The 55,059-nt window shown below is 70.6% G+C and carries 65 protein-coding genes (2 of these 65 running past the window's edge); 51 read left to right on the top strand and 14 right to left on the bottom strand.

Features of this window, described 5'->3' with window-relative positions:
* Window positions 1-545, top strand: the 3' portion of a protein-coding gene (locus MB828_RS09020; protein WP_301647718.1) for a hypothetical protein. The gene continues 40 nt to the left of window position 1, outside the view; 545 of the gene's 585 nt are visible here — the last part of the coding sequence; its start codon lies off the left edge, out of view; it ends in the stop codon at window positions 543-545.
* A 58-nt stretch (window positions 546-603) separates the two neighbouring features.
* On the opposite strand, the gene MB828_RS09015 is transcribed toward MB828_RS09020, so the two are convergent.
* Window positions 604-1,026 carry a DUF6233 domain-containing protein gene (locus MB828_RS09015; RefSeq protein WP_301647717.1) on the bottom strand — a complete coding sequence of 141 codons (423 nt, stop codon included), beginning with the start codon at window positions 1,024-1,026 and terminating at the stop codon, window positions 604-606.
* A 107-nt stretch (window positions 1,027-1,133) separates the two neighbouring features.
* Here MB828_RS09015 and MB828_RS09010 point away from each other — a divergent pair, with 107 nt between their 5' ends.
* Window positions 1,134-1,292: a hypothetical protein gene (locus tag MB828_RS09010; protein ID WP_301647716.1), complete on the top strand. Its 159-nt coding sequence runs from the start codon at window positions 1,134-1,136 to the stop codon at window positions 1,290-1,292.
* An 836-nt stretch (window positions 1,293-2,128) separates the two neighbouring features.
* Here the strand turns inward: MB828_RS09010 and MB828_RS09005 are convergent.
* From MB828_RS09005 to MB828_RS08995, 3 genes are all read right to left on the bottom strand, one after another.
* Complete coding sequence (locus MB828_RS09005) at window positions 2,129-2,560, bottom strand: YrdB family protein (protein WP_301647715.1); 432 nt, start codon at window positions 2,558-2,560, stop codon at window positions 2,129-2,131.
* Window positions 2,561-2,707: 147 nt separating this feature from the next.
* Complete coding sequence (locus tag MB828_RS09000) at window positions 2,708-2,953, bottom strand: hypothetical protein (RefSeq protein ID WP_301647714.1); 246 nt, start codon at window positions 2,951-2,953, stop codon at window positions 2,708-2,710.
* 151 nt (window positions 2,954-3,104) lie between these two features.
* Window positions 3,105-3,374 carry a sigma factor-like helix-turn-helix DNA-binding protein gene (locus MB828_RS08995; RefSeq protein ID WP_301647713.1) on the bottom strand — a complete coding sequence of 90 codons (270 nt, stop codon included), beginning with the start codon at window positions 3,372-3,374 and terminating at the stop codon, window positions 3,105-3,107.
* A gap of 194 nt (window positions 3,375-3,568) precedes the next feature.
* Between MB828_RS08995 and MB828_RS08990 the strand changes: the two genes are divergently transcribed.
* The 39 genes from MB828_RS08990 to MB828_RS08805 all read left to right on the top strand — a co-directional run bounded on the left by MB828_RS08990 (window position 3,569) and on the right by MB828_RS08805 (window position 34,952).
* On the top strand, window positions 3,569-3,733 hold the full coding sequence (locus tag MB828_RS08990; RefSeq protein ID WP_301647712.1) for a hypothetical protein: 165 nt from the start codon (window positions 3,569-3,571) through the stop codon (window positions 3,731-3,733).
* A gap of 97 nt (window positions 3,734-3,830) precedes the next feature.
* Window positions 3,831-4,016, top strand: coding sequence for a hypothetical protein (locus MB828_RS08985; protein WP_301647711.1), 186 nt, complete (start codon window positions 3,831-3,833; stop codon window positions 4,014-4,016).
* A gap of 62 nt (window positions 4,017-4,078) precedes the next feature.
* The gene (locus MB828_RS08980) at window positions 4,079-5,086 is read left to right on the top strand and encodes a DUF2637 domain-containing protein (RefSeq protein WP_301647710.1); all 1,008 of its coding nucleotides are present in this window, start codon (window positions 4,079-4,081) and stop codon (window positions 5,084-5,086) included.
* A gap of 2 nt (window positions 5,087-5,088) precedes the next feature.
* Entirely contained in the window at window positions 5,089-5,247 is a 159-nt protein-coding gene (locus MB828_RS08975) for a hypothetical protein (RefSeq protein ID WP_301647709.1), read from the top strand.
* A 10-nt stretch (window positions 5,248-5,257) separates the two neighbouring features.
* Window positions 5,258-5,791 carry a hypothetical protein gene (locus MB828_RS08970; protein WP_301647708.1) on the top strand — a complete coding sequence of 178 codons (534 nt, stop codon included), beginning with the start codon at window positions 5,258-5,260 and terminating at the stop codon, window positions 5,789-5,791.
* Entirely contained in the window at window positions 5,788-6,429 is a 642-nt protein-coding gene (locus MB828_RS08965; protein WP_301647707.1) for a hypothetical protein, read from the top strand. Before MB828_RS08970 ends, MB828_RS08965 begins: the two co-directional genes overlap by 4 nt.
* Before the next feature lie 241 nt (window positions 6,430-6,670).
* Window positions 6,671-7,036, top strand: a complete 366-nt coding sequence (locus MB828_RS08960; RefSeq protein WP_301647706.1) for a hypothetical protein — start codon at window positions 6,671-6,673, stop codon at window positions 7,034-7,036.
* Window positions 7,026-8,234: a pentapeptide repeat-containing protein gene (locus tag MB828_RS08955; protein WP_301647705.1), complete on the top strand. Its 1,209-nt coding sequence runs from the start codon at window positions 7,026-7,028 to the stop codon at window positions 8,232-8,234. The genes MB828_RS08960 and MB828_RS08955 overlap by 11 nt, the downstream gene beginning before the upstream one ends.
* A gap of 67 nt (window positions 8,235-8,301) precedes the next feature.
* Entirely contained in the window at window positions 8,302-8,481 is a 180-nt protein-coding gene (locus MB828_RS08950) for a hypothetical protein (protein ID WP_301647704.1), read from the top strand.
* Window positions 8,482-8,500: 19 nt separating this feature from the next.
* On the top strand, window positions 8,501-9,010 hold the full coding sequence (locus MB828_RS08945; RefSeq protein ID WP_301647703.1) for a hypothetical protein: 510 nt from the start codon (window positions 8,501-8,503) through the stop codon (window positions 9,008-9,010).
* 170 nt (window positions 9,011-9,180) lie between these two features.
* A complete protein-coding gene (locus MB828_RS08940) occupies window positions 9,181-9,594 on the top strand; it encodes a hypothetical protein (protein ID WP_301647702.1) in 414 nt (137 codons plus the stop codon).
* Window positions 9,595-9,750: 156 nt separating this feature from the next.
* Complete coding sequence (locus tag MB828_RS08935) at window positions 9,751-10,230, top strand: helix-turn-helix domain-containing protein (RefSeq protein WP_301647701.1); 480 nt, start codon at window positions 9,751-9,753, stop codon at window positions 10,228-10,230.
* Between the two features lie 10 nt (window positions 10,231-10,240).
* Window positions 10,241-11,533, top strand: coding sequence for a PBSX family phage terminase large subunit (locus MB828_RS08930; RefSeq protein WP_301647700.1), 1,293 nt, complete (start codon window positions 10,241-10,243; stop codon window positions 11,531-11,533).
* Entirely contained in the window at window positions 11,530-11,736 is a 207-nt protein-coding gene (locus MB828_RS08925; protein WP_301647699.1) for a hypothetical protein, read from the top strand. Before MB828_RS08930 ends, MB828_RS08925 begins: the two co-directional genes overlap by 4 nt.
* The gene (locus MB828_RS08920; RefSeq protein WP_301647698.1) at window positions 11,720-13,318 is read left to right on the top strand and encodes a capsid protein; all 1,599 of its coding nucleotides are present in this window, start codon (window positions 11,720-11,722) and stop codon (window positions 13,316-13,318) included. Before MB828_RS08925 ends, MB828_RS08920 begins: the two co-directional genes overlap by 17 nt.
* Before the next feature lie 19 nt (window positions 13,319-13,337).
* Window positions 13,338-15,563 carry a phage minor capsid protein gene (locus MB828_RS08915; RefSeq protein ID WP_301647697.1) on the top strand — a complete coding sequence of 742 codons (2,226 nt, stop codon included), beginning with the start codon at window positions 13,338-13,340 and terminating at the stop codon, window positions 15,561-15,563.
* 12 nt (window positions 15,564-15,575) lie between these two features.
* On the top strand, window positions 15,576-15,731 hold the full coding sequence (locus MB828_RS46645; RefSeq protein WP_343236156.1) for an Rmf/CrpP fold protein: 156 nt from the start codon (window positions 15,576-15,578) through the stop codon (window positions 15,729-15,731).
* A gap of 216 nt (window positions 15,732-15,947) precedes the next feature.
* A complete protein-coding gene (locus MB828_RS08910; RefSeq protein ID WP_301647696.1) occupies window positions 15,948-16,763 on the top strand; it encodes a hypothetical protein in 816 nt (271 codons plus the stop codon).
* Window positions 16,764-16,780: 17 nt separating this feature from the next.
* Window positions 16,781-17,845 (top strand): major capsid protein, encoded by a 1,065-nt coding sequence (locus tag MB828_RS08905; RefSeq protein ID WP_301647695.1) that lies wholly within the window; start codon window positions 16,781-16,783, stop codon window positions 17,843-17,845.
* Between the two features lie 2 nt (window positions 17,846-17,847).
* Window positions 17,848-18,264 (top strand): hypothetical protein, encoded by a 417-nt coding sequence (locus MB828_RS08900; RefSeq protein ID WP_301647694.1) that lies wholly within the window; start codon window positions 17,848-17,850, stop codon window positions 18,262-18,264.
* On the top strand, window positions 18,261-18,827 hold the full coding sequence (locus MB828_RS08895; protein WP_301647693.1) for a hypothetical protein: 567 nt from the start codon (window positions 18,261-18,263) through the stop codon (window positions 18,825-18,827). Before MB828_RS08900 ends, MB828_RS08895 begins: the two co-directional genes overlap by 4 nt.
* Before the next feature lie 13 nt (window positions 18,828-18,840).
* The gene (locus MB828_RS08890; RefSeq protein ID WP_301647692.1) at window positions 18,841-19,350 is read left to right on the top strand and encodes a hypothetical protein; all 510 of its coding nucleotides are present in this window, start codon (window positions 18,841-18,843) and stop codon (window positions 19,348-19,350) included.
* Between the two features lie 67 nt (window positions 19,351-19,417).
* Window positions 19,418-20,029 (top strand): phage tail fiber protein, encoded by a 612-nt coding sequence (locus tag MB828_RS08885; protein ID WP_301647691.1) that lies wholly within the window; start codon window positions 19,418-19,420, stop codon window positions 20,027-20,029.
* A 13-nt stretch (window positions 20,030-20,042) separates the two neighbouring features.
* Window positions 20,043-20,909 (top strand): hypothetical protein, encoded by an 867-nt coding sequence (locus tag MB828_RS08880; protein ID WP_301647690.1) that lies wholly within the window; start codon window positions 20,043-20,045, stop codon window positions 20,907-20,909.
* A gap of 1,201 nt (window positions 20,910-22,110) precedes the next feature.
* The gene (locus MB828_RS08875; protein ID WP_301647689.1) at window positions 22,111-22,785 is read left to right on the top strand and encodes a hypothetical protein; all 675 of its coding nucleotides are present in this window, start codon (window positions 22,111-22,113) and stop codon (window positions 22,783-22,785) included.
* Window positions 22,785-23,105 (top strand): hypothetical protein, encoded by a 321-nt coding sequence (locus tag MB828_RS08870; RefSeq protein ID WP_301647688.1) that lies wholly within the window; start codon window positions 22,785-22,787, stop codon window positions 23,103-23,105. The genes MB828_RS08875 and MB828_RS08870 overlap by 1 nt, the downstream gene beginning before the upstream one ends.
* A 9-nt stretch (window positions 23,106-23,114) precedes the next feature.
* Window positions 23,115-23,465: a hypothetical protein gene (locus tag MB828_RS08865; protein ID WP_301647687.1), complete on the top strand. Its 351-nt coding sequence runs from the start codon at window positions 23,115-23,117 to the stop codon at window positions 23,463-23,465.
* Complete coding sequence (locus tag MB828_RS08860) at window positions 23,462-23,896, top strand: minor capsid protein (RefSeq protein WP_301647686.1); 435 nt, start codon at window positions 23,462-23,464, stop codon at window positions 23,894-23,896. The genes MB828_RS08865 and MB828_RS08860 overlap by 4 nt, the downstream gene beginning before the upstream one ends.
* Before the next feature lie 9 nt (window positions 23,897-23,905).
* Entirely contained in the window at window positions 23,906-24,379 is a 474-nt protein-coding gene (locus MB828_RS08855; protein WP_301647685.1) for a phage tail tube protein, read from the top strand.
* The gene (locus MB828_RS08850) at window positions 24,379-24,900 is read left to right on the top strand and encodes a DUF7426 family protein (protein WP_301647684.1); all 522 of its coding nucleotides are present in this window, start codon (window positions 24,379-24,381) and stop codon (window positions 24,898-24,900) included. The genes MB828_RS08855 and MB828_RS08850 overlap by 1 nt, the downstream gene beginning before the upstream one ends.
* Entirely contained in the window at window positions 24,897-25,103 is a 207-nt protein-coding gene (locus MB828_RS08845; protein WP_301647683.1) for a hypothetical protein, read from the top strand. Before MB828_RS08850 ends, MB828_RS08845 begins: the two co-directional genes overlap by 4 nt.
* Window positions 25,104-25,106: 3 nt before the next feature.
* Complete coding sequence (locus tag MB828_RS08840) at window positions 25,107-28,376, top strand: phage tail tape measure protein (protein ID WP_301647682.1); 3,270 nt, start codon at window positions 25,107-25,109, stop codon at window positions 28,374-28,376.
* Window positions 28,376-31,072 carry a hypothetical protein gene (locus tag MB828_RS08835; RefSeq protein WP_301647681.1) on the top strand — a complete coding sequence of 899 codons (2,697 nt, stop codon included), beginning with the start codon at window positions 28,376-28,378 and terminating at the stop codon, window positions 31,070-31,072. The genes MB828_RS08840 and MB828_RS08835 overlap by 1 nt, the downstream gene beginning before the upstream one ends.
* An 8-nt stretch (window positions 31,073-31,080) precedes the next feature.
* Window positions 31,081-31,587 (top strand): hypothetical protein, encoded by a 507-nt coding sequence (locus MB828_RS08830; RefSeq protein WP_301647680.1) that lies wholly within the window; start codon window positions 31,081-31,083, stop codon window positions 31,585-31,587.
* A 63-nt stretch (window positions 31,588-31,650) separates the two neighbouring features.
* On the top strand, window positions 31,651-32,193 hold the full coding sequence (locus MB828_RS08825) for a hypothetical protein (protein WP_301647679.1): 543 nt from the start codon (window positions 31,651-31,653) through the stop codon (window positions 32,191-32,193).
* Window positions 32,193-33,299, top strand: coding sequence for a peptidoglycan-binding protein (locus MB828_RS08820; RefSeq protein WP_301647678.1), 1,107 nt, complete (start codon window positions 32,193-32,195; stop codon window positions 33,297-33,299). The genes MB828_RS08825 and MB828_RS08820 overlap by 1 nt, the downstream gene beginning before the upstream one ends.
* 14 nt (window positions 33,300-33,313) lie before the next feature.
* A complete protein-coding gene (locus MB828_RS08815; RefSeq protein ID WP_301647677.1) occupies window positions 33,314-33,538 on the top strand; it encodes a hypothetical protein in 225 nt (74 codons plus the stop codon).
* Window positions 33,535-33,786 (top strand): hypothetical protein, encoded by a 252-nt coding sequence (locus MB828_RS08810; protein ID WP_301647676.1) that lies wholly within the window; start codon window positions 33,535-33,537, stop codon window positions 33,784-33,786. Before MB828_RS08815 ends, MB828_RS08810 begins: the two co-directional genes overlap by 4 nt.
* Before the next feature lie 413 nt (window positions 33,787-34,199).
* Entirely contained in the window at window positions 34,200-34,952 is a 753-nt protein-coding gene (locus tag MB828_RS08805; protein WP_301647675.1) for a phage antirepressor KilAC domain-containing protein, read from the top strand.
* A 50-nt stretch (window positions 34,953-35,002) separates the two neighbouring features.
* Here the strand turns inward: MB828_RS08805 and MB828_RS08800 are convergent, their stop codons facing one another.
* A complete protein-coding gene (locus tag MB828_RS08800) occupies window positions 35,003-35,671 on the bottom strand; it encodes an HAD family hydrolase (protein WP_301647754.1) in 669 nt (222 codons plus the stop codon).
* Window positions 35,672-35,751: 80 nt separating this feature from the next.
* On the opposite strand from MB828_RS08800, the gene MB828_RS08795 reads away from it, so the two are divergent.
* On the top strand, window positions 35,752-36,954 hold the full coding sequence (locus MB828_RS08795) for a helix-turn-helix domain-containing protein (RefSeq protein WP_301647674.1): 1,203 nt from the start codon (window positions 35,752-35,754) through the stop codon (window positions 36,952-36,954).
* Window positions 36,955-37,057: 103 nt separating this feature from the next.
* The gene (locus MB828_RS08790) at window positions 37,058-37,396 is read left to right on the top strand and encodes a hypothetical protein (protein WP_301647673.1); all 339 of its coding nucleotides are present in this window, start codon (window positions 37,058-37,060) and stop codon (window positions 37,394-37,396) included.
* A gap of 1,376 nt (window positions 37,397-38,772) precedes the next feature.
* Here the strand turns inward: MB828_RS08790 and MB828_RS08785 are convergent.
* Together MB828_RS08785 and MB828_RS08780 are read right to left on the bottom strand one after the other, a co-directional pair.
* A complete protein-coding gene (locus tag MB828_RS08785; protein WP_301647672.1) occupies window positions 38,773-39,102 on the bottom strand; it encodes a hypothetical protein in 330 nt (109 codons plus the stop codon).
* 154 nt (window positions 39,103-39,256) lie between these two features.
* A complete protein-coding gene (locus MB828_RS08780) occupies window positions 39,257-41,278 on the bottom strand; it encodes an SMI1/KNR4 family protein (RefSeq protein ID WP_301647671.1) in 2,022 nt (673 codons plus the stop codon).
* A gap of 119 nt (window positions 41,279-41,397) precedes the next feature.
* Here MB828_RS08780 and MB828_RS08775 point away from each other — a divergent pair, with 119 nt between their 5' ends.
* Complete coding sequence (locus MB828_RS08775; RefSeq protein ID WP_301647670.1) at window positions 41,398-41,994, top strand: phosphoribosylanthranilate isomerase; 597 nt, start codon at window positions 41,398-41,400, stop codon at window positions 41,992-41,994.
* On the opposite strand, the gene MB828_RS08770 is transcribed toward MB828_RS08775, so the two are convergent.
* The gene (locus MB828_RS08770; protein WP_301647669.1) at window positions 41,991-42,977 is read right to left on the bottom strand and encodes a ketopantoate reductase family protein; all 987 of its coding nucleotides are present in this window, start codon (window positions 42,975-42,977) and stop codon (window positions 41,991-41,993) included. The genes MB828_RS08775 and MB828_RS08770 overlap by 4 nt on opposite strands.
* 91 nt (window positions 42,978-43,068) lie before the next feature.
* Between MB828_RS08770 and MB828_RS08765 the strand changes: the two genes are divergently transcribed.
* Complete coding sequence (locus MB828_RS08765) at window positions 43,069-43,293, top strand: DUF2277 domain-containing protein (protein WP_301647668.1); 225 nt, start codon at window positions 43,069-43,071, stop codon at window positions 43,291-43,293.
* 137 nt (window positions 43,294-43,430) lie between these two features.
* Here the strand turns inward: MB828_RS08765 and MB828_RS08760 are convergent, their stop codons facing one another.
* The 3 genes from MB828_RS08760 to MB828_RS08750 all read right to left on the bottom strand — a co-directional run bounded on the left by MB828_RS08760 (window position 43,431) and on the right by MB828_RS08750 (window position 46,718).
* Window positions 43,431-44,042, bottom strand: a complete 612-nt coding sequence (locus tag MB828_RS08760; RefSeq protein ID WP_165941406.1) for a DedA family protein — start codon at window positions 44,040-44,042, stop codon at window positions 43,431-43,433.
* Window positions 44,043-44,378: 336 nt separating this feature from the next.
* The gene (locus MB828_RS08755) at window positions 44,379-46,001 is read right to left on the bottom strand and encodes an alkaline phosphatase D family protein (RefSeq protein WP_301647667.1); all 1,623 of its coding nucleotides are present in this window, start codon (window positions 45,999-46,001) and stop codon (window positions 44,379-44,381) included.
* Window positions 46,002-46,064: 63 nt separating this feature from the next.
* Entirely contained in the window at window positions 46,065-46,718 is a 654-nt protein-coding gene (locus MB828_RS08750; protein ID WP_133022152.1) for an HNH endonuclease family protein, read from the bottom strand.
* 411 nt (window positions 46,719-47,129) lie between these two features.
* On the opposite strand from MB828_RS08750, the gene MB828_RS08745 reads away from it, so the two are divergent.
* Together MB828_RS08745 and MB828_RS08740 are read left to right on the top strand one after the other, a co-directional pair.
* Window positions 47,130-47,711, top strand: a complete 582-nt coding sequence (locus MB828_RS08745) for a TMEM165/GDT1 family protein (RefSeq protein WP_133022153.1) — start codon at window positions 47,130-47,132, stop codon at window positions 47,709-47,711.
* A gap of 204 nt (window positions 47,712-47,915) precedes the next feature.
* Entirely contained in the window at window positions 47,916-48,572 is a 657-nt protein-coding gene (locus tag MB828_RS08740) for an HAD-IA family hydrolase (RefSeq protein WP_301647666.1), read from the top strand.
* A 458-nt stretch (window positions 48,573-49,030) separates the two neighbouring features.
* Here MB828_RS08740 and MB828_RS08735 read toward each other — a convergent pair whose 3' ends face one another.
* Window positions 49,031-50,023, bottom strand: a complete 993-nt coding sequence (locus tag MB828_RS08735) for a peptidoglycan-binding domain-containing protein (RefSeq protein WP_301647665.1) — start codon at window positions 50,021-50,023, stop codon at window positions 49,031-49,033.
* 175 nt (window positions 50,024-50,198) lie between these two features.
* Here MB828_RS08735 and MB828_RS08730 point away from each other — a divergent pair, with 175 nt between their 5' ends.
* Window positions 50,199-52,232 carry an MDR family MFS transporter gene (locus MB828_RS08730; RefSeq protein ID WP_301647664.1) on the top strand — a complete coding sequence of 678 codons (2,034 nt, stop codon included), beginning with the start codon at window positions 50,199-50,201 and terminating at the stop codon, window positions 52,230-52,232.
* On the opposite strand, the gene MB828_RS08725 is transcribed toward MB828_RS08730, so the two are convergent.
* The gene (locus MB828_RS08725; RefSeq protein ID WP_301647663.1) at window positions 52,165-52,722 is read right to left on the bottom strand and encodes a GNAT family N-acetyltransferase; all 558 of its coding nucleotides are present in this window, start codon (window positions 52,720-52,722) and stop codon (window positions 52,165-52,167) included. The genes MB828_RS08730 and MB828_RS08725 overlap by 68 nt on opposite strands.
* Before the next feature lie 162 nt (window positions 52,723-52,884).
* Between MB828_RS08725 and MB828_RS08720 the strand changes: the two genes are divergently transcribed.
* Window positions 52,885-53,532 (top strand): hypothetical protein, encoded by a 648-nt coding sequence (locus MB828_RS08720; RefSeq protein ID WP_301647662.1) that lies wholly within the window; start codon window positions 52,885-52,887, stop codon window positions 53,530-53,532.
* Window positions 53,533-53,537: 5 nt separating this feature from the next.
* Complete coding sequence (locus tag MB828_RS08715; protein ID WP_301647661.1) at window positions 53,538-54,323, top strand: hypothetical protein; 786 nt, start codon at window positions 53,538-53,540, stop codon at window positions 54,321-54,323.
* 12 nt (window positions 54,324-54,335) lie between these two features.
* Here the strand turns inward: MB828_RS08715 and MB828_RS08710 are convergent, their stop codons facing one another.
* A complete protein-coding gene (locus MB828_RS08710; protein WP_301647660.1) occupies window positions 54,336-54,770 on the bottom strand; it encodes a DUF1992 domain-containing protein in 435 nt (144 codons plus the stop codon).
* Between the two features lie 103 nt (window positions 54,771-54,873).
* Between MB828_RS08710 and MB828_RS08705 the strand changes: the two genes are divergently transcribed.
* On the top strand, window positions 54,874-55,059 hold the 5' portion of the coding sequence (locus MB828_RS08705; RefSeq protein WP_046728356.1) for an FHA domain-containing protein. 204 nt of this gene lie beyond the right edge of the window; only the first 186 of its 390 coding nucleotides appear in the window; it begins with the start codon at window positions 54,874-54,876; its stop codon lies off the right edge, out of view.

Raw genomic sequence — 55,059 nt, 5'->3', positions numbered from 1 at the left:
ACGGCATGACCGTGCTCGGTGTAACCCAGCCCGAATGGATCGCCGCGGTCGTTGCGGCGATCGTCGTCCCGCCGCTCCTGGGCTGGATCAGCATGTTCAGGCGCAAGGCGACCCAGCAGCTGCCGTATTTGCTGCTACAGATCGCCAAGCTCCGCATCCCGCGCGAGCAACGGGACTATCTCTTCTCGGAGGTCTGGGTACCCGATCTCCTCGCTCACCTCAACGACACTAAGAAGAGCAAGATCATCCGCTACACCAAGGGGGTTGGGTTCGCCGTGTCGCTCGCGCTCTACGGAGCGCGGGCCACGGCGAATGTCATGAGCCCCCGCCCCTGGAGGTGGAAGCTCCGCCACCAGTTGAGGCTGTACGACTTCGCGCTCGTCGGATGCGTACTCCTTGAAGCGGCCGTGGGCACCGTCGCCCTCTGGCGCGACCTGACCTGGCCGTGGGTGGCATGCCTCTCTGCCGCCCAGATTGTGGGCGTCATCCTCTTCACTCGCTGGCGCAGGAAGGTGGGCCGCGAGCGGTACGGACTCGACGCCTGACCGAATACGCATTTGATGAGCCGCCCGACACTGCGGGCGGCTTCGTCATGCCCAGCGCCTATCCCGCGACGTCGATGCCCAACTCGGTGTCCGGTCGGCAGAAGTCGCAGCCGGTGACGTTCGGATCGGTGAGCGCGGCCCGGGCGTCGTGCGGCGTGATCGGGTGAGGGGCGCCCTCGATCATCGTGCAGTCGTCGACGTGGATGACGGCGGGCTCGGGCCCGCGCGCGGTGCGGCGCTGCTGGACGATGTAGCCGGTCTCGGGCCGCGCCTGGGCGAGGGCGGGGAGGCTGCGGCCGCCCTTTACGGGCCGGGCCGAGCGCCGGCGGGGCGGCGGCTGCTCGGCCTGATCGAGCGCGGCCTGGACGGCAGCGTGCTGGAGTCGCAGGTAGGTGCCGATCGTCTCGTGGTCGGCCAGTTGCTTGTCGAGGTGCGCGAGGATCACGCGCAGGCGCGCGGGGTCCGGCGGTAGCTCGCTCATGCGTTCGATTTTGCCACTCTGAACCGCACCGGTCCACGAACGGCAGCCTCCGCAGGCTTCACCTCCTGCGCACCCGGGGGACACACCTCCGCGAGATACTCATCGGCATGAGTTCCATCAACGGGAGCGGCAAGCAGCCGGCAACGTCGCCTCGGATATCCCAGCGCGAGAAGGACGGCGCCTGGGTGATCGCGGTACACGGCGACTTCGACGCGGGCTCGTCGCCGGCGCTGGCCGAGACGGTGGGCACAGCGGCCCGGACTTAATCGCCCTGTTGGACATCGTCAAAGCTCAACTGCACCCCATCCCATTCGCATTTATGGCAGGAGCACGGTAGCCACGACTGCGGGACTGGCGACCACGCGGTATAGACGCCCCGTCCGCTATATGTGGACATACTGACTCGGTATTCTACGGGCCCAGAGGGTGAATCCCACGCGGCGAGGCAGTCAGGCAGACGGAGCGAAACCAACGCGTCCCGGAAGCCCGTGAGCTGGATCGGAAACTCCGTGATGTCCGGGCTAGCTAGTGGATGATTGTCGCGCTGATCCGGAAAGGACAACGTTTCAACGCCAACGTAGGTGAAGTTGGCCCTGCGGCCCAGGCCTCGACGTTCGGGAACTGTGCGTGCCCATAGCGCCGCGTTCCGAATCCGCACGTCTGTCTCGCCTCGGTTCTCCAGCACGAGGTCGACCCACCGCTGAACACGGGGTGTCCTGCCGTCCGGGGTGTACCTGAGGAACATATTACCGACGTGCGTCACTGAAAGCCGTGGCCGCTTGCGCTTGTAGGTGGCGTACGACACCGCCATGTTCGCGGCGGAGACCACAGCCGCGCTAGCTCCGATGAGACGTGCGATGTTGTCCGGTCCTGACACGATTCCCCCTCTCGCTACCCGCGCCCATGCAGAACGGTCTGTGGGAAGAATCGCCCACGCGCTTGCCGCGCATGCTGGTTCTGAGGAGGTTTTGAGCATCAGGGCACGATCCGGGGCCCGGGGGGAGCTCCTCCTGGGTGGGCTCCGCGAACCAGATGGCGGGCATGGGCGACAGGTCGCGCATGGCTGTCCAGGCGGAGGGCTCTGGCCGCAGTTCCGTGATCCTCAGCTGGAAGCCGTTGAGCCCTCTACGGGCGCCTGCTCTGTGGGCGAGGCGGGCGGCCGGCGGCGAAAGATCTCGGCCACAGCTGTATTCGTGACCACGATGACCGCCATGGCTATGGCGGCAACAGGACGCCCGACGCCGTACAAGGCCGCTGCTCCACCACCCAGCACCGCCGCCTTGACCACGAGCACGAGCGGCAGCCTGGGCCGCAGCCGGGCCCTGGGCGCCGCGAACGAGGACCACAGCACCATGGCCAGCAGGGGCGTTCCCACGCCGAGCAGGATACGGAGGACCTCGTCGTGGCTGACGGCGAATCCCCACCAGCTAAGGCACACCAGAGCGACGAGTTCCACCAGGAACGCGAGGAGTTCGTTCGCGGCGTACCAGTGCCGCTTGTCTATCACGACCGCGACGCCAGGGCCTGCTGACATGGAGTCCTCTCGCCGCACAGGCACCCAGCATGCCAAGGCGGCGCCGCGCGCGGTGTGCTTTCACGGGACTGCGGCCAGAACCAGGCGGAGGCCAACAGCTCGTTCCCCCCCAATTGGTCGCGGACGCGACGGGAATGACCTTCGCGTCTACTCCGCCGGGTCCTCCTCTGCGTGCCGCACCGCCCGCTTCACGGCCTGCTCCAACTCGTACCGCGACATGGACACATCCTCGCGACCGGCGTACTCGGTCAGCGCCGCCTGGGCGACCATCGCGGCCTCGCGCCACTTCAGCCTCTGCGCTTCCCACGCCTCGCCTTGGAGGCCGGCGAGCCGCGCCCGCTCCTGCTCGGCGGAACGTTCCAGCTTGATCAACTCATCGGGGATATCTGCCACGAACGGATCCTAAGCAGCACCCCGTCATGACGCCCGTCGGCACACGTCACGACGCCCCCGACCTCAACTCGAGGCGAGGGCGCAGCGCTGTCTCTCTCGCTTGAGCAGGTACTTCATGGCCGGGCGGCCTGACATACCGCTCGGCCGTTTTTTACTCCTCTGACGGGAGTGCGTCCGGGTCCTCGGTGAGGATCTGCCGGACCCTGCCGAAGCTGATGTCCAGTTCCTTGGCGATCGCGCGGAGCGTCATCCCGTCGTCCTTCATCTCCTGCACGGCCTCCCGCCGGCGCTTTCTCCACTCTTGGCGAGCGGCCTCCATGGCCTTGTCCAGCCGCCGGGCCCGCTCCGCAGGTGCCACGTCTACCGCCACAGCGGCGATGGCTTCGCGCACGCGCCGCACCTCCTCCGGCTGGTCGTCCATATCCGTCCCTCTCCGGGGATGGGGAGGTGGATCTCTCGCGCCGTCTTGTGTAGTTAGACTACACATGTGTAGCTTGACTACACAACGGCACGGAGGCCCCCTCCGGCCTTGATCAACAACAAAGCCCCGGCCCGGAGCGGCAACTCCACATGGGCCGGGGTGCCGAATCCCCTGAGCTACCAGGAGAAACAGCCGTGGAACACGGTACCGACCTGCCCACCTCGCAGCCCAGCCCCCACGACCCGCGCACCTGCAACCTCTGCGCCCTTCTTCGCCACCCGGCCCAGGCGCGCGTCGGCCGCGAGCTCACCCGCCACCTCGCCGCCAACCCCTTCCCGCGACAGGCGGCGAAGGCATGAGCCGCCGCCCGCCCGGCCGCCGTACCGTCCGCGTCCTCGCGCTCCTCGGCCTCGCCATCACCCTCACCGGCCTCGCGATGACCCTCGGAGGCCGCTGATGGGCGCCTTCGACTGGCTCCGGCCCGGCCGCGACCACCAGCTCGCCGACGACATCGCCGCCCGCGGCCGCGTCGCCCGCTCCCGCTCCGCCACCCGCGCCGCCCGCGCCGGCCAGGACTGGGAGGACAAGGACCGCGCCCGCGACCGCCGCGGCGACCGCCTCACCATCTGGTCCCGCAGCTGACTCCCTGAACCGGCCGCCCTGCCACCTCCCCGGCAGGGCGGTCACTCCCGTGAGGAGCACCCTTGAATACCCCACCCGCCCGCACCGGCCGCGGCCTCGGCGGCCCGGTCGCCGTGGCCTGGTTCCTCGTCCTCGTGATGATGCTCGCGGCCGCCGCCTGGTCCATCAGCTCCAAGCTCATGGGCTGGGGCATGGACGAGGAACCGGCCTACGCGCTGTCCCTGATGTTCGACCTCGCCGGCTTGCTCTGCGCGCAGTACGCGAAGAGGGCGATCGAGCGCGGCACGCCCGCCGGCCTTCCGCGCCTCGCCGTCCTGGCCTTCGTTGGTGTCTCCGGCGTCCTCAACTGGAGCCACGGCCGCGAGGTCGGCGGCATCGTCGGCGGCATCGGTCTCGCCTCCATCAGCCTCGCCGTCGAGCTGCTCTTCGAGCTGCACCGCCGCGACGTCCGCGATGAGCAGCGCGCCGCCCGGGGCCTGGTCGCCGAGCGCATGCCCCACATCCCCGTGCTGGCGTGGCTGATGTTCCCCCGCGACGCCTGGGGGACTCTGCGCGGCGCCGTGCGGACGCGCCTCGACACGCTCGACACCGTCGAGGCGCCCGTCATGACGGCCGTGACCAGCGTCGACAGGATCATGGAGCAGCCTGTGACGGCCCCCGTCACCACCCCCGTGACGGCCCCGGCCGCGCCCCCGGCACTGCCCAGCCGGCCGACTCCTCCGCCCCCGCCCGCGCGCAGGCCCGCGCCGCGTCCGCCCGTGGTCCCGGCCGGCGCGCGCCTCCTGCCGGTCATGTGCCGCCAGGCGGTCCCGCCGGCCCCCGCGGTCCCGTCCGCCGAGCCGCACGCGCCGATCCAGTACAGCGACCCCCGGTGCGGCGTCATCCGCGCGCTCTACAACACCCAGCCGCCGACGCGCCCCGGCACCAAGGCCATGCGCACCGCGATCGTCGCCGCAGGCCTCAGCGACGCCTCCGACGGCTTCATCCGCGGCACACTGCGCGCCGAGGTCGAGCGGTACGAACCCCACCTGGAGCACCTGCCCGCCGCCCCGTTCGCGATGGGGGCCTAGCCGTGGCCGTGACCGTCGCCTTCGGCGCGGCCTACGCGGCGAGCGCCATCAGCGCGCTCGCCGCCCTCCGCCATACCGAACCCCGCGCCGTCCTCCCGGTCACGGCCACCGGCGCCCTCATCCTCGCCATCGCCGCGCTCGTCGCGGCCATCCTCCACTGAGGACCTCCGCATGCTCCAGGCCCTGCCACCCCTGAACATCCCCACCTACGGCATCGTCTCCCTCGGCGGAGTCACCGTCGGACTCAGCCTGTTCGCCTGGGACTTCACCCGCTGGTGGACCAGCCACAAAAAGCGCTTCGCCCCCAAGGCACTCGCCGCCCTCGCCCCGCAGATCCTGTGCCTGGCCTACGGCGCGCTGCTTATCCTGTCCGCCGGCGGCATCATCGGAGCCTCGGCCGACTGGTCCCTGTGGGGTACCAACCAAGTCGGGGACGTGGTCCTGATCTACGGCCTGGGGGCGCCCACGCCAGCCGTGACCCGCTCCACCCACCTCGCGCTCACCCCCGGCGGGCACGCGGCCGTCATCATCATCACCGTCGTCATCATCGCGGTCTGCTCGAAGCGCGGGTTCCGCTGGGACTTCGTCCGCCAGATCCTCGCCGGGGTCAGCCTCGGGCTGGCGTCCAGCATCGCGGGCTTCATCGGATTCGCCGTCGCACCGACCGTGTCCTGGGTCGGCGACTACGTGGCAGGCCTGCTGTGACCGCGCCCGAAGAGCAGCCCGCCGAGGCCGAGCAGGAGACGGCGGGGGAGGAGGACGAGTCGACCGGCCGCGGCCCCGCCGTGGCGCTCACGGTGCTCGGAGCGGTCGCCGCCTGGCGCCTCATCGCAACCTTCCCCGAGGTGGCCCTGGCCGCCGCCGGAAGCCTCGGCACCATCGGCGTGCAGCAGGCCCGAGCCCGCTGGGCAACGCGTGGCGCCGGCACCGGCAGCGAGGGCGAGGACGTCGAGCCGCCGGACGTCGGCGAGGCACTCCGCCGCCTCGTCGGCGACGACAAGGGCGTCCTCCTCACCGTCCTCCAGAAGGATCTCGGACTCCCCGACACGAAGGCCGTGAAGGCTCTCCTGGAGGCCGAGGGCATCCCCTGGAAGTCCGGCCGCACGCGAGAAGGGAACGGGCCGTCCGTACGGGCCGAGTCCATCCCGCCCGCGCCCTCCCCCGCCGCCGACTCCCATGGAGACGGTTGTTGTTGCAGGTCAGGCGACAACAACAACGCCAACACCACCGTGCCGTCCTCGGCGGGAGAGCGGTCGCGTGTACGACGCATCCGGTCCGCCCGCGCGCTCTACGACCCCAACGACAACGTGCGCCGCCACACCTCCACCAAGGGGGAGTCGTGATCCAACGCCTCCTCGTTGCCGCTTACGAGTACTGCGCGAAGTGCGGCTGGTGGGTCAAGGACTGCGGTCGCTAACCCTCACAGCACGATCGGGGTCGAAGGAGACGGTGTACGGCTGTCCCCTCTTCCTCACGAACACGTGCGAACAGCTCCCCAGAGCAGGACCGGACTGGGACCATAACCCTCAACAGGAGGCCTGTGGGGGACATATGGAGTGGTGGCTAGCTGGTACCTGGGGCGCAGTGGGCGCACTGCTGGTCGAGATCAGAGACCTCGTCCAGGTTCTCCAGGTGAAGAAGAAGCTGCCTTGGAAGGTCAGGGGCGGGCCGCCGAGGGGTATCTATCTCTTGGCAGCAATTCTCAGGACAGCTCTAGGCATCGGCGTGGCCGTAGTGCTCGGCACATTCGGGCAGATCTCAGGTGGCTTCGGAGCCGTCATCGCTGGCATGGCGGCCCCAAAGATCATCGAAAGTCTACGTACCCAAACAATCGCCTCGGCTCCACAACCCCAGGCACATGAAATGATCAGGAACCAAGCAACGCCAGCGCCGAGTCGGAGGACAGCTTCGGAGATCACCGAAGGAGAGGCGGCCCAAGATGCGACGTGACGGCGCGCTGGCCCAACTCTGGGCAGTCATGAGCCGGGAACATCCGATCTTCGCTGAGCCGAAGCGACCGACCCCGCTCCGCACCGCAAGCACCCTCTGGTCGACAATCAACCGCACAAACAGCGCCTTCCCGAAGTATCAGGTGGTCAGCGAACAGGCAATCGTAGATCTGACTGGCTCTGACCTGAGCGGCGCCTACCTCTTGGACGCCGAGCTGTACGGCGCAAACCTGGTCGACGCCAACCTGATTGGCGCCGACCTCACCCGCGCCAACCTGACCAGCGCTGATCTCACCGGTGCCAACCTCACCGGCGCCCTCCTAGACACGGCTGATCTCAGCGGCGCTGACCTGACCCGCGTCGGTCTGAATAGTGCCGACCTATCCGACGCCGACCTCACCCGCGCCATCCTGACCGGCGCCGACCTCACCCGCGCCAACCTGACCCGTACCAATCTGTTCGGCGCCTACCTGTACAACGCCAATCTGAACAAGGCCTCCTTGATCGACGCCAACCTGGACGACGCCAATCTGGCCCGCGCCAACCTGACCGGTGCCGACCTGACCACTGCCCATCTGAACGATGCCAACCTGACTAACGCCCGTCTGATCAAAGCCCGTCTGATCAGAGCCAATATGGTCAATACCCGTCTAGACGGGGCACGCCTTGAGGATGCCAGCATTCACGATGCCAATCTGTCGAAAGCCAACCTGACTCTCGCCAACTTGACTCAAGCCAACCTCACAAAGGCCAACCTGGCCGACGCCAACCTGACTCGCGCCACCCTGATGCGCGCCACCCTGAGTTACGCCACCCTGATGCGCGCCAACCTGATGCACGCCAACCTGAGGCGCGCCGAACTGAACGATGCCGTCCTGCACGATGCCAACCTGGCCGACGCCGACCTGGCCAAAGCGAACCTGGTCCGCGCAGACCTGACCGACGCCAACCTGACCAATGCCGTTCTGGCCGACACTCTCCTGGTCAGCGCGCGCCTCGTCCGCGCAGATCTGACGGGCGTGATGGGGCTACGTTTGGCTCAGCTACCCAACGTGCTTTGGTCTCGCAGCACCCAGTGGCCTGACGATAACTTCCTTGCAGACGTGGCCGCTCGATCCGAGCCAGCTGGCCCAGGGCTCTATAGGGTCAGGGGGCAGGAGTCCGACGTACCGAACGGCAGTCCACTGGCCTCGGTGTAGATCCGGGCATCACGCGGGACGCCCTGATCCGCCGTCATGACGGCGCCTCGTGCGTCATCCTGTCCCCATGCCGACCGTCATCCGGGCCACCGGGGAATCCAAGGACATGACCTTCGACGAACTCGTCCAGTTCGTCGAGGAGGCGCGCAAGGCCGGCGTCCCCGGCGACCGCCCCGTCCGAGCCGAGCTGTCGTACAGCGGGAAGATCAAGCAGATCGAGATCGCCCTCAGCGATGACGACGACTGATGCCACTACCCTCCGGTTCGTGGACTGGAAGTGGACTGTAACCGCCATACTGCCCGTCGCTTCTCTCGTGCTGGGCGCGTGGCTGAACCAGCTGAGCGAGAGTCGTCGTGAGACTGCTGCGCTGGTACGCGAGGCCAAGGTTCGTGAACTCGATCGAGAGCAGGCTCGTATCGAGCGCCGCGAGTCCTTCGAGCTCACTCATCTCGTCGAGGTCACTAACCTGCTGCTTGAGTTGTACGACGCCTCCTACCGCTGCAATAGCCGGGCCATTGACGGTCATCCTCTCGGTGAGGCTCGTACTGAACTGCAGCGCTGCAACAGGCAAATGACGCGCCTCAAAGGGTTCGTGCTGGATGAAACTGTGCGCGGCCTGGTTGACGCAGCGCACTCCCAAGCCAACAGGCTCAGTGAGGATACGGCCGGTGACTGGCGAGTGCAGGCAGGGATCGTCGACCAGCTGGAGGCTGCACAGGAAGCCTTGGCCCAGCGCATTCGGGCTATCTACAGCACGCAGGCCGACCGTTCGTGAGTAGATGCTGGCCCGCCTGTCTCGGTTGTGACCGAAGTGCTGTGGCACCTGTCATCACAGCTCCTGACGGGCGTCACGGTCGAACGCAACGTCACAGCTACGCGACAACCGCCCGCCGGCTCGACCTCTGCCGCAACGATGCCCCTCGATAACCGACCCACGGGGGAACCATGCACACGCGCCACGCTGTTGCCGCCGTCGCCATCGCGGCCGCCGCGCTCACCGGCTGCACCAGCACCACCGAGCACAGCACAACCAGCTCCAAACCGAAAGCCACGTCGAGCGAGCTCACGCAGGGGCAGAAGGATGACGCCCTCGCAGCCGCTGGCATCCCACCTGAGCCGACCGCAGCCAAGCGGGCCGAGCTGCTCCGCGCCCTCGCCGCGGCCAACCCCGACATCGTCAAGTACGAGGACAAGGCCGTCGATGCCGCCCGCAACCAGTGCAGCGCCATCAACGGCGGCGGCGCCCGGCTCGACTACTTCGCCGCACAGCGTTTCACGTACAAGGACGTGACCACCAGCGAAGCGCAGGGCAAGCAGATCAACGCGGCGCTCAAAGGCATCGGCTTCTGCAAGGTCTGACGTGACCTAGTTGCTTTCCGGATCGGCATGATCCATCCTGGGCGCAAGTCCGGCGTGCCCGGACACACATACTCATAACCAGATTCACCGGCGCCCACGGGCGTATCAGGAGGCCCGCCACCGCGCGGGCCTCCGCCATGTCCAGGGGGTGGACCCATGGGCAGCTCCAACCCCGTCACCGACGCCGAGCGCGAGCGCGTCCGCGAACTGCACGCCGCGGGCAAGGGCCGCAACGAGATCGCCACCGAACTCGGACGCTCCGGCCGGACGATCAGCGAGATTGCCAAGAGCCTCGGCCTCTCCTTCGCACGTGCCGGCGAAGTCCGGCAGGCCACCGAGATCCGCCAGGCCGACCTCGCCGATCGCCGCGCCGCCCTCGCCCAACGCCTCCAAGACATCGCCGAACGCGAGTTGGAGAGGGTCAACCAGCCGCACACCTACTTCGACTGGGGCGGCAAGGACCACGACTTCGACACCTACGACGCCCCGGAGCCCACCCCCGCCGACAAGCGCGCCCTCATGGGCGTGGTCGCCACGGCCATCGACCGCTCGCTGAAGCTGTCCCCGGCCGAGCAGGACACCGAGGGCCTGGCCGCCGTCGACGCCTGGCTGAAGGGGATGATGGGCGGCAGCTGAGGGGGACGTCGTGGTTCAACCCCTCGTCGGCAAGCAGCTGCGCGCCACCACCCTTGCGACCGCCCGCGGCAACCTCTGGGAAGGCGCGGTCCGGTCCTCGAAGACCGTCAGCAGCGTCCTGGTCTGGCTGAAGTACATCCGCACCGGCCCGCCCGGCGCCCTCCTCATGGTCGGGAAGACCGAGCGCACCCTGAAGCGCAACATCATTGACCCGATCATCGAGATGGTCGGCGTGAAGCGCTGCAAGTACAGGGCGGGCGCGGGCGAAGTCGTCATCTTCGGGCGCACCATCTACGTGGCCGGCGCGAACGACGAGCGGGCCGCCGACAAGATCAAGGGCATGACCCTCGCGGGCGCGTACTGCGACGAGGTCACCACCTTCCCCGAGAGCTTCTTCTCGATGCTCGGGACCCGCCTCTCCGTCGAGGGAGCACAGTGGTTCGGGACCACCAACCCCGAGGGCCCGAACCACTGGCTGAAGAAGAAGTTCCTGGACCGCGCGCGTCTGCACCTGCGCCGGGACGGGACGGTCGTCGAGTCCAGCGACCCTGGGGTGCTGGACCTCCACCGGTTCAGCTTCAGCCTGGACGACAACCCGTACCTGCCGCCGGCCTACGTGGCCAACCTGAAGATCGAGTATCAAGGGCTGTTCTACCGGCGGTTCGTCCTCGGCGAGTGGTGCCTGGCCGAAGGCGTCGTCTACGACATGTTCGACGAGGCCCGGCACGTCGTCGACGTGATCCCCGAAGTCCGGCACTGGATGTGCGTCGGCCTGGACTACGGCACGATCAACCCCTTCGCCGCGGTGCTCCTGGGCGTGGGAACGGACGATCGGCTGTACGTCGCCTCCGAGTACCGGCACGACTCCCGAGCCGAGCGACGGCAGCTGACGGACGCCCAGTACAGCCTCGCTGTACGGGAGTGGCTGGGCACCTACCGGCACAGGGGCGGCGAGGGCGTCACCCCTCAGTGGATCTTCGTGGACCCGTCCGCCGCGTCGTTCATGACGCAGCTCTGGTCCGACGGGGTCCAGGGCGTGGCCAAGGCCGACAACGAGGTCAAGGACGGCATCCGCAGCGTCAGCGTGGCGCTCGGCTCCAACCTCCTGCACGTCCACCGCTCCTGCGCCGGCCTCCTCGCCGAGCTGCCCTCGTACGCCTGGGACGAGAAGGCCGCGGCCGCTGGCGACGACAAGCCGTTGAAGGTCGACGACCACTCCGTGGACGCCCTGCGGTACGCCCTCCACTCCTCGGCGCACGAGTGGCGCCACCTGGTCCGCGCCAACCTGGAGGTGGCCGCATGACGCCCGGAGAGATCACGCTGCCCGTGCACGTCCGCGTGGGCGACACCGAAGGCCACTGGGGCACGATCACGTTCCCCGCCGGGGACGGCCCACTCACCGAGGCCACCATCCGCCGCGAGACGGCAGCGTTCTTCCGGGAAGCCGCCGACCGGCTGGAGAACCCGTGCGACTGCGAGGAGGTGCCCGATGCCGCTCCCCACTAAGAGCGTCCGGTGGCCTCCGGTCCACCCCGCCATCCAGGCCGACATGGCCGACTGGTCCGCCTGGTTCTCCGCCAACCCGGACCGGCTCTCCTACCGGTACCGCAACCGGCACCGCGACAACGCCCGCTTTGGGCCCCCGGAAAACCGCCCGAGCCAGTACCGGGGCGGCGTGGTCGGCCGCGTAGCCCGCTGGTTCTGGGGCGAGCCCACCCCGCTCGGCGAGAAGCGCGCCAACCTCCACATGCCGCTGGCCCGGGACATCGCCCGCACCAGCAGCGACCTCCTGTACTCCGAGCCACCCACACTCAAGGCCGAGAACAAGGCCACCCAGGCACGGCTCGAAGACCTCATGGACCTCGGGATGAAGCGCACCCTGATCGCCTCGGGCGAGACCGGGTCCGCGCTCGGAGGCGCGTACCTACGGATCGTCTGGGACGACGCGATCCGACCTGGGCCGTGGATCAGCATGGTCCACGCGGACGGCGCCGCACCGACCTTCGCGCACGGAGACATCCTCAGGTCGGTCACGTTCTGGACCGTCCTCGTCTGCGACGGGCAGCGCGTCGTACGGCACCTGGAGCGCCACGAGCCCGGCCTGATCCTCCACGGGGTCTACGACGGCACCGAGGAGAACCTCGGCAAGCCGCTCCCGCTGGAGGCCTTCGACGAGACGAAGGAACTGCTGCCGGCCCGACAGCTGCCCGCAGGGATGGAGAAGCGGCTCGCTGTGTCGTACATCCCGAACACGATGTTCGCGCCGGACTGGCGAGACATCCCTGGCGCGGCCGGCCTCGGCACCTCGGACTACCAGGGCGCCGAGACGTTCCTGTCGTCGATCGACGAGACGTACACCAGCTGGATGCGGGACATCCGCCTCGCCAAGAGCCGGATCATCGTCCCGTCCGGCTACCTCCTTAACCTCGGCCCCGGGCAAGGCGCGGTGTGGGAGGACCGCGAGGTGTACGCCCCGATGAACGTCCCGCCCACCAGCGACCAACAAATCACCCTCAACCAGTTCATGATCCGGCACGAGGAGCACCGGGCCACGATCGAGGAGCTGGTCAGCAAGGTCATCCGCAACGCCGGATACTCAGGTGGGACCTTCGGCGACGACTCCGCCGGCCAGGCCGTCACCGCGACCGAGATCAAGGCCCGCACCGCCCGGTCCATGACCACCCGGGCCCGGAAGGCAGAGCTGGCCGCGACCGGCATCGCGGACGTCGTCGAGACGTTGCTCATCCTGGAGTCCAGCGGCATGTTCCCAGGCGTAACCAGGGTCGAGGTCGAACGCCCCGACGTCGACTTCCAGGACAGCGTCCAGGACGACATCAAGACCCTCGCCGAGACCGCCTCCCTGCTCCAGCAGGCCGAAGCCGCCTCGACCCAGGCGAAGGTCGCTCTGCTGCACCCCGACTGGACCGAGACGGAACAGCGCGAGGAAGTCGACCGGATCCTGAAGGAGACCGGCCGCCTGGTCGAGGATCCGACCACCATTGGCGCGGACAGACCCCTCGCAGGCGAACAGCCGCCCTCCGATGGGCAGCAGGAGCAGCTAGACGGTGAAGCCCCAGCCGAGCCGTAACCGCCGGGGGTGACCTGCCGTGCCCGTCTCCCCCTGGATGGCCGAGGACCTCTCCGCGGGAGTACGGGACCTCTACTCCGACGCTGAGGAACGCCTGCTGTCGATGGTGGCCCGGTACCTGGCCGACGGCATCGACGCCCCCCGACGGATAGAGGCGAAGCTCGCCGACGTCCAGGCGCTGCGCCGCGGCGCCCAGGCCGTTGTCGACGAGCTGGGCAAGGCGACCACGCTGGAGGTCCACGACGCGGTGGCCGAGGCGTACAACGTCGGCGCCCGCGCAGGCCTCGCCGAACTCGGCGCCCTCGACGACGCCACCGTGGCACGGCTCGCCGAGCAGACCCCGGGGACACGTCGCATCGACCGGCTCGCGATGGAGGCTGTGCAGGTCGTCACCGACTCGCACCGCGGCATCCTCAGGGGCGTTGAGGACACCTATCGGCAAGTCATCGCGCAGGCCGCAGCGACCCCGTTGATCGGCGTGCAGACCCGCCGGCAGGCGACCCAGACGGCCGTTCAGCGGCTCACCGATCGCGGCATCACCAGCTTCGTCGACCGGTCCGGCCGGGCCTGGTCCATGCCCAGCTACGCGGAGATGGCAACCCGGACCGCCGTCGGACGGGCCGCAGTTGAGGCGCACGCCGACCAGCTGACCGCAGCAGACGTTGACCTGGTCATCGTCTCCAACAGCCCCCACGAATGCCCGCTGTGCCGACCCTGGGAGGGGAAGGTTCTGGCACTGTCCGGGCTGGAGGGCAAGCGCACCGTCGAGGTGGAGCACGCCACAGAGGACGACCGGATGGTCCGGGTCGAGGTAGCGGGCACGCTAGACGAGGCCCGGCGCGCAGGACTCCAGCACCCCAACTGCAAGCACACCGTCGGGGCATACCTGCCGGGCCTGACCCGGACCCCGGAGAACGCGTCGAACGACCCGAAAGGGTACGAGGCGACGCAACGGCAGCGTGAGATCGAGCGGCACATCCGCAAGTACAAGCTGCGCGCCGCCGCTGCCGTCGACCCAGCGGCCAAAAGGCAGGCCGAAGCCCGCGTCCGCCAGTGGCAGGGGACCATGCGGGACCACCTGAAGGCACACCCCGAGCTGAAGCGAAAGCCGTACCGGGAGCAGCCCGGTGCGAGCAACCTACCCAAGGGCACCCGGCCGCCGCAGGACGCTGTCGAGGCCGCACGGATCCGCGCCGGCGACGCGCGCACCCCCGCGGAAATGACTGACGAACAGCTCGGCGCGGCAGTGCGGTCCGGAGCGCTGGACGAGCGGGACTTCGCACGCGTCCAGCAGGAAGCGGACCGCCGAGACCAGGCCTCCCTCATGGACCGGATCCGGCCCCTGGGACAGCTCATCGACGACCTCACCGGCTTCTCCGACGCCGAGCTGGGCCGTGCGCTGCGGGACCTGGACCCGGCCCAGGCACTCCGGGTAGCCGCAGAGATGGACCGCCGGGACATGGACGCCGGACTACCCGACATCGACCGGGCTCTCGTGGGCATGTCCGACGAGCAACTCGGCGCGCGGGCGGCACACGTCTCCGGCGAGGACCTGGCCGCAGTCGCAGCCGAGGCAGACCGGCGCCAACTGCTCGCCACCGTGTTCCCCGGCGGCACGCTCGCCTCCGACCTGTCCGCGATTGGTGACGACGTCCTCGGATGGGCGATGCGCTACGCGGACGAGACCAGCGCAGCACGGATCGCGGCCGAGATGGACCGGCGCTATCCGCCTGAGCCACTCCCCGCGGCCGCTGGCGCTCACACGGTCGAGGGGCAACTCGCCGACCGGGCAGCCCTCGATGAGGCGCTCGAACCGCTCGGCCCGATCGACGACTGGTCTCACCTAGTCGATGACCTGCCAGACCCGTACGCCGGCATGACGTCGACGGAGCGGTGGATCGCGCAGCGGGAGGAAGAGCAGCAGGCAGCCCGCGCGGCGTACAGCCGCAAGGAGATCCGGGAGATGTACACCGAGTACATCGTCGCGCAGCTCCTGGCGGCCGAAGAGGCGACGAACGGCTACCTGTTCAACCCCCGGATCAACTCGTCCGGGATCGACCCCCTGGCGTTGTTCACGGGTCCGTCACACGTGGCCTACGCGCGCGCGTCAGAAGAGCTGAAACGGTGGTGGGCGGATCACCCGCGCACTACGCTGGCCGAGTACACGGAGATGGTCACTGGCCAGTCCAGCAGCGCCGCAGCGACAGCGCGGAAGGCCGCCAGCGACCAGCAGAACAAGCTCTGACCGGGGGCAGTCATGGGACGTGAGGCACTGGTGCGGGCGCTCGGCGAGGGCGCCGCGGCTGGCCGCGACCGCGCGCCCGTGAGCACGTGCCCGTACCCCGCTGGCGACCTGCGCCGTACGGCGTGGGTGCGTGGGTACGCGAAGACGCGCACACTCCCCGCCAGCTGACGTCAGCTCCTGTAGGGCCCGCCTCGTGCGGGCCCTTTTTCATGCCCAGATTTCGGCCCGCCAGGTAGCAGGCCGAGCTCCCCGATCCGCCTGGAGCGGGTCACTCATGAACGGCGCGACCAGTGCGGGCCGTCAGCACTCCCTCGAGACCGCCGGGTGCGGCTCGAACCCCCTGAAGCCCGCCAGGCGCGGGCGATCACAGCCCTTGGAGGGCGCATGCAGAGGAAGACCTTGCCCCGACTCGCGGGAGGCGGCTGGGCGCACCCGTACCCGATCGCCCCTTTCTCCCCGTTCCTGTACGCGGACGGCGGGGACGGCGGCGGATCCGGATCCGGCAGCGGCGACGCAGGCGGTGACGGAGGCGACGGCGGCTCTGGCGACGGCGGTACGGGAGACGGCGGCGGATCCGGTGACGGAGGGAACTCCGGCGGCGGCGACGGTGGCTCCGGCGGTGGCCAGGGCGACGGCGGCAAGGGCAAGGACGGCGGCGAGGACGACGCCACCAGGATCAAGCGGCTGGAGCGGGAACTCCACGCCGCACGGTTGGAGGCCGGCAAGTCCCGCAACGACGCGAAGAGGCAGGCCGCCGACGACGCGGTCAGGGCGCTCACGCAGCAGCTCGGCAAGGCGCTCGGCTTCGTCAAGGACGACACCCCGCCGGACCCGAAGGCGCTCGCTGAAGCCATCACCGCGAAGGACACCACCATCGCCGAGCGGGACGCCTCGCTCCGGACGAAGGACGTCGAACTCGCCGTGTGGGCGCGGGCCGACAAGCTGTCGGCTAAGGCCGGCGCGCTCCTCGACTCGCGCAGTTTCCTCCGAGCCATCGGCGACCTCGACCCGGCCGCGAAGGGTTTCACCACCGCCCTGGACGACGCCATCAAAGCGGCGGTCAAGGAAAACCCCAGCTTCGCCGCTGTGGCACCGGCCGGTAAGTCCGGCGGCGACCTGTCCGGCGGGACCGGCGAAGGCGGCGCCAAGAAGCGCACCGGATCGCTCGCGGGGGCGATCTCGGACCACTACCAGACCTGATCACCAGGGAGTTACCCATGCCCGTGACGCTCGCTCAGGCGCAGCTCAACACCCAGGCGGACATCGACTTCGCCGTCATCGACAACCTCCGGCGCAACAGCTGGCTGTTCAACAACTTCGTCTGGGACGACACCGTCACCCCGGGCACGGGCGGCGACAGCCTGACCTACGGCTACACCCGGCTCCTGGCCCCGTCCTCGGCGTCGTTCCGCCGGTTCAACGAGGAGTACGTCCCGAACCAGGCCACCCGTGAGCGGAAGTCGGTCGAACTGCACCCGCTCGGTGGTGCCTTCACCGTCGACCGCAAGCTGGCCCGTCTCGGCCCGGCCGCCTCCAACGAGATCAGCTTCCAGCTCGCGCAGAAGCTCACCTCGATGCGGACCCGGTTCCAGCAGGAACTGATCCTCGGCGACACCGCCGTCGACGACGCTGGCTTCGACGGCCTGGACAAGGCCCTGGTCGGGCAGTCCACGGAGTTCCTGCCGATCAACGAGGGCGTCACCACCGGCTACCTCGACTGGTCCCCGGCCACGGTGAACACCGAGGACCTCGCCATGTCGGCCTTCGACGCCTTCGACGACTTCCTGTCCCGGATCATGGGCTCGCAGACCGGCTCCGGCGACACCGGCGCTGACGGCTCCGTTCCGGCAGGCGTGAAGGGCATCCTGGGGAACACCAAGTCGATCTCCCGGATCAAGGCCCTGGCCCGCCGCGCCTCGCAGTACACCTCCGAGCGCAACAGCCTGGGCGTGCTGATCGAGCGGTACGGCGACTGGGTCCTGGTCGACCTCGGCGACCGCGCCGACGGCGCGTCCCCGATCATCCCGATCCAGACCCGCGACCCCGACGGCGCGGGCGCCGGCGGCAACATCACCGGCCTCACGGACATCTACGCGGTGAGCCTCGGCCTCGACGCCTTCCACGGCGCCAGCATGGCCTCCACCCCGCTCGTCGAGACGTACCTCCCGGACTTCTCGCAGCCGGGCGCGGTTAAGACCGGCGAGGTCGAGATGGGCCCGGTGGCGGCGGTCCTCCGCAACACGAAGTCGTGCGGTGTCCTGCGTAACGTGAAGGTGCGGTGACCATGAACCGGTACAAGATCGAAGCCCCCGTCCGGTCCTTCACCGGCGAGTCCGTCGGTGTCCGGTTCACCAAGGGCACCGGCTACGTCGACGACTCCACCAAGGACGGTCGCGCCGCCCTGGAGTACTTCCGCCGGCACCACTACGGGGTCGCCCTAGCCGACGAGCAGACCGAGGAGGAGCGCGCCCAGGAGCTGGTCACCGGGACGCCCACTCAGCGCGGCCCGGCGGCTACCCCGGCCGACCTCTTCGACCCGTCCAAGCACAGCGTCGACGAGGTCCTCGCGCACCTGGACACCGCCGATCTCGACGAGGCGACCCGCGTCCTGGATGCGGAAGCGGCCGCGACGAAGCCGCGCGTCGGGATCACCAGCAAGCGCGAGGACATCCTCGCCGCGAAGGGAGGTACCGGGCAGTGACACTCCTCGGTGCATACAAGGGGAATCCCCGCAACGACCTGGGCTGGCTCAACTCGGCCGGCCGTCCGGACCCGGAGGCTGTGTTCCACCGGGCCAACCTGCCGCGGGTCGCCCTGGACGACGTCCCGGCCGCGGCGACCGGCGTCATGTGCTCGGTGGCGCTGTATCTCCAGGACGGGGACCTGATCTCCGCCCTGACGTTCATCAGCGCAGGCACCGCGGGCGCCACGCTCACGAACCAGATCGCGGCTCTGTACAACGGCGCTGGCACGCTGCTCGCACAGTCCGCGGACAGGACGTCGGAGGCCTGGGCGGCGGACACCGCGAAGACGTTCGCGCTGGCGACCGCGCAGCGGATCACCAAGTCGGGCATCTACTACGCCGCGCTCGCCATCGCCGCGTCCACCGTGCCGACGCTGGTCGGCACGGTCGGCGCGAAGCCGTTCCTGACGGGCGAGGGCAACCTCTCCCAGACGTCCGGCTCCGGCATCGGCGCGACGGCCCCGGCAACGATCGCCACGCCCGCCTTCAAGCGGCACGTGCCGCTCGTCATCGCGACCTGATCGGAGGCCAGGGATGCCACTCACCAGCAGTCTCGGTATCAGCGTCTCCTCGGAGCTGTCCCAGGCCGTCGGGCTCGGCACGGGCAGCGTGAAGTCGAACCTGACCGGCTCGGTGTCGCTCTCCTCGGGCACCGCGGCGGGCAAGGCCGACAAGGTCTACCAGGGGCGCCGAACGCTCGCCGCCAGCGCGACGGAGGACCTCGACCTTGCGGGAGTCCTGCTGGACGCCTTCGGGGCCGCGATCACCTTCGTTCGCGTGAAGGGCCTGTTCATCAAGGCCGCCGCCGGCAACACGAACAACGTCGTGGTGGGGGCGGCCAGCTCCAACCAGTGGGTGACGCTGCTGAACACCACGGGCACCGTCACGCTGCGCCCGGGCGCGAGCCTGGCGGTGGTGGCCGGCCCTGCGGACGCGACCTGCTACGCGGTCACCGCGTCCACAGGCGACCTGCTGAAGGTCGCGAACAGCGGCGCGGGCACTTCTGTGTCGTACGACATCTGCATCATCGGCGCGTCCGCGTAGCCGATCACGCCGGGACAGGGGAGGCCCGAGCGGCCTCCCCTCACCCGCGACTGGAGAAGGAGGGGACATGCCCCTGACCGACCTCGGCCGCGCGGCGGCCCTGGCTGGCGGTCTCACAAACGCCATCACGCACATCAGCCTGCACACAGCAGCCCCGAACTCGGCCGGCAGCAACGAGCTGACCGGCGGCACATACGCCCGGAAGTCCGTCACCTGGGGGACACCATCCAGCGGCGCCGCAAGCTCCAGCGGGCAGATCACGCACGACGTGCCCGCGAGCTCCACAGTGGCGGCGTACGGCTACTGGTCGGCGAGCACGTCCGGGAACTTCCTCGGGTGGGCGCCGCTGAACGGCACCGCGCACGAGGTGGCCACGGCCGACGTGACCGCGAACACCCTGACCAGCCCCGCACACGGCCTGGCCAACGGCACTCGGGTCCTGGTCTTTCCCCTGATGGCCGAGGCGCTGCCCGGCGGGCTGTCCGCAGGCACGGTCTACTACGTCGTCAGCTCGGCCACCAACACCTTCCAGCTCGCGGCCACCGCAGGCGGCTCCGCGATCGACATCACCTCCGGGACGCACCTGTGGTGGCAGACCGTCATCCCGGAAACCTACGGCTCCGCCGGCCAGCTCATCACGGCCGACGGCGGACTCACGGTCGACCTGACCGCACTCTGATCGGGGGTGAGCCGTGGCCCGGCTGATCTACGGCGGCTCCCCTGCGGACTGGACGATCGGCGCAGCGACCGTGACCGACACCGGGGCCGTCAACCGGTCGGTGGCCACGTTCGTCGCCTCGGTCACCCTGAGCGTGTGGGACGCCGCCTCCGGAGGTTCGGCTGTGACCGACCTCCAGGACCTGAGCGGCGCCTCACTGGCCGCTCTCATCAGCACCAGCGCCGGTCTGATCCCAGCCTTCCAAGGGCCCGACTCGTACACCGGTGACCTCTGGGTCTCCCAGGGAGCCGGGACACGGTTCAGGCTGGCGCCCAGCTCGTCCGGCGTGCTGAGCCTCGCCAACTACGGCAACATCTGGACGCCCAACGACCATGGATTCACGGCGTGGACGTTCGACCCGGGTGTCTCCAGCAGTTCAGGTACCACGCTGTCCGCCGGCTACATCTACATGCTCGGCATCCTGCTCCGGCAGGCCACCACCATCAGCAAGTTGAACATCTACATCGGCACCGCAGGGGCCACCCTCACCTCAGGCCAGTGCCTGGCCGGCCTGTACAACGCCTCCGGCACCAGGGTCGGCATCACCGCCGACATGTCGACCACCTGGAACAGCACCGGCCACAAGGCGATGAACCTCACCTCGTCGTACGCCGCGGCCGCCGGACGCTTCTACGTGGCGTTGCTCTTCAACGGGACCACATCACCGACCGTCGCCTGCGGGTCGACTCAGGGCGCCACGTTCACCCCCGGCAACTCCGGTCTCTCCGCTGGGTCGTATCGGTGGTGCCGCAGCGCGTCAGGCCAGACTGCGCTTCCTTCATCGGTCACGCTCTCCGGCTACACCGCCGACGCCAACAACATCTGGGCCGCCGTCAGCTGAGATCGGGGGTGACAGATGCCCGTCCTCGTCGCCCTGCCGCCGAACGCCACAGGCCGCACCTCGGCCGCCGCGAGCACCGCCGGGACCGGAGCCCCAGCCCGGCCCGGCGCAGCCCCGGGCGCAGGCGGGGGCGCGAGCACCAGCGCGGGCTTCCCAGTCCGGTACGCGACCGGCCACCTCACCGGAGCCGTCCTCGGCGGGGGCACGGGCGCGCAGGCCCACACGGGCGCGGGCCGGATCGCCGCTGCGGCGGGCACCACGGGCGCGGCAGGGCAGACCATCCGGCATGCCGTCGGCCGAGCCGTAGCCTCGGGCCAGACCGCGGCCGGCCCGACGACATCGGTGCGCTCGACCTCGGCCGCGCTTCACCTCGCGACGGCGAGCACCGCCACCTCAGCTACCAGACGGCACGGAGACGGCCAGACTCCGGCAGGCGTGGCCAGCACGGCCTCCGCCGGAGTCTCCAACGCGTTCAGCGGACACGCAGCGGCCGGCGCCGTCCCAGCAGGCACCGGGCAGACCGTACGGATCGGCACCGGGCACATCCCGGCGGGCGGCCGGAGCGCCGGAACCGCAGACACCGCAGGCACCGCCCGAGGCCGGGGCTACGCTGCCGCACTGTCCGCAGGCACCGGGCACCGCGCAGCTGCGGGCACCACCCAGCAGACCAGCGGCCCAACCACAGCAGGCGCCGGAGAGGCAGTCCGGTACGGCGTCGGCCGCACCTACGCGGTGGGCGCCGGGACCGGACGGGGAGCAGCGCCCCGACCCGGTAAGGGCGTTGTCCTCGGCACGGCGGCCGGGACTGCCCAGGGCCGGACCATCCGGCCGGGCATCGGCTCTGCCACAGCCGCAGCACACGTCACACACCAGGGCACAGCAGCCAGGGACGCTCACGGGCCGTTCACCGGCGGCGTGGTCGGGGCGGGCTTCGGCCGACGCACCGGCCCGGGCCGCGGCGACGTGCTGGCAGCTGTGAGCGGACGGGGGACCAGCTCGCGGGCCGCGGCAGGCCATGCCCTGGCCGCGGCGAGAACCACGGCAGCAGGGACGGCAGTGCGGCCCGCTCACGGCGGAGTGACAACGGGTGCCGTCTGCCAGGCATCTGGGGCTCCACCCGGAGGCCGCGGCACGCCGGCCCTCGTGCCATCGACCCGCCCGGCCTCCGATCTGACCACGACGACCACGGGGAGCGTGCTCCATGCAAGCTGGCGCCGGTGACCACGCAACCGCCGTCCTGACAGTCGCACCGCACGACGGGACCACCGCGGCCACGCTCCTCGTGACCGGACCAGACGGGGCCACCAGCACGCCGACCGCAACCAGCACGGACGGAGGCGCCACCTGGACGGCTCCGGTCTACTACGCGGAGGCCGGGCTGTGGCGGCTGTCCTGGACCGTGACCGGCACCGGAGCCTCCGTCGAGCACGAGGTCGTCTCGGTCGCCCCTGCGCCAGCCCTCATGGCGGACGTCCGCTCCTACGCGACGACCACCCAGCTCGCGAACTTCCTGAAGGCGGCGCCGCCACTGGACGCGGTCGACCTGCTGGAGCGAGCGACACGCCTCCTCGACAGCGACTTCCTGCTGTCGGCGGTGTACGACGTCGACTCCAACGGCATGCCGACTGACCCGGTCGTCGCCGCTGCCTTCACCGAAGCGGTGTGCGCCCAGGTGGAGTTCTGGGGCGAGGTCGGCGTCGAGACCGACATCAGCGGCCCGCTCCAGGGCGTGGTCATCGGCTCGGTGCAGCTCCAGTACGGCGCCGGCACGAACCGCAGCGGCCCGTCCTACTACGCGCCGGGTCTCACCCGCGCGCTGACCAACATCCCAGCCGACAAGATCCGCTGGATCGCGGCCTCGGGCGGCGGCTGCTGATGGGCAGACTCCCGCGCCGCTTCCTGATCCACACGATCACCGTCGAGGACTACCTCGGCAAGACCAGCAAGGGAGACCGGTACGCGGCCGCGCGCGAGGTCGCCTGCCTGGTCGACGAGCAGACCCGCCTCGTACGCAGCCCGGACGGCGACCAGGTGACGTCCACCTCGACCGCCTACGCCGGGCCCGAGGAGCAAGCCATCCCGCCGGCGTCCCGCGTGACTCTCCCGTCCGGCCGCGTCACGAAGGTGATCCTCGCGAAACGGCGCGACGGCGGCCGACTCGGCACCCCCAACCACACGGAAATCCAGCTGGAGTAGGAGGCCGTCGTGCCGCAGAACTTCCGTTTCCGATTCGACGCCTCGGCCGTCCAGCGGGAGATGCGGCAGGGCGCCGCCCGCGGCCTCCTCCTCGCAGGCGAGCACGTCCTCCAGCAGTCGCAGCAGGTCGTGCCGCTCGACGAGAGCCCGCTGATGCAGTCAGGCACCGCCAGCGTCGACGAGCCATCGCTGACCGGCATGGTCAGCTACGACACCCCCTACGCCGTCGTCCAGCATGAGCGCCTGGACTACCGGCACGCGCCCGGACGCACCGCGAAGTACCTGGAAGGCCCGCTCAACCAGAGCCGCGACGACATCCTTCGGATCATCGCGGCGCAGGTACGGCGAGCACTGCGGTGAGCGCCTACACCAGCAGCCTCCTGGACGGCATCGCCGCTCTCCTCTCGAACGCAGGCGTTGCCTCCTGGAGGCCCGACGAGGTGATCGGCCCCGGAGAGACAGGCATCTTCCGCGCCGTCATGCCAGACAGCCCCGACCGGGCTCTGTGCCTCACCGCCTACCCGGTGGCAGACGACGACACCACGAACGCCCTCACAGGCGTCCAGGTACGCATTCGCGCGGGCCAGGACGTGGACGAGGTCGACGACCTGGCGGACGCGGTCTTCGACCAGCTGCACAACCGCCAGCACTACGCGCTGAACGGCATCCACGTGGTCCTGTCGTGGCGGCAGTCCCAGGCCTGGATCGGCCAGGACACCAAGGGCCGCATGGAGCTGACCAGCAACTACTACTTCCGGACCGTGCGGTCCGGCACGTACCTGATCGACTAGGAGGACCGCATGACCACACCCACCCCGATCACCGCGCTGGCCCGTCGCTGGAAGCTGGAGCTCGACATGTCCGCCGCGAAGGACGGCAGCGACTGGCAGGCCGTACCGGGCATCACGAGCTTCGAGCCCACGGCCGACCCGAACATCGAGGACAGCTCGGACTACGACAGCGCCGGCTGGGCGGGCAACACCAAGACCGGCCAGGCCTGGGAGCTGGGCGTCACGATCAACCGACGCATCAACGACCAGGTGAAGGTGTACCACCCGACCCACGAAGCGATCCGGGCCGCCGCGTACGGCTTCGGCTCCGCCTCGCAGATCCACCTGCGGTACTACGACCGCGACGGCCTGCCCGAGGCCTACGAGGGCACCGCCGTGGTCGCCTGGAAGCCGTCCGGCGGCGAGTACACCGCGCTGGACCAGGTCGAGCTGACCCTCACCGGCGACGGGCCGCTGCTCCTCATCACGAACCCGGTGAGCTGATGACGAGCACAAACTTCGAGGCGCTCGACAACTTCCTCGAGGACCACCTCGACCTGCCGATGCGCGGCCGGGACGGCGAAACCCGCGTCTACCGGATCGAGGACCCGTCCGCCGAGGACGGCATCAAGATCGAGCGCATCACCTCCCTGGCGGCCCGCCTCGCCGCCGGCGGAAAGGCTCCCGAATCGCCTGTCCTCGACGACGACGAAGAGCTAGACCTGTACCGGATGTGCCTCGGCGCAGCGTACGAGCCGATGAAGCGCGAGCTGGGCTGGGCCCAGTTCAAGCACTGCGCGCTCACCACGATGTTCTGGGTCACCACGGACCGGGATACGGCGCTTCAGTTCTGGCGGACGGGCCAGCAGCCGGGAAAAGCACAGAACAGGGCGGCTCGGAGGCAGGACTCGCGCGGCTCCTCGGAGTCGGCTGCGGCGAACGGGACCCGATCACAGGCCTCTACGAGTGGTACGAGGGCGGGATCCCAGCGCCGAAGGAAGGGCAAGGGCCGACCCCGGACTTGAGCTGGCACAACCTCCTCTCCCTCTGGCCGCTCATCGAGGCCGACCTCCACTCCGAGTACGGCATCGACGTGGACTCCGGCATCCTCCGCCGCCGCTCCTGGCGCTGGCTACAGGCCCGCATCTACGGCCTGCTCTGCGCTGAATCCCGCCTCCAGCGGCACTTCGCCCCACCTCCCGAACAGCCCCAGCAACGCAGGAGGTGAGCCGTGGCCCTGACCGTCGGCGAACTCAACGCGATCATGACTGTCGACGACCGGGCCGTGGACCCTGCTCTGCGCCGTACAGAGCAGGCCATCCGCACCGCCGGCCAGACCATGGGCGACGACGCACAGCGGGCCGGGCAGACCGCCGGGCAGCAGCTCGGTGACGGAGTCGTCCGCGGCTCCGACGGCCGCCTCAGGGACCTCCGAGGCCGTTTCGTCCAGGCCGGGCGGGACGCTGGGCAAGGCCTCGGTGACGGAGTCCGGCAGGGCTCCCGAGACGTGGACGACGCTGCTGGAGACGCGGGCGATGACGCCAGCGACAGCTTCATCCAGCGCATGCGCGGCCGCGCCACCGACGGCATGGGAGAACTCGGCGGCAACCTCCGAGAGATCTTCCTGACCCGCCTCGGTCCTGCTGCGCTGGGAGCGGTGGTCGGCGGCATGCTGATGGCCGGCATCAGCGACGCCATGGACCAGCAGCAGCTCACCGGCCGCCTGGCCGCGCAGCTGGGCAAGACCCCGGCCGAGGCACAGCGGTACGGGAAGATCGCAGGCCAGCTCTACGCGACCGCCGTCACCGAGGACTTCGAGGGCGCGACCGAGGTCATCGGCGCGGTGATGCGTGCGGGCATCATGCCGGAGACCGCGACCAACAAGCAGATCCAGTCCATCTCGGCGAACGTCTCCGACCTGGCCAAGACGTTCGAGCTGGACTTGGGGCAGACGGCGAACGCCGTAGGCCAGATGATCAAGACCGGGCTGGCGAAGGACGGCAAGCAGGCCGTCGACGCGCTCACCCGGGGCCTGCAAAAGATGGGCCCCCGCGCGGACGACATCGCCGACACCTTCAACGAGTACTCGACCATCTTCCGGCAGATGGGCATCGACGCCACCACGGCAACCGGCCTGCTCAGCCAGGGCATGAAGGCCGGAGCCAGGGACACCGACGTCGTCGCGGACTCCCTGAAGGAGTTCGTCCTGATCACACAGGGCGGCGGCAAGCAGGTCGACGCAGCGTTCAAGTCGATCGGCCTCAACGGCAAGGACATGCAGAAGGCCTTCATCGAGGGCGGTCCGAAGGCACGCAAAGCCCTGGACCAGGTCTTCGACGGTCTCCGGAAGATGAAGAACGGGACGGAGCGGAACAACACCGCGCTGACCCTGTTCGGCACCAAGTCGGAGGACACCCAGAAAGCGCTCATGGCGCTCGACCCGTCCTCCGCGACCGACGCCCTGGGCCAAGTCGGCGGCGCTGCCGACAAGATGGGCAACGCCCTCCGTGACAACGCCTCCACCAAGGTCGAGGCGTTCAAGCGTGGCATTCAGCAGGGCGTGGTCGACTTCCTCGGCAACACCGTCGTGCCAGCCCTGACGACCTTCCGGGACAAGGGCCGCTCGCTGATCGGTGGCGTCTGGGACGAGGCGGGGAAGGGCAACGAGCAGGCCGCGGACCGGGTGGTGGCGTTCTTCCCGATCCTGTATCAGCGCCTCGTCGACAAGGGGAAGGAACTGATTCCCCGGCTCGGAGGCATGGTCTCGAACGCCTTCCAGGGCCTGGCCCAGTGGATCATGTCCAACCCCGAGCAGGCGCTCAAGCTGACCATGATCGCGGCTGGGATCATCGCGGGCATCCTCACCCTGCCCGTGCTGGTCGCGGCATCCGTCGTGGCGGCGGCCACCACCATGTCCGTCAGCTTCACGACCGGACTGATCAACTCCTTCAACGAGCAGCTGCCGAAGTGGTGGGAGTACTTCAAGAACTGGCACGTGCAGAAGGCCCAGGAAGCTGCGGGCATCCTCGTTCCGCTCGGCCTGGCCATCGCGAACTGGTTCTCGGGCCTGTGGTCCAAGTACATCGCTGGTCCGGTCAGCCGCGGCTACAACAGCTTCATCGCCTTCCACCGGGCACTCCCCGGCCGCACCGTGGGAGCCCTGGCGGCTCTGGGCGGCGCCATCGCTGGAGTGGCATCGCGGGCCTGGTCGTCCTTCCTGGCGGCCGCCCAGAGGAAGGGCAGCCAGTTCCTCGCCTGGGTGCGCGGCCTCCCAGGCCGCACGGTCGGCGCGGTCGGCGGGATGGGCTCGCTGCTGACGGGCAAGGGCCGCAACGTCGTCGAGGGCCTGTGGGCCGGCATCGCGTCGATGGGCGGCTGGCTCAAGTCCAAGCTGTACAGCTGGGCTCGCTCGTCGATCCCCGGGCCCATTGCGAAGGCCCTCGGAATCAACTCGCCCTCGAAGGTCACGAAGGCGCAGGGTCGGTGGATCGCCCGCGGCCTGGTCGACGGCATGACCGGCTCGACAAAGCAGATCAGGGCTGCGTCGACGAAGCTTGCGGACATCGTCTCCGACTCGCTGCGGAAGGGCTCGAAGAAGTCCCGCGCCCTCAAGCTGATCAGCAGCGACACGAAGAAGCTGACCAAGCTGGCCAACCAGCGGGACCGGATCGGCGCCCGGATCAAGACCGCCCAGAAGAAGCTCGACGGGCTGATCAAGGATCGGGACAAGCTGGCCGCGAGCGTGAAGCAGGGCGTTCTCGACTCGGCGGACATCACGAAGCAGGACACCGGTGGCTGGCCGCAGACCGCAGAGACGATCCTCGCCGGCCTCCAGGCCGACCGTGCGGCAGCCGAACGGTTCGCGAGGAACCTCGCGACGCTGCGGAAGAAGGGCGTGCGCGCGGACCTGATCGCGCAGATCGCCCAGGCCGGGGTCGACCAGGGCTCCTCGGCGGCCGCCGCTCTCGCAGCCGCGACCTCCGGGCAGATCAAGCAGATCAACTCGGAGCAGTCCAAGCTCGTCACGGCTGCTGGCCAGGCGGGGAACTCTGCGGGCGACGCTATGTACGGCGCGGGCATCAACGCGGCGAGGGGCTTGATCAAGGGGCTCCAGTCGCAGCAGAAGGCGATCGACAACCAGATGTTGAAGATCGCGCGATCCATGGCCAAGAGCATCCGTAAGGCGCTCGGGATCAAGAGCCCCAGCCGGGTGATGGCCCTGGTCGGCCAGTACACCGGGCAGGGCCTGATCAAGGGCGTAGAGGGGCAGCGAGCCGCAGTCAACCGGTCCATGGCCAGCCTCGTCGAGACGCCGGCGCCGGGTTCGTGGGATATGGCCTCCGCGCGTGCACGTTCGGCTGCCTCGCAAAAGGTCGTGTTGGAGCTGCGGTCCTCGGGCAGCGGCGAGGACGACTACCTGCTGGGCCGCGTGCGGCGCGGCATCCGGAAGAAGGGCGGCGGAGACGTCGACCTGGTGCTCGCAGGACGGAGGTCGGGCTGATGGCGTTCCCCGAGGATCCGCTCGGCACGAAAGTCGAGTTCCAGATCGGAGGTGTCTGGACCGACGTCACGAAGTACGCGCAGACGGAGGAGATCATCACCCACCGGCGCGGCCGCCAGGCGGAGGGGCAGGCAGTCGACCCGGCCTCCTGCTCCGTCCTCCTCAAGTCGCCCGGTGGGCTCTTCGCCAGCAAGAATCCGAGGAGTCCGTACTTCGGGCTCCTGGGGCGCAACACGCCGATGCGGGTGTCCGTCGCCACAGGACAGCAACGGCTCTACCTGCCCGACGGGACAGGCTCGCGCATCTCCACCCCGAGCGTGAGCGCCCTCAATCTGACCGGCTCCCTCGACGTACGCATCGAAGTCGGACTCACCAACTGGGGGGTGGCGGACTCCGTCGAGCTGTGCGGAAAGTGGATCTCCACCCCACCGCAGCGCAGTTGGGTCCTGTACATCGGTCCCGCCGGTGAACTGGTGCTGCGCATCACGCTCGACGGGACCAACACGCTCACCTGGGCCTCTACCGTGCCGATCCCGGTGCCGTCATCGGGGCGGATCGCCCTGCGCAGCACCTGGGACAACGTGGCGGGCATGTTCACCCACTACACCGCACCGTCCATCGCCGGACCTTGGACCCAGCTCGGCTCGTCGATCTCCGGCTTCCCGGGCACCCTCTTCGCCAACTCGACAGCGCTGCAAGTCGGCGACATCGACCAGACGACCGGCTCCGTGGCCCCTTGGGGAAGCGTCTACGCCTTCGAACTGCGCAACGGCATCGGTGGTCCGATCGTCGCTGGCGGCACCGACTTCACGGCTCTGGCGATCGGCACCACGTCCTTCGTTGACACGGCTGGCCGCACGTGGTCCCTCGTCGGCGACGCTGCGATCACGAACAAGAGGATCCGTTTCTCCGGCGAGTACTCGGACTGGCCGACGGTCAGCAGCCGGGGCGGTCACCTGATCAAGGTGTCCGGTACGGGTGCCGGGGTCCTACGGCGCCTCAACCAGGGCAGGAAGCCTCTCGCAAGCACTCTCCGCCGCCGCATCCCTTCCTACAGCCCCACCGCCTACTGGCCCATGGAGGAGGGCGCGAACGCCACCCAGGCGTTCAGCCCCATCGTGGGAGTACGTCCCCTGACAGCCACCGCGCTGGACTGGGCAGCAGACGACACACTGCCTGGATCGTCGCCCCTGCCCGTTGTCCAGGTCGGCGCGTCCTTCGTAGCGCCGGCACCGCCAGTTACCCCGGGGACCTGGCAGGTCGAGCTGGTCTACAACCTCGACGTCATGCCGGTCGCACTGACGACCCTCTTCGAGGTGAGGACGTCCGGGACCGCGCGGCGCGTCCGCGCGCGAGTGGCGACGAACAACGTGGTCATCGACGGCCTCGACGGCGACGACAACACCCTGTTCACCGGAAGCGTCACGGCGCCGCAGTTCACCGGGGCCTGGAACCGCCTCCAGATCCGGGCAGTCCAGTCCGGCAGCAGCGTGACCTACTCGGTGCGGTGGCTCATCATCGGCGGCACAGGCTTCGCGACCTCGCAGACGATCACCGCGTCACCGGGCTACGTGATCGACGTCCGCTCCAGCTTCGGCACGGGCCTGGACGGCATGAGGTTCGGGCACCTGGCCCTCTTCAACCAGCAGACAGACATTCCGTTCAACGGCGCCGACCAGGGCTTCAACGCCGAGACGGCAGCGGCCCGACTGCTGCGCCTGAGCACTGAAGAAAGCCTCCCCATCTCCGTCGCGGGAATCCAGGCCGATACGGCGCTGATGGGCCCACAGCGGACCAACACCCTGCTGGAACAACTGGAGCAGGCGGAGGGCGCAGACGGCGGCCTGCTGGTCGAAGATCGAGAGCGGCTGGGGCTGCGGTACCGGACCCGGACGTCGATGTACTCGCAGACGCCGGTCCTGACGCTCTCGTACGGGTCTCGGGCCCTCGGCCTGGTGGAACCGGTCGACGACGACATGGACATCCGGAACGACCTCACCGTGGAAAGGATCGGCGGCAGCAGCGGCCGGGCCGAGCTGACCACGGGCGCCCTGTCCACCAACGACCCACCGAACGGGATCGGCCGGTACGACGACTCGATCTCGCTCAACCTCGCCACCGACGCGCAAACGGAGCCGATGGCCTGGTGGCTGGTACGCCTCGGCACATGGGACGAGTCGCGCTACCCCACCGTCACCATCCGCCTGCACCGGGTCCCGTCGCTGATCCCGACCATCCTCGCTCTGACCGAGGGCGACCTGATTCGCATCACCGATCTGCCGACCCACCTCCCGCCCGGGCCGCTCGATCTCATGGTGCAGGGCTACACGGAGCGGCTGGGCGTCCGCACGTGGGAGATCGACCTCATGTGCGTGCCTGCGGGCCCGTACCGCGTGGGCGTGGTGGACGACGCCGTGCTCGGTGTCGTCGACACGGACGGCAGTCAGCTGGCCGTCGCGGCCAGCGCGACCACGACGAGCCTGTCCGTGGCCGTTACCGCCGGCGCGCTCTGGCCCACGTCGGGCGTCTTCCCGTTCGCTGCCCGCTTGGGCGGTGAAGTCGTCACCGTCACCGGGATCAGCGGCGCCTCCAGCCCGCAGACCTGGACTGTGGTCCGGTCCGTAAACGGCGTCGTCAAGGCCCAGACGATCAACACCGCAGTGTCGCTCGATATCCCCGCCTTCGCCGCACTGTAGGAGTCGCCGTGCCAGATATCGTCCCGCCGGGCACCAAGATCACCGGCAATCTGCTGACCTACCGAAGCCCCTACGTCGTGGCCCACGGCGCCCTGACCTCCAACTCAGGGTCCATCAGCAGCACCACCGAAGTGAACATCGTCGCTACGTCCAGCGCTGTCCTCACAGCAGGGCGGGCCTACCGGATCGAGTACCACGGTCTGATCCAACACGGCACAGCGTCCCTTCTGGACCTGTGCTACCTGCGTCTCCGCCGAGGCGCGGGCGGCCTGATCCGCAACTGGCAGTCGGTCCTGGTGGCGAACCGCGGTACCGCCAGCCGGAACATGCCCATCTCCCTGGCGACCATCGTGACGCCCGCATCCACGATCACCGACACGGTGGTGCTGACCGCCTCATGGGACACCGGCAGCTCGGCCACGTTTGTGCTCTCGGCGACGGCCGGCACGCCAGGGCTGCTGACGGTCTACGACGTCGGCCCGGCCAGCGACTTCCCCGGGATCGCGACCTTCTGACCTGTACTTCTCACGCCCCGGTGCCGCTATGGCCCGGGGCTTCGTCATTTCCTGGAGGCACTCATGCCCGACCAGCTCCATCCCGCCGTCGAGCGGATGCTCGGCAACTTCCGTTACGACCACCTCCCGGCCCACCTCGGTGAGGTGAGCAAGCCGTTCCACGACCTGGCGCACCGCCTGGCGGAGACGCTCACCGGCCCGGAGGTGACAAAGGCACTCGACGACGTGTGGTCGGCGAAGAACTGGGCGGTCCTCGCTGCGAGCACGGCGGTCCTCGAGGGAGCAGCGCCAGCCGCGGCCGCGCTGCCGCAGGTTGGCGACATCGTCCTCTACGCGCTCACCGAAGCAGACGCCGAGGCGATCAACCGGCGCAGGAAGGACTTCCACGAGAGCAAGTCCGCCGACAGCCGTACGGGCTTCGTCGGCCACGTCGGTAACTGGGCCCAGGAGCGCTACGTGTTCCCGGCCGTGGTTGTCCAGGTCCACGCAGAGAGCACCGTCACCTGCAACCTCCAGGTCCTGCTCGACGGCGCGGACACGTACTGGGCGACTTCGCGGGCCGAGGGCACCGCGGCTGGTCAGTGGGTCCGGAAGGGAGCTGTGTGATGGAGCTGGTCACGCGCGCGCAGTGGGGCGCGAAGCCGTCACGGTACGACCTGGTGTACATCGCGTCCACGCACGGCGTGAAGATTCACTATGAGGGGTCCTACGTCCCCAAGTCCCTCGCCGATTCGGACGCGCACAGCGCCTGCGCCGGCCACATGCGGGACATCCAGGCCTCCCACCTCGCCAACACCCGCGAGGACTACAGCGACATCGCGTACAACGCCGTCGTCTGCCCCCACGGGTACGTCTTCGAGGGCCGCGGCCTCCACCGAAAGACAGCCGCCAACGGCAACCAGCCCCTGAACATCGAGGACTACGCGGTGTGCGCCATGGTCGGCTCCTCCGGCCTGGTCCAGCCGACCGACGCGCAACTGGACGGCCTGGTCGACGCGGTCGAGTGGCTCCGCAGCGGCGGCGCCGCCGGCAGCGATGTCCTCGGCCACCGCGACGGCTACGCGACCCTGTGCCCGGGCGACCCGCTGTACGCGTGGGTGCAGGCCGGCGCGCACCGGCCGGACGGCACGAGCCCGCAGGGCGGCACCAGCGGCGGTGCCACCGGGAGTACCGGGACCGCCCGGTACCAGGTCGAGATCAACGGCCTGCGGTACGGCTACGGAGCGACCGGCGCCCACGTTACGACCGTCGGCAAGGCGCTGGTCGCGCGCGGCTTCGGGCGGCACTACACCGTGGGCCCGGGCCCGGAATGGACGGACTCGGACACCCGGAACTTCTCCGACTTCCAGGTGTCGCTCGGCTTCAGCGGTACGGCGCCACACGAGGACGCGGACGGCGTCCCCGGCCCGGTCAGCCTCCAGCAGCTGCTCGGCGCGCTCCCCGGGAAGACCGCGACGTCCTCGGCTCCGCCGTTTCCTGGCCGAAGCGCGTTCATCCTCGGCAAGTCCAACCCGTCAGTGACCGTCCTGGACGGCGGCCTGGTCCGGCGCGGCTTCACCCGGCACCACGCGGGCGCGAAGTACGTGCCGGGCCCGCTGTTCAGCGAGAACACCCGGCGCAACGTCGCCGACTTCCAGCGTTCCGTGCCCGCGCTCGCGGGCGATCCGGACGGCTACCCGGGGCCGCTCACCTGGCGACTCCTCCTCTCCTGAATGGAGGTACGACCATGCAGGACACGACCAAGCGCACGGTGCGCACAGTCCTCCAGACCACTGTCGGTGTGGCGGTAGTGCTGCCCGAAATCGTCTCGGCCTCCGGTGTGCCGGAGTCCCTGCCGTGGGTGGTGGGTGCTCTGGCGGTGGCCGGCGGCCTCGCCCGTGTGATGGCGCTGCCCGGCGTCCAGGGCCTGCTTCCGAGCTGGCTCCGTACCGACTCGGGGGCACGCGAGTGACACCACCGGACACCACAGTCGTAGTCGAGCTGGAGCGGCTACGCGGCACCGTCGAGGCAGGGTTCGCCCGAGCCGACGGCCAGCTGGCGCTGCTGGTCCAGCGTGGCGACCAGACGGACAAGACGCTGGACGAACACGAGCGGCGCCTGGACGCGATCGAGCGGAACAGGTGGCCTCTGCCTGCCGTCGGCGCGTTGACGGGCGTTGGAGCCCTCGCGGTGGCCTTGTGGCAGGCGACCGGTAGGTGATCAGGCGGCCTCACTCGAGGAGCGAGGCCGCCGCGCGCGTGCATGATGGGCCAGCCGTTCACTCACACAGGGAGACGTTACTCACAGTGAGATGAAAGGTATACGCGCGAAGACTGGCACTCAGTGACAGCTCGCGACCGTTAACGATCTCTAGCGGCTCTGAATCCAAGGTTCCGCCCACTTCACGGACACCCTGTGCCAATACCACTTCTGATGGGGTGTCGGGGAGGTGTCGTAACCTGATCGATAGCAGAACACCTTCGAATCGAAGGCCAAAACTTTTGTGCCCTCACGCGGGGATAGGGCCCCGCGGAGGGCAAAGACCAGGAGATTGGAGCTCCATGGCACCCTCGCACGCTAACGCAGACCTGCCCGCAGAATCTAGTGGGGGGTCTAGTCCTTTCGATCGAATCATGCTCCTGGACCACAATGGCCAGGAGCGGTGGTCGGCCCGTGACCTCCAGATTCTGATGGGGTACGAGCAGTGGCGTCAGTTCGACGACACGGTGCAGCGGGCACGGCAGGCCATCGACGCGAGTGGTCTGGACTCCCGGGATCACTTTGCGGGTGCCCGCAAAGTGATGTCCGGCGGTCGCTGGGGCAAGCAGGAAGTCGCCGACTACCGCCTCACCCGCTTCGGTGCGTACCACGTAGCTCTCGCGGGAGACAGCCGAAAGCCCGAGGTCGCCGCAGCGAAGACGTACTTCGCCGTGAAGACTCGCGAGGCGGAGCTCGCGGTGAAGCCCGACGTGTCGAGCGCCGAAGGCGTCCTCATCCTCGCCGAGCAGTACCTGGCCGCGGCCAAGGAGCTCGTCGCCACCAAGAAGGAGCTGGAGGTTGCGAAGCCCAAGGCTGGGAAGTGGGACGCCTTTTGCAACGCCGAGGGACTCATCGACATGGGCGCTGCGGCTAAGGCCTTCCACAAGGTCACCGGTGGCCTCGGTCGCACGAAGTTCATGGACCGTCTCCGTGAGGACGACATCCGCTTCCTTCAGATCCAGAACCCGCGCATCCCCTACGAGGTCCACATGAAGGCCGAGCGGGCGGAGGTCAAGTTCGTTCCCGCTGGCTTCAAGATGGTCGAGCAGACGTTCTTCACTCCGAAGGGTATGGACTGGCTCGCCGACAAGCTGGGGGTCGGCGGCGCCGCGCTGCCCGCTGCCTAAGAAACACGCGCTATGGCCCCCTCTCGTCTTCGGACGGAGGGGGCCTTTCGTCATGCTCCGATGGCTGCCAGGACCCGGCCCGTGTCCGCCAGCCCGTCCAGTACGGCGTGAGCGCCAGCGTCTCGCAGTTCGGCCGCCGGGGTCCGGCCGGTGGCCACCCCGACGACGCGGACTCCGGCGGCGAGTCCGCCGGCGATGTCGGCCGGGGTGTCGCCGAGGAACACGGCCGCCGCGGCCGGGACGTCAGCGCGGGCGAGGGCGACACGCAGCAACTCGGGACGTTCATCGCCGTCCTCGCCGTAGGCGCCGTCACCCAGCTCGAGGTAGGAGTCCAAGCCGAACACGGCCAGCTTCACCTCGGCCGCCTGCCGCACGTTGCCGGTGACCACGGACTGCCGGACACCGTGGTCCGCGAGCGCGGCGAGGACGGCAGCTGCTCCGGGTAGGGCGTGGCCACGTTCGCGTAGCTCGGCAGCGCGGCGCACGTGCAGCGTGCCGAGGGCGTCAGCAAACCGGGTGAACAGCTCGTCGCTGTACGGAAGGTCGTGCAGGCGAGCGGTCTCCCGCAGGATCACCCGCTCCGTCGACCCGGTGACGTCAGCCTGCTTCCGCAGGGCCACACCTGTCACCTGCTCGAACGCGGCGGCCCACAGCTGGCCGCCGAGGCCTCGGGTGGCCATCAGCGTATGGTCGATGTCCCACAGCACCAGGTCCGGCACCAGCGCCTCCGCTCTCGACGAATACGGGGTCCCCACGATCCCGGCAGCCTACGCTCAGACCAAGGAGCGAGGAGCGGGCCATGGTTGCAGCAGACCTTCCCATCGGGGACCGGATCAGGCACTACCGCGGCGGCCGCCGCCAGGACACAGTGGCCGGGCTGGTCGGCATCTCACCTGACTACCTGTCCCAGATCGAACGCGGCGTCAGGATGCCGTCCCTCCCGATCCTTTACGCACTCGCCCAGGAACTGGGAGTCCCGGCCGCCGCCCTGCTGACCGAGCAGGCCCCGGCCGAGGACGGCCTGGTGGACACCGCGGAAGCGGCGGTGGGCCGGGCGCTCGTCGGGTACGGGCCTGCGCGCAGCGCCGAGCCGGTGGCTGCGGCCGCGCTGAGGGACCGGGTGGAAGCGGCGTGGCAGAGCTGGCAGACCAGCGGCACGAGGTTCACCGAGGCCGCTGACACGCTGCCGATCCTCGTGGCCGATGTCGAGCATGCGGCCCGGGCCGCGCGAACCAGCACGGACAGCGCCGAGCGCCGGGCCGTCTTGCGCGCCGCGGCTGACCTGTACTGCCTGCTCCGCTCGTACCTCCGGCGCACCGGGCGGGTCGACCTCGCCACCCTCGCCGCCGACCGGGCGATGCGCGCGGCCGAGGACGCCGACGACCCGCTCCGGATCGCCGCCGCACAGTGGAATCTCGGGCACGTCCTCCTGGCCGCCGGCCAGCCCGCCGAAGCTGAGGACCTCGCGCTCCGGGCGGCCGAGCAGGTGGCTGCCGCGCGGATCCCGGAGCTTGAGCGGGCAGCGATGGGCGGTGCACTCCAGCTCGTCGCAGTGGTCGGCGAGGCGCGGCGACGCCGATGGTGGGAGGCGCGGGAACGGCTACGGGAGCACGCGGCGCCGGCCGCCCGGCAGGTCCCGGACGGCACGAACGTAGGCTTCACGGTCTTCGGGCCGACGAACGTCGCCTTACACGCCCTGAGCATCGACATGGAGGCCGGTGAGACCGGCGAGGCCCTGAACACTGCGGACGCCATCGACACCAGCGGGCTCCCCTCCCTCGAGCGCGAGTTCACCTTCGGCCTGGAGGTGGCTGCCTGCCACAGCCAGCGCCGGGACGACGCCGCCGTCCTGCTCGCCCTCCTCGGCCTGGAGACTCTCGCGCCGGAGGACCTCGCGCGGACCCCGCTCGCCCGCCAGCTGGTGCTCACCGTGATCCGCCGGGCCCGGGCCATGCACGCCCGCCAGGCAGAGAAGCTCGCCGAGCGGATCGGGCTGGTCTGAACGAGCGCGTGGCTCACCCGAGCTGTCAGCTCGGCTGAGACTGCTGAGGTCTGCATACGGTCGCTGTGTGAGACGGACCACCGTGACCATGGAGGCGAGATCCATGCCGAGCGAACCTGCGAGCAGCACCGTTGACGCGCTCGCCCTGCTGGAACTCCCCGCCCTCGACGGCCTCACCCAAGGCCAAGTGCGCGGCGCGGACTGCATCTGGTGCGGTGACCAACTCAGCCCGGAAACCGCGGTCGACCTCGGCGAGCGCCGGCACAAGCGTCCCGGGGGCAGGTTCTCCACCTTCCCCCGGGCCTGCCCCGCCTGCGTCCTCGACACGGCCAAGGATGCGTTCTGGACGCACCCGGGCTCCTGCGAGCAGTGCGCGGACGACGCGACCATCTGCGAGACGTCAACTGGGCTACGCCAGCTGATGCGGACGTACCAGCGGTGAACGCGGCACTGACACCGGTCCCCACTCCGGCTCAGGAGGCCCTGTTCGCGCTCGGCGACCACCAGCGGCACTGCACCCAGTGCACGACAACGTGGGACGGCGACAAGGCCGAACACCACGAGTGCCCCGAAGTAGCCCGCCTGTACCGGGTGTGGCGCGAACGGGATCGGGCGCGGAAGCGCACATCATGATCTGCGCACGCTGCGACAAGCCGATCGGCCCTGGTGAACGGGCCGTCGAGGCCGAGAACAACCCGGGGACGGGCGCGAGCCCGTCGGTCGTGGTCCATGCGCGGCTGTGTCGGCGGGCGCAGATACAGACGACGCCGCACAACAAGTGGTGGAGTGCAAACGCTCCGCGCCGGGGGAGTCAGTGAATGCACGGCTCCGGCGCGCGCCGATCGCGCCTGGGCCTGGATGATCCGGCCGCCTCCGCCCCCGTCGGGGACGGCCACAGGTCCGCTGCCGGGCATCCCCTGTACCGGCAGCGGACCGTTTACCGCACGAGGTCGGTAACGGGTACGTCGAGGGCGCGGGCGATGCGGAGCAGGTGGACGTACTTGATGCCGTCGCCGGCTTCCACCCGCTGGATGGTGGACCGTCCCAAGTCAGGTTGGCGTGCTCGCGAGCCTTCCGGACGCGGACGCCCTGCTGCTGGCAGGCGAGGCGGATCCATTCCGGCTGAGCATCGGGCACGCGGCCACGCTGATGCGCGGATGATCATCTGTCAGCATCACTTCTGAGGCATTGTTTGATCTTGATGTCCAGCGCGCATTGCGTGGTAACCGCATTCTGTTTGACCCCATCGGCTGATATCTCCGGCCCTGCGACGCTCTGGCATATGCCGCAGGGCCACAGGTACGGTCGAGAAATCGAAAGTTTGTTCACGCGAATGAGTGACTGACAGTGCATGCCGGTCACTGTTAGGTACGACTACGCCGCGCCTCAGCAGGCGTGCCGGACCGTCAAGATGGGTGCCCCCCTCGCGGTCCGGCACTCGGGGTGGCTCCCGCACTCTGGCCGGCGTGCGGTGCGGGAGCCACCTGCTTCCCCTTTGACCTGCGGAAACAGGATGATCGTTTAGGGGATTTTTGGGGGATGGGGCTCTGCAGTGAGGGTGTAGGCAGAGTGCTCCGGGTGGTAGTCGGAGTGTCCGTTCGAGGCGCGACAAGTGGGTGCTGATGCGGCTTGACCTGGGCTGCGGTCCCGTCCTCGCAGGTCCGGCGATCATGCCCGAAGTGGCGAGGGCCGCTCTTACAAGCAGGATGTCGGCGGTTCGAAACCGTCCGCGCCCACGCGAATGATCAGACAGAGGGCCCCGAACCGATCACGGTTCGGGGCCCTTTGCCGATCGCGCCGGGAGTTGGGGGCCGGCGGTCAGTCCTCCTTGTGTGCGTGCTTGAGGCGGCTTCGGGCGTCCATGCGGTCCGGGGCCGTCACCTCGGCCCAGAAGCGGTGGCCGCTGACGAACACCGCCAGTTCGTGTTCGCGGCGGCGCAGCTTCTCCACCTCGGCCTGCTGGTCCTCGGTCCAGCCCGGGGAGGCGGGGCGCTCCACTTTGCGCCAGCCGCCGTCGTCACTGAATCCGTCCAGCGGCTCGACCGACCAGGGGAGCCGCTTCAGCAGGGCCGACAGCTCGGCCCGGACCTGATGCAGCTCCTCCTGACCGGCGAGGAGGTCACTCGGAAAGTCATAGGTCGCAGCCACACGGCAATGGTACGCCTGTTCGATTTTGCATGGCGAGTTCGTTCGTGGGGTTCATGTGTTCGAGGAGGGGTGGGGCGAGCTGCCGGGCCGCGACGCCTACCGGGCAGGGCCCCGTGCCCGCTCGGCCGGCTGAAGAGGTCCCGGTGGTTCCCGGCTACCTCCCGTCTCCCGGCTGCCCGCGCACGATTCGAACGGTCAGGTACGTCTCGCCGGGCTGCGGGGGCCGGTTCCAGGGGCGGGTGCGGAGGGTGTGCAGGCGGCCGTGGGTGAGGGCGAACCGGGGCAGGTGGACGGGGAGTTCGGCGGAGAGGGCTTCGAGGATGTGGCGTTCGGCCCGGTGGTGCCCGTGGTCGTCGGAGGGGGCGGGCGGTTGAGCGGAAGGAGGGAGCAGGGATTCCGGCACGGGGCCTCGGGTGGTGGTCGTGGTGCCGTCGGTGGTGAGGCCGTAGCGTTCCTCGCCGTCCTGGGCGACGGAGAGGTGGAAGACGGCGGGGCGGAGACCGTCGGGGGGCTGGCTCCAGACCGTCACCGCGCGGGTGCCGGCGGAGGCGGCGAGGGCCGGGGAGGTGAGGCGTTGTTCGTGGAAGCGGCCGCTGGGGCGGGGCTCGAAGGCGAAGCTCCAGCCCGGCCCGGCGCGGCCCACGGCCATGCGCGCCCGGTCCGCCCAGGGCGCGGTGTGGTCCTGGTCGCCGGAGGAGAGGCGGCGTGCCTCCCACGAGGTCGCCGGAGCGTCGAGGGCGGTGGTGTCGTCGGCGCCGATCAGGGCGGGCAGACCGGCCGGTGCCACTCCTTCCACCAGAAGGAAGCGGTACGACCTCCGGGAGCCGCCGGGGTCCGCGTCCGCCAGCCAGGCCAGCCCTGGTGGGTCCAGGTCCGCGGTGGGAGCCGGGATGTCGCCCGCCAGGCCGGTCCGGGGGGTGGCCAGGAGTTCCTGGCCGCGTTCCCGGGTGATCAGGGCGCCGAGGAGGGAGTCGGCGCACAGGCCGATGGGGGCGAGGTGGTCCGGGCTGAGCGGGCGCCACTCGGGCAGGGCCGCGCGCAGGGTGTGCCAGGCCGCGTCGGTCTCGCCCCAGCGGGCCTGTTCGCGTGCCTCCTCGACGGCCCGGCCGAAGGGGCCCTCGGCGGTGTAGCGGTAGGTGCCTTCGCGGAGCTGCCGGAGGATCCCGTCCGCCGTCTCGAGCACCGCCTCGGAGGCGCCGGTCAGGGTGTGCGGCAGGCGGTCGTCGCCCCCGCGCATGCGCACGTGCTCGGCCAGCAGGACCGGCACGACCTCCGGGACGTACATCGGGTCGGCGGTCAGGCCCTGGAAGTAGACCATGTACGTCTCGCCGAGCAGCCGGCGGATCTGGTCGCGCAGGCCTCTCGCCCGCGGTCTGCCGAAGGAGTCCGCCTCCGCCAGGGCAGCCGAGGCCCGCTCGTACCGCCCGCCGAGCGCGTCCAGGCGTGCCCTGTCCACGGCCGCGTCCTGGGCCCGGGTCGTGGCGTTGACGAACGGTGTCCGCGTCCGTTCCGAGCGGCTGACCTCGAGGTGGTGGAACTCCCGGTACATCGCCTCCATGAACGTACCGAACGAGTCGTGGCGCGTCGGTTGGTCGGCGTGCCAGGGCGCCCAGGTGTAGACGGCCCACTCGCCTGCCTCGTCCACGTCACCGGGGTCCAGCAGGACGTAGAGGGCGTCCGACTCCACGTCCAGTTGCAGCGCCCGGCCCCACATCCCGGCGAGGAGCACGTCGTGGGGGGAGGGGTCGTCGTCCAGTTCGCCGGGGAAGTACTCGGACAGGCCTGCCGCGTCCTCGTGCCACCGGACCCCGTCGGTGCCGGCGAGCAGCCAGACGAAGCCGCCCGCGTACCGCCAGCCGTCGCTCACCGCGAGGAACGTCCGGTACGACGGCGGCAGCCGGTGCCCGAGCTTCTCCTCCAGCGCCCGTATCCGTTCCTCCGAAGCGGGCGGGAAACCGAGCCATCGGGTGCGCAGCGGCTCCGCGTCCCGGGCCGGCGGCTCGCCCTCCGGTGCCGGTTCGGGCTGCGCGTCCGCCCATTCCTGGCTCCACCGGGTCAGGAGGGACTGCCAGTCCTCGCCCGTAGGGCCATCGCTGGTCCGGCCGCCCGTACGGCCGTCGCTGGTACGGCCGCTCGTGGGGTCGCCGCCGGTACGGTCCTCGCTCGTGTCCGTCATGGGGGTGATCCTGGCAGCCGTCACTGACAACGCCCGGGCCCGTGAGGGGGCTCCGGTGATGAGACCCTGGACGGCACGATCGCGTTCCCGCCCGGCGGGAGAACGGAGCAGGGGACAGGATGAGCGGGCAACGGCCGACGTTCGTGAAGGTGTGCGGGCTCACCCGCGAGGAGCAGATCGACTGGGCCGTGGAGCTGGGCTACGACGCGGTGGGGATCGTCGTGACCCCGAAGAGCAAGCGGTACTGCCCGCCGGAGCGGGCCGTGCGGCTGGCCGGGCACGCCCGGGGGCGGATCCCCGTGTTCGCCGTGGCCCTCACGTACGAGGAGACGGCGGCCGTCGCCGGGCACTTCGACACCGTGCAGATCTACGAGACGGCCGACATCCCGAACCTCGCCCTCGCCTCCGGCGCCCCGCCCGAGCGGCCGGAGGCACTGGAGTACTTCTTCTACGACGCCAGCGCGGGCAGCGGGGTGTTCGCGGACATCCCCGCCTGGGTCGCGGACCTGCCCGGACGGGTGGTGATCGCGGGCGGCCTCGACGAGCACAACGTGGCCGGCGTCATCGAGGACTTCGGGCCCTACGGGGTGGACGTCTCCAGCAGTGTCGAGACGGCGCCGGGGATCAAGAGCCGCGAGAAGATGGCCGCCTTCGTCGCCGCCGCCCGTACCCCCGGCCGCGCTCACCCCCCGACCCCGGGGCAGGGGCCCGCCTAGCCTGCCGTCTCGCGCAGCTCCCGCACGATCCGGGCGGTCACCGGCACGGGGACGCCGTGCCGGTCCGCGGCGCGGAGCAACGCGCCGCCGATCGCGTCGAGTTCGAGCGGGCGGCCCGCCTCCGCGTCGCGCTGCATCGAGGACTTGGCGGCGGCCGGGAAGGCGTCGTAGCGGGCCAGTGCCTGCGCCGGGTCGGCCGGGGCGCCGCAGGCGCGGCTGACCGCGGCCGTCTCCGCGACGAGCGAGGCCAGTTCCTCGCGGTGCCGGGTGCGGGCCTCGCCGAGTGGGAGGCCGTAGCGGGTGGTGAGGAGGGCGAAGGGGGCGAGGAAGGACATCTTCGCCCACAGGGCCGCGGTCTCGTCGTCCAGGACCCTGGTGGTCGGGCCGGCCGTGGTGAGGGCTTCGGCCAGGGTGGCCAGCCGGGGGCGGGGGACCTTGCCGCCGGTGAGGTCGATCTCCACGAAGGGGCTGGTGTGTTCGATCAGGCCGGGTGCCCGGCGGGTCGACTCGACACGGATCACGGAGGGCGCCACCAGGTCGGGGGAGTAGCGGGCGCGCAGCAGCGCGGGGTGTTCCACGCCGTTCAGGAACGGCACGAGGAGGGCGTCGCCGAGCGCTGCGGGCGGGATCCGGGTGAGGGCCGCGTCCAGGGCGGTGGCCTTGACGGTGATCAGGCAGGCGTCGACGGGTTCACGCAGGTGGGTGTCGGCGTCCACGGGGGCGGTGAAGTCGCCGAATACGGTGCTGCGGACCCGGAGTCCGGTGCCGCGCAGGGTGCGGGCCGTCTCCTCGCCGGCCAGGCACAGGACGCGGTGGCCGGCGCGGGAGAGCAGGGCGGCGAGCAGGCCGCCGACACCACCGGGTCCGAGCACGGCGACGTTGAGCCGGGCCCCGTCGGACGGCTTCGGCCCGCCGAAGGCCTCTGAAGCCCGCGGTGCCTGCGGTGGCTGCGGTGCGTGGGGCGGGTGGGACGCGTGCGTCATGGGTTCGGTCCTCTCGTCGGTCGGCCCCGGGAACGGTGGCCGCCTCCGGAGATCCTCGCAGCAGACGGGGGGTCTGCGGGAGACTGATGGCATGTGCCGGAGTATCAAGACCCTGCGTCCGCCCCAGTTGGCCGAGGAGGCCACGGAGGAGGAGATCCGTGCTGCCGCGTTGCAGTACGTACGGAAGGTGTCCGGGTTCCGGGCACCGGCCGCGCACAACCGGGAGGCGTTCGAGCGGGCGGTGGACGCGGTGGCGGCGGCGACCGCCGAACTGCTGGGGACGCTGGAGGTACGCGGCCGGCCCGCGACCGGCTGAGGCGGCCGGCCGGCGAGCGGTTGAGGCGGCCCGCGAGCGGTTGAGGCGGCGGTCGGCGGGCGGTCGGACGGATCGCGTCGGACGGGTCTCGCCGGTCGGGTCATGCCGGGGCGGTCGGGCGGGTCACGCCGGACCGGTCACGCCGGGCGTCTTCGCATCAGGTATCCGGCACCCGCGCCCGCGCCGAACAGCGCCGCGACCGACACCGCCGTGGCCACCCAGGTCGCGCCCAGCCACTGGGCGCCCAGGTAGCCGAGGGCGACGCTGTAGACCGCCCAGGTCAGTCCTGCGAGGGCGGACCAGGGGAGGAAGTCGCGGACGCGGCGGTGGGCGGCGCCGGCGCCGAGGGAGACGAGGGAGCGGCCGGCCGGGGCGAATCGGGCCAGTACCACCAGCGCGCCGCCGCCCCGGGACAGCGCCTCACCGAGACGTTCCTGCGCGCTGCTCAGCCGCCGCGAGCGGGCGATCGCGCGGTCCAGCCGGGCCCCGCCGCGCCAGGCCAGCCGGTAGGCGACGAGGTCGCCGAGGAAGGAGGCGGTGGCGGCGCAGAAGACCAGCGCCAGGAAGTCGGGGACGACGTGCGGAACCTGTCCGGCGGACGCGCCGGAGCCCGCCGCCGCTGCCGTGGCCGCGGTGATGACCAGCACGCCGCTCGGCAGGACCGGCAGGAACACGTCGAGCAGCACGGAGAGTGCCACCATGGCGTACATCCATGGCCCGGCCTCCAGCGACCCCATGCTTTCCCACACGACGGTTCCCCCGCGATTGTCCTGTTGCGCCCCCCGACGACAGCCATACAGCGTACGCCGGGGGTGTGACAGGAGTTTCACGGGGGGTTCGCGAGATCCGCAAAGGGTTATACGACCGACGGCGTGTCTTGACCCGGTCATCGACCGGGCATCGACGCGGGCGTCGACCGTGGCGCCGACCGGGCATCGACGGGGCGCCGACCCCGGGGGCGTCGACCTAGGCGTCGCCCCGGGCCGCCGACCGGGGCGTCCACCGGGGCCGCCGACCCGTGCCGCCGACCCGCGCCGGCGGCCGGGCCGTCGGTCTGGGTGGGGCCGTGGGCCGTCCGCGTGCCGTCACTCGGTCAGGGCCGTCTCCCGTACGGTCGTGAGGGTTCCGTCGCGGCGGGCCCGTTCCAGCCGGAGGCGGGCCGAACGGCCGTGCAGGGTCAGTGTCATGAGCTGGTTGCCGAACCAGGGTCCGCCCGCCCTGCGCCAGGTCACCGGCGGTCGCGGGCAGCGTCCGTGCCGGGCCAGCCGCCGGCCGAGGAACCGGGCCAGGGCGCTCCAGCCGAACCGGAAGCCGACCCGGATCGTGGGCGGCACCGAGTTGTGGACGGGGGAGCAGGTGAGTTGCAGCACCCGGGAGCGGGGTGCCGTACCGGCGGGCCACGAGGGTTCGGCGACGTACGCGTGGTGGACGTCCCCGGAGAGCACGCAGACGGAGGCGGGGGCCTCGGGCCCGGAGCCGGTGCGGGCGAACAGGGCGGCCAGTTCGGCGAAGGACGCCGGGAAGGCCGCCCAGTGCTCCAGGTCGGCCGCCCGGCGCAGCCGTTCCCCGAACCTCGCCCAGCGGGGCCCGCGTTCGCCCCGGCACAGGGCCGCGTCCCAGGTCTCCAGGTCGTGTATGAGATGCGGCAGCAGCCAGGGCAGTGAGGTGCCGACCAGCAGGTGGTCGTACGACTCCCGGTCGGCGAGCGCCTGTTCGCGCAGCCACTCGGTCTCGCCGGGGTCGAGCATGGCGCGGTTCTGCTCGTCGAGCACGCGGGCCGCCCGGGTGTCCACCATCAGCAGCCGTGTCCGCCCGAAGTCCCGCCGGTAGCTCCAGCGCACCGAGGCCGGGTCGGCGTCGGCCCCGGCGGCGAAGGCGCGCAGCGCGTCGGTGCCGTCGGGGGAGGCGAGGACGGCGGTGTAGAGCGGGTCGGCGGCGAGTTCGGCCGGGGAGAGGTTGCCGAGGTGCTGGTGGACCCAGTACGACATCAGCCCGCTCAGCAGCCGCTCCTGCCACCAGGGGGTGGCCCGCATGCCGGCCAGCCAGGCGGCGGAGGTGTTCCAGTCGTCGATCACGTCGTGGTCGTCGAAGACCATGCAGGTGGGCACGGTGGAGAGCAGCCAGCGGACTTCGGGGTCGAGCCAGGACTCGTGGTAGAGGCGGGTGTACTCCTCGTAGTCCGCGACCTCGGCGCCGGGGGCGTCCGCGAGGTCGCGGCGGGCGCCGAGCCAGCGGCGGGTCGCCGCCGAGGTCTCGTCGGCGTACACCTGGTCGCCCAACAGCAGCAGCACGTCCGGGCGTTCGCCGCCGGCGGCGACGCGGGCGGCCAGGCTGTCGAGGGCGTCGGGTCCGACCGGGTCCTGGCCGTCGGCCGGGGGTGCGGCCCACCGGCAGGAGCCGAAGGTCACCCGCAGGGCCTCGCCGACGGCCGGGGTGCGGATCAGCGAGGGCGGGAAGCAGGAGTCGGCCGGCGGCCACACCCGGACGCCGTCCAGGACCACGTCGTACGACGGCGCGGTCCCCGGGGTCAGTCCGGTGACCGGGACCAGGGCGTAGTGGTGGCCCGCCACCTGGAAGGTGCGGGCGGTGCCGGCGGCGCCGTCCGCGCAGCGCACCTCGGCGGTGCACGGACGGCTGGTCTCGACCCAGACGGTCGCCGACGAGCCGTCGGTGTATCTCAGCAGCGGTCCCAGGCGCAGTCCGGCCACAGTCCCCTCCTCCGTCGCCCCGTACGGTACGGAACGACGGAGGTCAGCGGGGAGGTTCCGCGCTCAGCAGGCGGAGAGGTAACTGGTGAGCGCGCTCTTCTCGGCGGAGTCGACCGAGAGGCCGTAGTAGTACTTCACCTGCACCCAGGCGCGGACGTAGGTGCAGTAGTAAGAGGAGAGCGGCGGCATCCACTCGGCCGGGTCCTTGTCGCCCTTGGACTGGTTGACGTTGTCCGTGACGGCGAGGAGCTGGGGGCGGGTGACGTCGTTGGCGAACGCCTGGCGCTGGGCGGTCGTCCACCCGCTGGCGCCGGAGTCCCAGGCCTCGGCGAGCGGGACCAGGTGGTCGATGTCGACGTCGGAGGCGGCGGTCCAGGTGGCGCCGTCGTAGACGGAGTACCAGCTGCCGCTGGTGGCGGTGCAGGCGGAGTTGGTGACGACGTTCGTACCGTCCCGCTTGAGGATGTACTCACGGGTGTTGCAGGTGCCGCTGATGGTGATCCAGGTCGGGAACAGGTCGCGGTCGTAGCCGGTGCGGTTCTCGGTGGCCACGGTGAGCGAGGCGAGGTAGGTGCGGGCGGTGGACGCGCTGACCGGCGTGGGGAGGGCGGCGGAGGCGCTCGGGGAGTTGAAGAGGGCGGCAGAGACTATGAGTCCGGTAAGAGCCGCGAGTATGCTGAGGCGTCGACGCGCGTAGAACGCTGACTTGCGAGCCATGCGAACTCCCTGGTGGGGGTGGGGTGTTGGAGCGCGGGCGAGGGAATGCTCGCGCCGCCGTGTTGCGGGTGGGTGAGCGTTCGGTAAGAAACTAGTGACGTGTTCATGACACGACAAGACGTGCGACGTGACTCACAGGCGGGATCCCCGGCCTTGGGATCGGTGGCGGGTTCACGTACTGTGGGCGGTGTTGAAGGGGAGTAGCTCTTCGCCGGACCGTCGACATACTGCTCAGCCCGTCTGAGCCGGCGCCCGGAGGCGGACCTCGGTCAAGGGGTCGGCCAGCGAGACCTTCGGCAAGCAGTGCACCCCCGTGCCCTTCGGCGCGGGCGACCGTGTGCTGCCCTGCCGAGGTGTTCGTCTGCGAAGCGCGGTGCTCTCGGTGGGGTGGCCCCGACCGATTGAGGACCCTTGATCAGCATCACCGTGACGGCGCTCGTCTTCGGCGTCATCTTCCTCGCCGAACTGCCCGACAAGACCGCGCTCGCCGGTCTGGTGCTCGGCACGCGTTACCGGGCGTCGTACGTCTTCGCCGGTGTCGCCGCGGCCTTCCTGCTGCACGTCGTGCTGGCCGTCGCGGCCGGCAGCGTGCTGACCCTGCTGCCGCAGCAGATCGTGCACGCGATCACCGGTCTGCTCTTCCTCGGCGGCGCGGCCGTGCTGCTGCTGAAGAAGGACGAGGAGGACGAGGAGATCCGCAAGCCCGCCGACCAGTCCTTCTGGAAGGTCGCCGGAACGGGGTTCATGCTCATCCTGGTCGCCGAGTTCGGCGACCTCACGCAGATCATGACGGCGAACCTCGCGGCACGCTACGACGACCCGCTGTCCGTGGGCCTCGGCGCGGTGCTCGGTCTGTGGGCCGTGGCCGGGCTGGGCATCGTCGGCGGCAAGGCCCTGATGAAGAAGGTGCCGCTGCGGCTGATCACGCAGATCGCCGCCGTGCTGATGCTGGCGCTGGGCGCCTGGAGCCTGTGGGAGGCGTTCGCCGGCTGACCGGGAGGCGGTCCCGCGAGCTGAAGAGTCGGTGAACGGTCGGCGAAGGCGGTGGCGGGAGGCCGCTCTGTTTTGTACCGTAGAGAAACAAAGTGGCTCCCGCCCGTTTTCCCTGACCGGCGGGCGGGGCCGCCTTGTCTGTTCCGGCCGTTTCCCGGCCCGTCTCTCCGGCCTGGTCCTCCCGGCCCGTTTAGGAGCTGCCCGATGACGGCCACCGTCCTCACCGCCCGCGCCCTCCTGCTCGACATGGACGGCACCCTCGTCAACTCCGACGCCGTCGTGGAGCGCATCTGGCGGCGCTGGTCCGAGCGGCACGGGCTGGACGGGGACGAGGTCATGAAGGTCGTCCACGGCCGGCAGGGGCACGCCTCCATGGCGCTGCTGCTGCCGGAGCGGCCCGTGCAGCAGAACCTCGCCGACAACGCGCGGATGCTGGCGGAGGAGACCGCCGACACGGACGGCGTGGTGGAGATCCCGGGCGCGGCGGCCTTCCTCGCCTCGCTGGCCGGGCTGCCGCACGCCCTGGTCACCTCGGCGGACGTGCCCCTGTCGACGGCCCGGATGGCCGCCGCGGGCCTGCCGCTGCCGCGGGTGCGGGTCACCGCGGAGTCGGTGGGCGCGAGCAAGCCGGACCCGGAGGGTTTCCTGAAGGGCGCGGCCGAACTGGGCGTCGACCCGGCGGACTGCGTGGTGTTCGAGGACTCCGGCGCGGGGATCGCGGCGGGGCGGGCGGCGGGGATGCGCGTGATCGGCGTCGGCCCGCGGGCGGCTCTGCACGGACCGGACGCGGTGGTGCGGGACCTCACGGAGGTACGCGTCGAGGCCATGCCCGACGGTTCCCTCCGCGTGCACGTCGGCTAGGTGCGCCGGCCGGGGTGGGACGCTCACCGGCGCTTGCAGGGCGCCGCCCGCGCCCACCCGTGCCGCCCCAGCGGCACGACTGCCCGCGGCTGAAAAGAAACCTCGTAAGGGGCGTGGGGTGCGGGGCTGCGGAGCCTTGTAAGGGGCGTGGGGTGCGGGGCTGAGTAGCCCTGTAAGGGGGGTGGGGTGCGCGGCTGCGGAGCCTCGTAAGGGGCGCGGGTTATGCGGCTGAGGATCCCCGTAAGGGGCGCGGGATACGCAGCCGAGGAGCCCCGTAGCTGGGGCAGAGTGCGCGGCTGAGTAGCCCGTAAGGGGCGCGGGTTATGTGGCTGAGTGGCCCCGTAGCTGGGGCGGGATACGCGGCTGAGGAGCCCCGTAAGGGGCGCGGGGAACTGCGCGATCAGCCCCCACTCACCCGCACCCGGACCCCAAGCGATGGCCCCCTCTCGGTCCGCCGCCTACGGCTTCGTCGTCTCCGACTCCAGCTTCGCCCGCGTGGCTGCCCCGTACACCCCCGACTCGTCCGTCAGGACCCCGCGCGTCACCTGGTACGAGCGGACCCCGCTCTCGGTCCTGCTGTCGTACTCGCCGGAGGCGTCCCCCGAGTACAGCCCCACCTGCTTCAGCCGCAGCTGGAGCTCCGTGACCTCGGCCCCGCTGTCCCCGGGGCGCAGCACCGGCGGTGTCGACGGCTGCGCGGACGCCGACGTCCCCGTCACCGGCGCCGACCGGGTCGGCGTGGCCGAACGGGACGGGGTGGCGGACGGACTCGCGGCCGACGGCGTGGCGGACGGCTCCGCCGAGGCGCTGGGGCTCGCCGACACGGACGGTGACGCCGACGTCGCGGACGCCGTCGGCGACGTCGGCGCGGTGGCCGAGGGCGACCCCGGCGTCACGTCCGGCACGCTCTCCCGGACGTTCTCGGGCCCCGCCCCGTCCCGCGTGGGCGTCAGATGGGCGAAGAGCCCGCTCACGAACCCCGCCACGGCGATGACCGCCACCACCGCCCCGGCCACGGACAGCAGCAGGGCCCGCCGTGAACGCCGGCGGGGCCGTTCCTCCGGAGCCGGCATGCCGGGCACGTCGGGCACGTCGGGCACGTCGTCGTACGGCGCTGCTCCCGCGTCGGCGGCCGGCACCACCGTCCGCATCGGCACCGTCGGCTCCCCCGGCGACACCGGCACCGGCACGGTCTCCGCTCCTCCGGTGGCCCCTCCGGCGGCCCCACCGGCACCCGCCGCGCCGAGGCCGTCGAGGCCGTCGCGATCATCGAGGCCGATGTACGGCCGTATCCGCAGCGGGTCGAAGTCCTCCGCCGCGGCCTGCTCCGCCGTACGCGCGTCGCGCAGCGCGTCGGACGCCCGCTGGTTGCAGTCGCAGGAAGGCGAGCCGTCCGGCCGCCTCGGTGCCCCGCACTCCGGGCACTGGCGACCCTCGGTCGTATCCGTCACGGCGTCCGTCCCTCCCCTTGCAACCCCCTTACAAACTCCACAGATTATGCGGAGCACCCACACGTACGTTCGCGGGAACCCCCGGGCTCAAGGGGCCGCGAAGAGGACTCGACGGGCCATAACGGGTGACACCGGCCACGATGGAGAATGGTTGACGCACCCCCGGGAGGTCTCCATGGCTGTGGACGCCACGCACGCGACGGCGAAGGACGCGGAACAGGTCCCCGGCGGTGTGCTGGTCCCGATCGGCGCGCTGCTGCTCGGGCTGCTGCTGGCCGCGCTGGACCAGACCATCGTGTCCACGGCGCTGCCGACCATCGTCAGCGACCTGGGCGGCCTGGAGCACCTGTCCTGGGTGGTCACCGCCTATCTGCTGGCCTCCACCGCCGCCACCCCCCTGTGGGGCAAGCTCGGCGACCAGTACGGGCGCAAGCGGCTCTTCCAGCTCGCGATCGTGATCTTCCTGATCGGGTCGGCGCTGTGCGGGATGGCCCAGGGCATGGGCGAGCTGATCGGCTTCCGCGCCTTGCAGGGGCTCGGCGGCGGCGGCCTCATGGTGCTGTCGATGGCGATCGTGGGCGACCTCGTGCCACCGCGCGAACGCGGCCGCTACCAGGGCCTGTTCGGTGCGGTCTTCGGCGCCACCAGCGTGCTCGGGCCGCTGCTCGGCGGGGTGCTCACCGAGCAGCTCAGCTGGCGCTGGGTGTTCTACGTCAACCTGCCGGTCGGCGTCGTCGCGCTCGCGGTGATCGCCGCCGCGCTGCACATCCCGCGCCGCACCGCCCACCACGTCATCGACTACCTCGGCACCGTCCTGATCGCCGCCGTCGCCACCTGCCTGGTGCTGGTCGCCTCGCTGGGCGGGACGACCTGGGCATGGGGTTCGGCGCGGATCGTCGGGCTCGCGGTGCTCGGGGTGGTCCTCGCCTTCGCCTTCGTCGCCGTCGAGCGGCGGGCCGCCGAACCCGTCCTCCCGCTGAAGCTCTTCGGCATCCGCACCTTCACGCTCGCCGCCCTGATGAGCTTCATCGTCGGCTTCGCGATGTTCGGCGCGATGACCTACCTGCCGACCTTCCTCCAGGTCGTGCACGGCATCTCGCCGACCCTGTCGGGCGTGCACATGCTGCCGATGGTGGTCGGCCTGCTGCTGTCGTCCACGCTCTCCGGCCAGGTCGTCAGCCGCACCGGCCGCTGGAAGGTGTTCCCGGTGGCCGGCACCGCCGTGACCACGATCGGGCTGCTGCTGCTCCACCGGCTGGACGAACACAGCCCGACCGCCGAGATGAGCGGCTACTTCTTCGTCTTCGGCCTGGGCCTCGGCCTGGTCATGCAGGTGCTCGTGCTGATCGTGCAGAACTCCGTCTCGTACGAGGACCTGGGCGTCGCCACCTCCGGCGCGACCTTCTTCCGCTCGATCGGCGCCTCCTTCGGGGTCGCCATCTTCGGTTCCGTCTTCGCGAGCCGCCTCGCCGACAAGCTGGCGGGCGCCTTCCGGGGCGTGCACCTCCCGCCGGGCGTCTCCCCGGGCGCCCTCAAGGCCGACCCGCGCGGCATCGCCGCGCTGCCGCCCGCGCTGCGCCCGGCGGCCCTGCACGCGTACGCGTCCTCGATCACCGACGTCTTCCTGTACGCGGCACCGGTGGCCGCCCTCGGCTTCGTGCTGGCCTGGTTCCTCAAGGAGGACCGGCTGCGCGGCTCGGTCACCGCGCCGGACGCCTCGGAGACCCTCCCGCCCAATCCGGTGCAGCGGTCGTCGTACGACGAGTGCTGCCGGGCCCTGTCGCTGCTCGGGACGCGCGAGGGGCGCCGGGAGGTCTACCGGAAGATCAACGAGCGGGCCGGGGTGGACCTGCTGCCCGCGGCCGGCTGGCTGCTGCTGCGGATCCGCAGGTACGGCTCGGTGGAGCCCGGGCAGCTCGCCGAGCGCGGGGCCGTCCCGCTGACCGTGGTGCTGGAGGGCGCCCGGCAGCTGGAGGAACGGCGCCTGGTGGACCGGCTCGGTCTCGACCTGACCGCGACCGGGCAGGGCCGGGAGATCGCGGAGCGGCTCGCCAGGGCACGTGAGGAGTCCCTGGCCGAACTCCTCGGCGACTGGTGGGGCCCGGACCGCCCCACCGACCTGGACCGCCTGGTGCGGGAGCTCACCGACGAGCTGTGCGGGGCCGAACGTGAGCAGCCCCAGAATCCGGCGGCCCGGCGGGCCGGTTGACGAGTTCCTTGCGGAACCAGTGCCCGGCGTAGACGTCGTCGTTGTGCGGCTCGGTCTCGGCGTAGCCGAGCCGCGCGTACAGGGCGCGGGCCTCCACCAGGTCGGAACGGGTGTCCAGCACCATGCGTGCGGCGCCCAGGGCACGGGCCGCGTCCTCGGCCGCCGTGACGAGGAGCGCGGCACCGCCCCGGCCGCGCCGGCCCTCGGCCACGAACACCCGGGTGAGTTCGGCGGTGCCCGGACCGAGCAGCCGGACACCGGCGGTGCCGGCCGGCTCGCCCTCGTACCGTGCGATCAGCAACCGGCCGGTGGGCGGGGCGAGTTCGGATCCCGTGCGGGCCGCGATCTCGCGTTCCAGCTCGGCCGGGTCGGTGCGCCGGTCCTCGTGCAGCAGGTACCAGCGGTCGCTGACCTCGGTGTAGTACGCCCGCCACAGGGCCGTCGCGGCGGGCGAGTCAGGTGGTTCCGGGGTGATCGTCCAGGAGGTCATGACCCGTATCCCAGGCCGCACCGGGCCGACCGCGCAACCGGATATCGGTGACCTCGGGGCATCGGGCGGCCGCCGGGAAGTACCGCCCGCTGTTTGCGGAGCGCGGTCCGGGTCACCCGGAGAGTGAGCCGGCCCGTCGGGCCGAGACACCGGAAGGCAACCATGTCCACAGGCTTGATCATCGCGATCGTGATCGTGGCCGCCGTGGTCGTAGTCGCGGCCGTACTGGCCATGCGCTCGCGGAACAAGGGCCCGGGAGGCCTGAAGCGGCGCTTCGGACCCGAGTACGAGCGGACCGTGGCCGAGCACGGCGGTGACACCAAGGCGGCCGAGCGCGAGCTCGCCGAGCGCCTGGAGCGCCACGGCGACCTGCACGAAAGGCCCCTGGAACCGGCGGAGCGCGAGCGTTACGCGGCTCGCTGGACGACCGCACAGGAGCACTTCGTCGACTCGCCCCGCGAGTCCGTGACCGAGATCGACCGGCTGCTCGCCGAAGTGGCCGCCGCCCGTGGCTTCCCGGCCGGCGCCGAGTACGAGGACCAGGTCGCCGCGCTCTCCGTGCACCACGCCGACCACGTCGACGGTTACCGCCGTGTCCACCGCGCCGCCGTGGCGCCCGTGGGCGGCGCCCCCCAGACCCAGGCCGGTACCGAGGAGATGCGCAGGGCCATGATCGAGGCCCGCTCCCTCTTCGAGGACCTGGTCACCTCGTCCACCGGTGAGCACGGCCGCCACCGCGCCGGTGTCGGGGCCGACACCGGCGGCCACATGCCCTGGTCCGCCGACCGGAGCCGTCCGAAGGAGAGCTGACCGACATGACCGACGCGAGGACAGGACCGGGCCGCCGTCCGGCGGGCGGCGAGGCGTATCCCGGCGGCGAGCCGCTGCCGGACCGCGAGGAGCAGACCACCGACTGGGGCGACGCCTCCGTCAGCGGTGTCACCCCCGGACAGGAGGAGACGGCACCGGAACGCACCGGCCGCCACGACGACGGCCGCACGGGCGCCGGGGAGTCCGGCCCGGCCGTACTGGTGGCCGGCGACGGCCCGGGCCACGAGACGGACGCGGGACGCGCGAACGACCCGGGCCGTGGGACGGTCGCGGGTGCCGGAGCGGACGCCGGGCGCGGGACGGTCGCGGGGCCCGGAGCGGACGCCGGACGCGAGACGGTCGCGGGTGCCGGGCGCGGGACGGTCGCGGGGCCCGGAGCGGACGCCGGACGCGGGACGGTCGCGGGTGCCGGAGCGGACGCCGGACGCGGGACGGTCGTGGGGCCCGAGGGGACCGCGGCGCGGGAGACGGACGCCGGGGCGAACGGTGAGCGGCTGATCCCGAACGAGGAGTGCGGTCAGCTGGAGCAGCGGCTGCACCACGCCGTCGCCGGTTTCGTCGACGAGCCGCGCGCGGCCGTGGAGGAGGCCGACCGGGCCGTCGAGGAACTCAGCGCCCGCCTCACCGACGCCGTCGAGCGCCGCCGCCGCGCCCTGCGCGGCAGCTGGCAGGCGGACGGCGGCGACCGGCCGGGCACGGCCGACACCGAAAAGCTCCGGCTGGCCCTGCGCGACTATCGCGAACTCGCCGACCGGCTGCTGCACATCTGAGTCAGGACCGCATCACGCCTGCGGGTCCGGTCCCGCAGGCCCCGCCGCCGCCCGGCGCTCCCGCCACTCGCGTACGACCTCCTCGACGTCGTACGGCTTCTTGCCCAGCGGGGGCCCGGGCGGCGGTTTGAACATCATGTCGCGGATCCTGACGTTCACCTCCGTGATGATCTTCCGGACGATCCGCTCCGAAGGTGCCGCCAGAGCCGCCGCGAGGGCGTCCTCGGCCTCCTTGCGCAGCGCGAGCGTCGGCGGCAGCATCGCGAGCCCTTCGCGGGCCATCTTCCGCTTGACCCACCACAGTTCGTCGTAGGACGTGTCCAGGACCGCCGGCAACGGCCGCCCCGCGCCCGGCAGTTCGTCGAACTCCCCGCGCCGCTGGGCATCTCGGATCTGCTTGTCGACCCAGGACTCGAACGGTACCCCGGGTGGCTTTCGCTCGGTCATGACACCATTGTGCCGGACGCGGATCCGCCGGGCGTTTTATCATGCGGCCGAGACCCAGCAGGGATCTCAGGGAAGACCCAGGAACCGCGCAGGGGGAACGCACGTGCTCGAACTCACCATGGCCTCCGTATCCGGGGAGACGGGCGAAACGGCCGGAATGCTCATGGCCGACGCACCCAGCGACCCGGGTGCCGTGCTGCGGGTGGGCCGCGACGCCTCCGTCTGCCGGCTCGCCACCCCCGACGACTGGCTGTTCGTCTCCCGGGTGCACCTGGAGTTCCTGTGCGGG

It is taken from the genome of Streptomyces arenae, assembly GCF_022343545.1.
GTDB lineage: Bacteria > Actinomycetota > Actinomycetes > Streptomycetales > Streptomycetaceae > Streptomyces > Streptomyces humi.
The sequence above is the reverse complement of the archived record's forward strand: the minus strand, read 5'-3'. Positions and strand labels throughout refer to the sequence as shown.

What these genes read in the sequence shown, in the direction of transcription:
- MB828_RS09015 (WP_301647717.1), bottom strand. Translation starts at nt 1,026, where the DNA reads ATGAGCGAGCTACCGCCGGACCCCGCGCGCCTGCGCGTGATCCTCGCG.
- MB828_RS09010 (WP_301647716.1), top strand. Translation starts at nt 1,134, where the DNA reads ATGAGTTCCATCAACGGGAGCGGCAAGCAGCCGGCAACGTCGCCTCGG.
- MB828_RS09005 (WP_301647715.1), bottom strand. Translation starts at nt 2,560, where the DNA reads ATGTCAGCAGGCCCTGGCGTCGCGGTCGTGATAGACAAGCGGCACTGG.
- MB828_RS08995 (WP_301647713.1), bottom strand. Translation starts at nt 3,374, where the DNA reads ATGGACGACCAGCCGGAGGAGGTGCGGCGCGTGCGCGAAGCCATCGCC.
- MB828_RS08985 (WP_301647711.1), top strand. Translation starts at nt 3,831, where the DNA reads ATGGGCGCCTTCGACTGGCTCCGGCCCGGCCGCGACCACCAGCTCGCC.
- MB828_RS08970 (WP_301647708.1), top strand. Translation starts at nt 5,258, where the DNA reads ATGCTCCAGGCCCTGCCACCCCTGAACATCCCCACCTACGGCATCGTC.
- MB828_RS08955 (WP_301647705.1), top strand. Translation starts at nt 7,026, where the DNA reads ATGCGACGTGACGGCGCGCTGGCCCAACTCTGGGCAGTCATGAGCCGG.
- MB828_RS08950 (WP_301647704.1), top strand. Translation starts at nt 8,302, where the DNA reads ATGCCGACCGTCATCCGGGCCACCGGGGAATCCAAGGACATGACCTTC.
- MB828_RS08940 (WP_301647702.1), top strand. Translation starts at nt 9,181, where the DNA reads ATGCACACGCGCCACGCTGTTGCCGCCGTCGCCATCGCGGCCGCCGCG.
- MB828_RS08935 (WP_301647701.1), top strand. Translation starts at nt 9,751, where the DNA reads ATGGGCAGCTCCAACCCCGTCACCGACGCCGAGCGCGAGCGCGTCCGC.
- MB828_RS08925 (WP_301647699.1), top strand. Translation starts at nt 11,530, where the DNA reads ATGACGCCCGGAGAGATCACGCTGCCCGTGCACGTCCGCGTGGGCGAC.
- MB828_RS08920 (WP_301647698.1), top strand. Translation starts at nt 11,720, where the DNA reads ATGCCGCTCCCCACTAAGAGCGTCCGGTGGCCTCCGGTCCACCCCGCC.
- MB828_RS46645 (WP_343236156.1), top strand. Translation starts at nt 15,576, where the DNA reads ATGGGACGTGAGGCACTGGTGCGGGCGCTCGGCGAGGGCGCCGCGGCT.
- MB828_RS08910 (WP_301647696.1), top strand. Translation starts at nt 15,948, where the DNA reads ATGCAGAGGAAGACCTTGCCCCGACTCGCGGGAGGCGGCTGGGCGCAC.
- MB828_RS08905 (WP_301647695.1), top strand. Translation starts at nt 16,781, where the DNA reads ATGCCCGTGACGCTCGCTCAGGCGCAGCTCAACACCCAGGCGGACATC.
- MB828_RS08900 (WP_301647694.1), top strand. Translation starts at nt 17,848, where the DNA reads ATGAACCGGTACAAGATCGAAGCCCCCGTCCGGTCCTTCACCGGCGAG.
- MB828_RS08890 (WP_301647692.1), top strand. Translation starts at nt 18,841, where the DNA reads ATGCCACTCACCAGCAGTCTCGGTATCAGCGTCTCCTCGGAGCTGTCC.
- MB828_RS08885 (WP_301647691.1), top strand. Translation starts at nt 19,418, where the DNA reads ATGCCCCTGACCGACCTCGGCCGCGCGGCGGCCCTGGCTGGCGGTCTC.
- MB828_RS08875 (WP_301647689.1), top strand. Translation starts at nt 22,111, where the DNA reads ATGCAAGCTGGCGCCGGTGACCACGCAACCGCCGTCCTGACAGTCGCA.
- MB828_RS08870 (WP_301647688.1), top strand. Translation starts at nt 22,785, where the DNA reads ATGGGCAGACTCCCGCGCCGCTTCCTGATCCACACGATCACCGTCGAG.
- MB828_RS08855 (WP_301647685.1), top strand. Translation starts at nt 23,906, where the DNA reads ATGACCACACCCACCCCGATCACCGCGCTGGCCCGTCGCTGGAAGCTG.
- MB828_RS08850 (WP_301647684.1), top strand. Translation starts at nt 24,379, where the DNA reads ATGACGAGCACAAACTTCGAGGCGCTCGACAACTTCCTCGAGGACCAC.
- MB828_RS08835 (WP_301647681.1), top strand. Translation starts at nt 28,376, where the DNA reads ATGGCGTTCCCCGAGGATCCGCTCGGCACGAAAGTCGAGTTCCAGATC.
- MB828_RS08825 (WP_301647679.1), top strand. Translation starts at nt 31,651, where the DNA reads ATGCCCGACCAGCTCCATCCCGCCGTCGAGCGGATGCTCGGCAACTTC.
- MB828_RS08820 (WP_301647678.1), top strand. Translation starts at nt 32,193, where the DNA reads ATGGAGCTGGTCACGCGCGCGCAGTGGGGCGCGAAGCCGTCACGGTAC.
- MB828_RS08815 (WP_301647677.1), top strand. Translation starts at nt 33,314, where the DNA reads ATGCAGGACACGACCAAGCGCACGGTGCGCACAGTCCTCCAGACCACT.
- MB828_RS08805 (WP_301647675.1), top strand. Translation starts at nt 34,200, where the DNA reads ATGCTCCTGGACCACAATGGCCAGGAGCGGTGGTCGGCCCGTGACCTC.
- MB828_RS08795 (WP_301647674.1), top strand. Translation starts at nt 35,752, where the DNA reads ATGGTTGCAGCAGACCTTCCCATCGGGGACCGGATCAGGCACTACCGC.
- MB828_RS08790 (WP_301647673.1), top strand. Translation starts at nt 37,058, where the DNA reads ATGCCGAGCGAACCTGCGAGCAGCACCGTTGACGCGCTCGCCCTGCTG.
- MB828_RS08780 (WP_301647671.1), bottom strand. Translation starts at nt 41,278, where the DNA reads ATGACGGACACGAGCGAGGACCGTACCGGCGGCGACCCCACGAGCGGC.
- MB828_RS08775 (WP_301647670.1), top strand. Translation starts at nt 41,398, where the DNA reads ATGAGCGGGCAACGGCCGACGTTCGTGAAGGTGTGCGGGCTCACCCGC.
- MB828_RS08770 (WP_301647669.1), bottom strand. Translation starts at nt 42,977, where the DNA reads ATGACGCACGCGTCCCACCCGCCCCACGCACCGCAGCCACCGCAGGCA.
- MB828_RS08765 (WP_301647668.1), top strand. Translation starts at nt 43,069, where the DNA reads ATGTGCCGGAGTATCAAGACCCTGCGTCCGCCCCAGTTGGCCGAGGAG.
- MB828_RS08750 (WP_133022152.1), bottom strand. Translation starts at nt 46,718, where the DNA reads ATGGCTCGCAAGTCAGCGTTCTACGCGCGTCGACGCCTCAGCATACTC.
- MB828_RS08740 (WP_301647666.1), top strand. Translation starts at nt 47,916, where the DNA reads ATGACGGCCACCGTCCTCACCGCCCGCGCCCTCCTGCTCGACATGGAC.
- MB828_RS08730 (WP_301647664.1), top strand. Translation starts at nt 50,199, where the DNA reads ATGGCTGTGGACGCCACGCACGCGACGGCGAAGGACGCGGAACAGGTC.
- MB828_RS08725 (WP_301647663.1), bottom strand. Translation starts at nt 52,722, where the DNA reads ATGACCTCCTGGACGATCACCCCGGAACCACCTGACTCGCCCGCCGCG.
- MB828_RS08720 (WP_301647662.1), top strand. Translation starts at nt 52,885, where the DNA reads ATGTCCACAGGCTTGATCATCGCGATCGTGATCGTGGCCGCCGTGGTC.
- MB828_RS08715 (WP_301647661.1), top strand. Translation starts at nt 53,538, where the DNA reads ATGACCGACGCGAGGACAGGACCGGGCCGCCGTCCGGCGGGCGGCGAG.
- MB828_RS08710 (WP_301647660.1), bottom strand. Translation starts at nt 54,770, where the DNA reads ATGACCGAGCGAAAGCCACCCGGGGTACCGTTCGAGTCCTGGGTCGAC.